General features: G+C 59.5%; 52 protein-coding genes, 4 tRNA genes, 1 pseudogene and 1 riboswitch (1 of these 58 only partly in view). Of the genes and pseudogenes, 33 read left to right on the top strand and 24 right to left on the bottom strand.

The window, feature by feature from the left end; genetic code table 11:
* Positions 1-64 precede the first annotated feature (64 nt).
* Positions 65-601, top strand: a complete 537-nt coding sequence (locus tag KVG95_RS22905; protein ID WP_038979712.1) for a C40 family peptidase — start codon at positions 65-67, stop codon at positions 599-601.
* Between the two features lie 209 nt (positions 602-810).
* On the opposite strand, the gene KVG95_RS22900 is transcribed toward KVG95_RS22905, so the two are convergent.
* Positions 811-2,124 (bottom strand): PQQ-dependent sugar dehydrogenase, encoded by a 1,314-nt coding sequence (locus tag KVG95_RS22900; RefSeq protein ID WP_217858064.1) that lies wholly within the window; start codon positions 2,122-2,124, stop codon positions 811-813.
* A gap of 68 nt (positions 2,125-2,192) precedes the next feature.
* Complete coding sequence (locus tag KVG95_RS22895; protein ID WP_217858063.1) at positions 2,193-2,777, bottom strand: hypothetical protein; 585 nt, start codon at positions 2,775-2,777, stop codon at positions 2,193-2,195.
* 154 nt (positions 2,778-2,931) lie between these two features.
* Positions 2,932-3,162: riboswitch (cobalamin riboswitch) on the top strand.
* Positions 3,163-3,242: 80 nt separating this feature from the next.
* On the opposite strand from KVG95_RS22895, the gene cobO reads away from it, so the two are divergent.
* From cobO to KVG95_RS22830, 14 genes are all read left to right on the top strand, one after another.
* Positions 3,243-3,854 (top strand): cob(I)yrinic acid a,c-diamide adenosyltransferase, encoded by a 612-nt coding sequence (gene cobO / locus KVG95_RS22890; RefSeq protein WP_052967210.1) that lies wholly within the window; start codon positions 3,243-3,245, stop codon positions 3,852-3,854.
* 10 nt (positions 3,855-3,864) lie between these two features.
* The gene (locus tag KVG95_RS22885) at positions 3,865-5,247 is read left to right on the top strand and encodes a cobyrinic acid a,c-diamide synthase CobB (protein ID WP_217858062.1); all 1,383 of its coding nucleotides are present in this window, start codon (positions 3,865-3,867) and stop codon (positions 5,245-5,247) included.
* A complete protein-coding gene (gene bluB / locus KVG95_RS22880; protein ID WP_201059492.1) occupies positions 5,244-5,894 on the top strand; it encodes a 5,6-dimethylbenzimidazole synthase in 651 nt (216 codons plus the stop codon). Before KVG95_RS22885 ends, bluB begins: the two co-directional genes overlap by 4 nt.
* A complete protein-coding gene (cbiB, locus tag KVG95_RS22875) occupies positions 5,891-6,799 on the top strand; it encodes an adenosylcobinamide-phosphate synthase CbiB (protein WP_217858061.1) in 909 nt (302 codons plus the stop codon). The genes bluB and cbiB overlap by 4 nt, the downstream gene beginning before the upstream one ends.
* On the top strand, positions 6,792-7,784 hold the full coding sequence (cobD, locus tag KVG95_RS22870) for a threonine-phosphate decarboxylase CobD (RefSeq protein ID WP_217858060.1): 993 nt from the start codon (positions 6,792-6,794) through the stop codon (positions 7,782-7,784). Before cbiB ends, cobD begins: the two co-directional genes overlap by 8 nt.
* A gap of 29 nt (positions 7,785-7,813) precedes the next feature.
* On the top strand, positions 7,814-9,274 hold the full coding sequence (locus KVG95_RS22865; protein ID WP_437180803.1) for a cobyric acid synthase: 1,461 nt from the start codon (positions 7,814-7,816) through the stop codon (positions 9,272-9,274).
* 131 nt (positions 9,275-9,405) lie between these two features.
* Positions 9,406-9,927, top strand: a complete 522-nt coding sequence (cobU, locus tag KVG95_RS22860) for a bifunctional adenosylcobinamide kinase/adenosylcobinamide-phosphate guanylyltransferase (protein ID WP_217858059.1) — start codon at positions 9,406-9,408, stop codon at positions 9,925-9,927.
* Positions 9,924-10,979 (top strand): nicotinate-nucleotide--dimethylbenzimidazole phosphoribosyltransferase, encoded by a 1,056-nt coding sequence (gene cobT / locus KVG95_RS22855; protein WP_217858058.1) that lies wholly within the window; start codon positions 9,924-9,926, stop codon positions 10,977-10,979. The genes cobU and cobT overlap by 4 nt, the downstream gene beginning before the upstream one ends.
* Complete coding sequence (gene cobC / locus KVG95_RS22850; RefSeq protein WP_217858057.1) at positions 10,976-11,551, top strand: alpha-ribazole phosphatase family protein; 576 nt, start codon at positions 10,976-10,978, stop codon at positions 11,549-11,551. Before cobT ends, cobC begins: the two co-directional genes overlap by 4 nt.
* A gap of 2 nt (positions 11,552-11,553) precedes the next feature.
* Positions 11,554-12,285 (top strand): adenosylcobinamide-GDP ribazoletransferase, encoded by a 732-nt coding sequence (locus KVG95_RS22845; protein ID WP_217858056.1) that lies wholly within the window; start codon positions 11,554-11,556, stop codon positions 12,283-12,285.
* A 150-nt stretch (positions 12,286-12,435) separates the two neighbouring features.
* On the top strand, positions 12,436-12,840 hold the full coding sequence (locus KVG95_RS22840) for a MarR family winged helix-turn-helix transcriptional regulator (protein WP_048394362.1): 405 nt from the start codon (positions 12,436-12,438) through the stop codon (positions 12,838-12,840).
* A gap of 52 nt (positions 12,841-12,892) precedes the next feature.
* Entirely contained in the window at positions 12,893-14,101 is a 1,209-nt protein-coding gene (locus KVG95_RS22835; protein ID WP_217858055.1) for an MFS transporter, read from the top strand.
* A complete protein-coding gene (locus KVG95_RS30050) occupies positions 14,098-14,220 on the top strand; it encodes a hypothetical protein (protein ID WP_264082335.1) in 123 nt (40 codons plus the stop codon). The genes KVG95_RS22835 and KVG95_RS30050 overlap by 4 nt, the downstream gene beginning before the upstream one ends.
* A 56-nt stretch (positions 14,221-14,276) precedes the next feature.
* Positions 14,277-14,828, top strand: a complete 552-nt coding sequence (locus KVG95_RS22830; protein WP_217858054.1) for a glutathione peroxidase — start codon at positions 14,277-14,279, stop codon at positions 14,826-14,828.
* 83 nt (positions 14,829-14,911) lie between these two features.
* On the opposite strand, the gene KVG95_RS22825 is transcribed toward KVG95_RS22830, so the two are convergent.
* From KVG95_RS22825 to KVG95_RS22815, 3 genes are all read right to left on the bottom strand, one after another.
* Positions 14,912-16,180 (bottom strand): OmpP1/FadL family transporter, encoded by a 1,269-nt coding sequence (locus tag KVG95_RS22825; RefSeq protein ID WP_217858053.1) that lies wholly within the window; start codon positions 16,178-16,180, stop codon positions 14,912-14,914.
* Between the two features lie 146 nt (positions 16,181-16,326).
* Positions 16,327-16,809, bottom strand: coding sequence for a hypothetical protein (locus KVG95_RS22820; protein WP_038979731.1), 483 nt, complete (start codon positions 16,807-16,809; stop codon positions 16,327-16,329).
* Positions 16,810-17,084: 275 nt separating this feature from the next.
* The gene (locus tag KVG95_RS22815) at positions 17,085-17,309 is read right to left on the bottom strand and encodes a hypothetical protein (protein ID WP_007898912.1); all 225 of its coding nucleotides are present in this window, start codon (positions 17,307-17,309) and stop codon (positions 17,085-17,087) included.
* A gap of 1,002 nt (positions 17,310-18,311) precedes the next feature.
* Between KVG95_RS22815 and KVG95_RS22810 the strand changes: the two genes are divergently transcribed.
* Both KVG95_RS22810 and KVG95_RS22805 read left to right on the top strand, forming a co-directional pair.
* Positions 18,312-18,635, top strand: a complete 324-nt coding sequence (locus tag KVG95_RS22810) for an SEL1-like repeat protein (protein WP_217858052.1) — start codon at positions 18,312-18,314, stop codon at positions 18,633-18,635.
* Between the two features lie 175 nt (positions 18,636-18,810).
* The gene (locus KVG95_RS22805; protein WP_187326434.1) at positions 18,811-20,175 is read left to right on the top strand and encodes a DNA recombination protein RmuC; all 1,365 of its coding nucleotides are present in this window, start codon (positions 18,811-18,813) and stop codon (positions 20,173-20,175) included.
* Between the two features lie 141 nt (positions 20,176-20,316).
* Here KVG95_RS22805 and KVG95_RS22800 read toward each other — a convergent pair whose 3' ends face one another.
* Entirely contained in the window at positions 20,317-23,787 is a 3,471-nt protein-coding gene (locus KVG95_RS22800) for a hybrid sensor histidine kinase/response regulator (RefSeq protein ID WP_217858051.1), read from the bottom strand.
* A gap of 250 nt (positions 23,788-24,037) precedes the next feature.
* Positions 24,038-24,577, bottom strand: coding sequence for a TetR/AcrR family transcriptional regulator (locus KVG95_RS22795; RefSeq protein ID WP_217858050.1), 540 nt, complete (start codon positions 24,575-24,577; stop codon positions 24,038-24,040).
* Positions 24,578-24,668: 91 nt separating this feature from the next.
* On the opposite strand from KVG95_RS22795, the gene KVG95_RS22790 reads away from it, so the two are divergent.
* From KVG95_RS22790 to KVG95_RS22775, 4 genes are all read left to right on the top strand, one after another.
* Positions 24,669-25,862, top strand: coding sequence for an MFS transporter (locus KVG95_RS22790; protein WP_217858049.1), 1,194 nt, complete (start codon positions 24,669-24,671; stop codon positions 25,860-25,862).
* A 41-nt stretch (positions 25,863-25,903) separates the two neighbouring features.
* Complete coding sequence (locus KVG95_RS22785; RefSeq protein ID WP_123360127.1) at positions 25,904-26,215, top strand: cupin domain-containing protein; 312 nt, start codon at positions 25,904-25,906, stop codon at positions 26,213-26,215.
* A 104-nt stretch (positions 26,216-26,319) separates the two neighbouring features.
* Positions 26,320-27,471, top strand: coding sequence for a TDT family transporter (locus KVG95_RS22780; RefSeq protein ID WP_217858048.1), 1,152 nt, complete (start codon positions 26,320-26,322; stop codon positions 27,469-27,471).
* A gap of 97 nt (positions 27,472-27,568) precedes the next feature.
* Positions 27,569-29,443, top strand: a complete 1,875-nt coding sequence (locus KVG95_RS22775; protein ID WP_217858047.1) for an MFS transporter — start codon at positions 27,569-27,571, stop codon at positions 29,441-29,443.
* A gap of 96 nt (positions 29,444-29,539) precedes the next feature.
* On the opposite strand, the gene sugE is transcribed toward KVG95_RS22775, so the two are convergent.
* The 3 genes from sugE to rdgC all read right to left on the bottom strand — a co-directional run bounded on the left by sugE (position 29,540) and on the right by rdgC (position 31,996).
* Positions 29,540-29,854, bottom strand: coding sequence for a quaternary ammonium compound efflux SMR transporter SugE (sugE, locus tag KVG95_RS22770; protein ID WP_052967941.1), 315 nt, complete (start codon positions 29,852-29,854; stop codon positions 29,540-29,542).
* A 119-nt stretch (positions 29,855-29,973) separates the two neighbouring features.
* Complete coding sequence (locus KVG95_RS22765) at positions 29,974-30,939, bottom strand: bile acid:sodium symporter family protein (protein ID WP_217858046.1); 966 nt, start codon at positions 30,937-30,939, stop codon at positions 29,974-29,976.
* A 136-nt stretch (positions 30,940-31,075) separates the two neighbouring features.
* Complete coding sequence (gene rdgC, locus KVG95_RS22760) at positions 31,076-31,996, bottom strand: recombination-associated protein RdgC (protein WP_052967943.1); 921 nt, start codon at positions 31,994-31,996, stop codon at positions 31,076-31,078.
* A gap of 160 nt (positions 31,997-32,156) precedes the next feature.
* Between rdgC and KVG95_RS22755 the strand changes: the two genes are divergently transcribed.
* From KVG95_RS22755 to KVG95_RS22740, 4 genes are all read left to right on the top strand, one after another.
* Positions 32,157-32,232: transfer RNA gene (locus KVG95_RS22755), tRNA-Val, on the top strand.
* 18 nt (positions 32,233-32,250) lie between these two features.
* Positions 32,251-32,327 (top strand) — tRNA-Asp (locus KVG95_RS22750).
* A gap of 199 nt (positions 32,328-32,526) precedes the next feature.
* Positions 32,527-32,602 (top strand) — tRNA-Val (locus KVG95_RS22745).
* A 19-nt stretch (positions 32,603-32,621) separates the two neighbouring features.
* Positions 32,622-32,698, top strand: a tRNA-Asp gene (locus tag KVG95_RS22740).
* A gap of 290 nt (positions 32,699-32,988) precedes the next feature.
* Here the strand turns inward: KVG95_RS22740 and KVG95_RS22735 are convergent.
* Together KVG95_RS22735 and KVG95_RS22730 are read right to left on the bottom strand one after the other, a co-directional pair.
* Positions 32,989-34,125, bottom strand: coding sequence for a catalase family protein (locus KVG95_RS22735; RefSeq protein ID WP_217858045.1), 1,137 nt, complete (start codon positions 34,123-34,125; stop codon positions 32,989-32,991).
* 3 nt (positions 34,126-34,128) lie between these two features.
* Positions 34,129-35,961 carry a di-heme-cytochrome C peroxidase gene (locus tag KVG95_RS22730; RefSeq protein WP_217858044.1) on the bottom strand — a complete coding sequence of 611 codons (1,833 nt, stop codon included), beginning with the start codon at positions 35,959-35,961 and terminating at the stop codon, positions 34,129-34,131.
* A 270-nt stretch (positions 35,962-36,231) separates the two neighbouring features.
* Here KVG95_RS22730 and bamJ point away from each other — a divergent pair, with 270 nt between their 5' ends.
* The 6 genes and pseudogenes from bamJ to KVG95_RS29915 all read left to right on the top strand — a co-directional run bounded on the left by bamJ (position 36,232) and on the right by KVG95_RS29915 (position 39,745).
* Entirely contained in the window at positions 36,232-36,945 is a 714-nt protein-coding gene (bamJ, locus tag KVG95_RS22725) for a BamJ family beta-barrel-assembly machinery protein (protein WP_217858043.1), read from the top strand.
* 294 nt (positions 36,946-37,239) lie between these two features.
* A complete protein-coding gene (locus tag KVG95_RS22720; protein ID WP_217858042.1) occupies positions 37,240-37,695 on the top strand; it encodes a YkvA family protein in 456 nt (151 codons plus the stop codon).
* 115 nt (positions 37,696-37,810) lie between these two features.
* On the top strand, positions 37,811-38,152 hold the full coding sequence (locus tag KVG95_RS22715) for a helix-turn-helix domain-containing protein (protein WP_052963710.1): 342 nt from the start codon (positions 37,811-37,813) through the stop codon (positions 38,150-38,152).
* Positions 38,149-38,520, top strand: a complete 372-nt coding sequence (locus KVG95_RS22710) for a hypothetical protein (protein ID WP_007898892.1) — start codon at positions 38,149-38,151, stop codon at positions 38,518-38,520. The genes KVG95_RS22715 and KVG95_RS22710 overlap by 4 nt, the downstream gene beginning before the upstream one ends.
* Positions 38,521-38,928, top strand: coding sequence for an SEL1-like repeat protein (locus KVG95_RS22705; RefSeq protein ID WP_217858041.1), 408 nt, complete (start codon positions 38,521-38,523; stop codon positions 38,926-38,928).
* A gap of 488 nt (positions 38,929-39,416) precedes the next feature.
* Positions 39,417-39,745: pseudogene (locus tag KVG95_RS29915) on the top strand (hypothetical protein).
* A gap of 147 nt (positions 39,746-39,892) precedes the next feature.
* On the opposite strand, the gene KVG95_RS22700 reads toward KVG95_RS29915, so the two are convergent.
* Together KVG95_RS22700 and KVG95_RS22695 are read right to left on the bottom strand one after the other, a co-directional pair.
* On the bottom strand, positions 39,893-41,683 hold the full coding sequence (locus KVG95_RS22700; RefSeq protein WP_217858040.1) for a bifunctional diguanylate cyclase/phosphodiesterase: 1,791 nt from the start codon (positions 41,681-41,683) through the stop codon (positions 39,893-39,895).
* A gap of 145 nt (positions 41,684-41,828) precedes the next feature.
* Positions 41,829-43,910 (bottom strand): carboxy terminal-processing peptidase, encoded by a 2,082-nt coding sequence (locus KVG95_RS22695; protein ID WP_195840090.1) that lies wholly within the window; start codon positions 43,908-43,910, stop codon positions 41,829-41,831.
* A 138-nt stretch (positions 43,911-44,048) separates the two neighbouring features.
* On the opposite strand from KVG95_RS22695, the gene KVG95_RS22690 reads away from it, so the two are divergent.
* Positions 44,049-45,011 (top strand): zinc-binding dehydrogenase, encoded by a 963-nt coding sequence (locus KVG95_RS22690; RefSeq protein ID WP_217858039.1) that lies wholly within the window; start codon positions 44,049-44,051, stop codon positions 45,009-45,011.
* A gap of 113 nt (positions 45,012-45,124) precedes the next feature.
* On the opposite strand, the gene KVG95_RS22685 is transcribed toward KVG95_RS22690, so the two are convergent.
* From KVG95_RS22685 to KVG95_RS22660, 6 genes are all read right to left on the bottom strand, one after another.
* Entirely contained in the window at positions 45,125-45,778 is a 654-nt protein-coding gene (locus tag KVG95_RS22685) for an HAD family hydrolase (RefSeq protein WP_217858038.1), read from the bottom strand.
* A gap of 34 nt (positions 45,779-45,812) precedes the next feature.
* A complete protein-coding gene (locus tag KVG95_RS22680) occupies positions 45,813-46,817 on the bottom strand; it encodes an ABC transporter ATP-binding protein (protein WP_052963625.1) in 1,005 nt (334 codons plus the stop codon).
* A complete protein-coding gene (locus KVG95_RS22675) occupies positions 46,814-47,614 on the bottom strand; it encodes an ABC transporter permease (RefSeq protein ID WP_217858037.1) in 801 nt (266 codons plus the stop codon). The genes KVG95_RS22680 and KVG95_RS22675 overlap by 4 nt, the downstream gene beginning before the upstream one ends.
* The gene (locus KVG95_RS22670; RefSeq protein ID WP_195840091.1) at positions 47,601-48,437 is read right to left on the bottom strand and encodes an ABC transporter permease; all 837 of its coding nucleotides are present in this window, start codon (positions 48,435-48,437) and stop codon (positions 47,601-47,603) included. Before KVG95_RS22670 ends, KVG95_RS22675 begins: the two co-directional genes overlap by 14 nt.
* A 5-nt stretch (positions 48,438-48,442) precedes the next feature.
* Positions 48,443-49,249, bottom strand: a complete 807-nt coding sequence (locus KVG95_RS22665) for an alkaline phosphatase family protein (protein ID WP_217858036.1) — start codon at positions 49,247-49,249, stop codon at positions 48,443-48,445.
* A gap of 179 nt (positions 49,250-49,428) precedes the next feature.
* Positions 49,429-50,493, bottom strand: a complete 1,065-nt coding sequence (locus tag KVG95_RS22660) for an ABC transporter substrate-binding protein (protein ID WP_217858035.1) — start codon at positions 50,491-50,493, stop codon at positions 49,429-49,431.
* A 350-nt stretch (positions 50,494-50,843) separates the two neighbouring features.
* Here KVG95_RS22660 and KVG95_RS22655 point away from each other — a divergent pair, with 350 nt between their 5' ends.
* Positions 50,844-51,557, top strand: coding sequence for a UTRA domain-containing protein (locus KVG95_RS22655; RefSeq protein ID WP_123360108.1), 714 nt, complete (start codon positions 50,844-50,846; stop codon positions 51,555-51,557).
* A gap of 120 nt (positions 51,558-51,677) precedes the next feature.
* Here the strand turns inward: KVG95_RS22655 and KVG95_RS22650 are convergent, their stop codons facing one another.
* The 4 genes from KVG95_RS22650 to KVG95_RS22635 all read right to left on the bottom strand — a co-directional run.
* Positions 51,678-53,834, bottom strand: a complete 2,157-nt coding sequence (locus KVG95_RS22650; RefSeq protein ID WP_217858034.1) for a mechanosensitive ion channel domain-containing protein — start codon at positions 53,832-53,834, stop codon at positions 51,678-51,680.
* A 72-nt stretch (positions 53,835-53,906) separates the two neighbouring features.
* Positions 53,907-54,083: a hypothetical protein gene (locus KVG95_RS22645; protein ID WP_167344810.1), complete on the bottom strand. Its 177-nt coding sequence runs from the start codon at positions 54,081-54,083 to the stop codon at positions 53,907-53,909.
* A gap of 128 nt (positions 54,084-54,211) precedes the next feature.
* Complete coding sequence (locus KVG95_RS22640) at positions 54,212-55,501, bottom strand: M18 family aminopeptidase (protein WP_052963632.1); 1,290 nt, start codon at positions 55,499-55,501, stop codon at positions 54,212-54,214.
* A gap of 91 nt (positions 55,502-55,592) precedes the next feature.
* Positions 55,593-55,642, bottom strand: the final stretch of a protein-coding gene (locus KVG95_RS22635; protein WP_217858033.1) for a protein kinase family protein. 790 nt of this gene lie beyond the right edge of the window; only the last 50 of its 840 coding nucleotides appear in the window; its start codon lies beyond the right edge, outside the window — the gene reads right to left on this strand; the stop codon is at positions 55,593-55,595.

The following is a 55,642-nucleotide window of genomic DNA, read 5'->3' as shown; positions in this document are numbered from 1 at the left end:
CAGGCGGTTTTCTTTTCTGCCTTTTCGGTGGAAAAAGCCGCAGCCAGATCAGGATGTTCTGTTTATGACGATGTCGGCCCGCCTCGCACTCATGTTCTTCGCAGCGCTGCTCAGCGCCTGCGCCAGCCGCACACCGCCACCTGCGCCGGTGGTCCGCGCTCCGATTGTTTTCGGTCCTTCCCAAGCCTTTTCCCCTGCGGCAGAAGACGTGCTGTTTCGCGCGCTGGGTCTGGTGGGAACGCCTTATCGCTGGGGCGGCAACACGCCGGATTCCGGGTTCGATTGCAGCGGTCTGATCGGTTATGTGTATCGCGATGTCGCAGGCATTTCCTTGCCGCGCTCCACCCGCGAGATGATCGGCATGCAGGCCCCCAATATCGGCAAGGAAGGCCTGCAAACCGGTGACCTGATTTTCTTCGCCACCAATGGTGGTTCCCAGGTCAGCCACGCCGGGATCTACGTCGGCGAAGGCCGCTTCGTCCACGCGCCAGCCACGGGCGGCACGGTCAAGCTGGACAGTTTGTCCAAGGCTTACTGGCAGAAAGCCTATCTGAGCGCCAAGCGCGTCTTGCAACCCGAGCACTTGGCACATAATCCATAGCGGAGGTTGTCATGACCGCACGCTTGAAGGATGACTCGCGTGTGGGCCTGTGCCTGTTACCGCTGGGCGATAGGTTGACGTTCTGTCGTAAACGCTGATCCCTGTGGGAGCGAGCCTGCTCGCGATAGCGGTGCATCAGGCAACATCGTTGTTGAATGTGCTGACCCCATCGCGAGCAGGCTCGCTCCCACAGGTAATATGTGTTGCAGTTATTGGGCGGCGGAAACGCGCCACACCTTGTTCCCGACATCATCCGCCACCAGCAAGCCACCCTGCTGATCGATCACCACGCCCACCGGCCGGCCCATGGCTTTTTCCTCGTCATTGAGGAAACCAGTGAGCACATCCACCGGCTGCCCGGTCGGTTTGCCGGCACCGAACGGCACGAAAATCACTTTATAGCCGCTGTGCGGCTTGCGGTTCCACGAGCCATGTTGGCCGATGAAAGCGCCTTGAGTGAACGGTGCAGGCAGTTTGCTGCCTTCGGCGAAGGTCAGGCCCAGTGACGCGGTATGTGGTCCCACCGCGTAGTCTGGCGCAATGGCCTTGGCCACCAGATCGGGGTTTTGCGGCTCGACGCGAATGTCGACGTGCTGGCCGTAATAGCTGTAAGGCCAGCCGTAGAACCCGCCGTCCTTCACGGATGTGATGTAGTCCGGCACCAGGTCGCTGCCAATTTCGTCACGCTCATTGACGGCGGTCCACAGTGCGCCGCTCTGAGGCTCCCAGGCCAGACCGTTTGGATTACGAATCCCCGAGGCGAAGATCCGATGATTGCCAGTGGCGCGATCCACTTCCCAGATCGCCGCGCGGCCTTCCTCCTGGTCCATGCCGTTTTCACCGACGTTGCTGTTCGAGCCCACGGTGACGTACAGCTTGCTGCCATCTTTGCTGGCGATGACATTTTTGGTCCAGTGGTGATTCAGTGTACCGCCCGGCAGATCGACCACCTTGATCGGCTGCGCCTTGATCGCTGTCTCGCCGTTTTCGTAGTGGAAACGCAGCAGACGATCAGTGTCGGCGACGTACAGGTCATTGCCGACCAGGGTCATGCCGAATGGCGAGTTGAGGTTTTCCAGGAATACCGTGCGGGTTTCGGCGACGCCATCGTGGTCCTTGTCCCGCAGCAGGGTGATGCGGTTCGGGCTGGGGACGCCGGCACCGGCACGGCCCATGACTTTGCCCATGACCCAACCGCGAATGCCTGTGCCGTCATCGGGTTTGGGCGGCGCGTTGGTTTCGGCTACCAGAACATCGCCATTGGGCAATACGTAGAGCCAGCGCGGGTGCTCGAGGCCTTCGGCAAACGCCGCCACTTGAGTCCCTGCCGCGGCGACGGGTTTCTTACCCTCAGGCCAGCCAATCGCCGGGGCGATGTTCACCGTCGGGATCAGGGTTTTATTCGGTTCTGGCAGTTTGGGCGAGGGGCCTGTGCCATCCGAGACTTGCAGGCTGGAGGTTTCACCACAGGCGGCTAGCCCTCCGGCGAGCGCGATGATGAAAACGAGCTGGGGTTTGCGCATTACTGATCTTCCCTATGAATGCATTGACGTAATCATAGAGAAGCGTAGACGCTCGATGGTTCAACCGGTCAGCCGCGGGCTTCCTTGAGCAGAATAGCGATGCCTGGATGGTAGTTGCCGGCTTCATTACGCAACTTGCGGTAAGCGTAAGGGAAATACCAGGCCACGGCGCAGGTATGTTCCTTTTGCAGGTCGTCGACCATGTCCTGGAGTTCTTCCGGGGTGGCGCTGTGCTGGGCTTTTTGTGGTGCGACAAACAGACAGCCGAGTTTCAGATCGCTGGCGTAGCTGATTCGCTTCGCGTCACTGGTGATGTCCGCCAGTGCCTGGGTCAGGTTCAGGCTATTGACTCGCGGCCAGCGCTGGGTGGCCTGGAGGTACGCGCGTTCTTCGCTGCTGGCGATAAACAGATCGGCGCGGGCGTTGCGTTCGCCTTCTTCGGTCTGTTTGCGCGTGGATGTTTGTTGCAGCGTGACCATTTCTGCCATCCAGGCCGCGGCGGAGAGCAGGCCGAGGTTGGCGTTTTCGTCGTACCAGTAAGGTGTATCGTTATCGCCGCGTACGGCGTTGAAGCGGTCGATACAGTCAAACCAGCGTTCCAGCACCGGCCGCAGGAATTCCAGCTTCGGATTGCTGATGATCATGCCTTGCATGTGGCTCACCCTTGTTATTGTGTTGTCAGGTTGTGGCTCTTTGATATCACTGCTGGCAGTTTGGCACAAGATTGGCGTCAGTTAATTGATCGATGGCAGTTATTCGCTCAGCGGCGCCCCGGCTTTAATTGACGCTCCACCCCCAACCCTCTAACCTTCGCGGCTTGTTTCAGGTGCTCTGTGACCTTGGTCGACAGAGTGAAACAGGGAAGCCGGTGAGTGAATTTCTTCCAGCGAAGAATGATCACGATCCCGGCGCTGCCCCCGCAACGGTAAATGAGTGAAGACTGCGCCTTGAGCCACTGTGTCAACGACATGGGAAGGCGCGCAGTCAGGCGCAAAGCCGCTCATGAGCCCGGAGACCGGCCTGATTCATCCAACGGCATCACGGTGGGCGATGCTAGGCTTCTTGCCGTCTATTCTTGTGCCTGCCCGCCGTTATCCAGCCTCAACGGAGAGCTCCCCATGACTGATACCCCCGATCGTGACGAACGCCATCTGGCGCGCATGCTGCGCAAAAAAGCGGTGATCGACGAACGCATCGCCAACTCGCCGAATGAATGCGGTTTGCTGCTGGTACTTTCCGGCAACGGCAAAGGCAAGAGCAGCTCGGCGTTCGGCATGCTTTCGCGGGCCATGGGCCACGGCATGCAGTGCGGCGTGGTGCAGTTCATCAAGGGGCGCACCAGCACCGGCGAGGAGCTGTTCTTCCGGCGCTTCCCGGAGCAGGTGCGTTTTCATGTGATGGGCGAGGGCTTCACCTGGGAAACCCAGGATCGCCAGCGTGACATTGCCGCCGCCGAAGCCGCTTGGGCGGTGTCCCGCGAATTGCTGCGTGATCCGGCCATTGGCCTCGTGGTGCTCGATGAGTTGAACATCGCCCTCAAGCACGGCTACCTCGATCTCGATCAGGTGCTCAGCGACTTGCAGGCCCGTCCGCCGATGCAACACGTGGTGGTCACCGGTCGCGGCGCCAAACCGGAGATGATCGAGCTGGCCGACACCGTCACTGAAATGGGCATGATCAAGCACGCCTTCCAGGCCGGAATCAAAGCGCAAAAAGGCGTTGAGTTGTGAGCTGCACTTTATGAATAGCCATCGTCAATGCCCGGCGGTACTGATCGCCGCGCCGGCCTCCGGTCAGGGCAAGACCACCGTCACCGCCGCGCTCGCTCGTTTGCATCGTAATCAGGGGCGCAAGGTTCGCGTGTTCAAATGCGGCCCGGATTTTCTCGACCCAATGATTCTCGAGCGCGCCAGCGGTGCACCGGTCTATCAACTCGACATGTGGATGGTCGGCGAGCAGGAAAGTCGGCGTCTATTGTGGGAGGCCGCTGGCGAAGCCGATCTGATCCTCATTGAAGGCGTCATGGGGCTGTTCGACGGTACGCCGTCCAGCGCCGATCTGGCGAGGCACTTCGGTGTGCCGGTGCTCGGCGTGATCGACGGCACCGCCATGGCGCAGACGTTTGGCGCGCTGGCCCTGGGCCTTGCGCGTTATCAGCCGGACTTGCCGTTTGCCGGTGTGCTGGCCAACCGGGTCGGCACCGTGCGCCATGCGCAGTTGCTCGAAGGCAGCCTGACTGAAGGCTTGCGCTGGTACGGCGCCTTGTCCCGGGAGACCGGGATCGAATTGCCGAGTCGGCATCTCGGTCTGGTTCAGGCCAGCGAGCTGAATGATCTCGACCTGCGTCTCGATGCGGCGGCCGACTCCTTGGCCAGCAGTTGCGATGTGGCTCTACCGCCAGCCGTGGAGTTCGCCGCGCCTGAAATGATCGCCGCCGAACCGTTGCTGGCCGGTGTGCGGATTGCCGTGGCCCGGGACGAAGCTTTCGCGTTTACCTACGGCGCGAGCCTTGATCTGTTGCGGGCCATGGGCGCCGAATTGTCTTTCTTCTCACCGATCCGCGACACCGAATTGCCGGAGACAGACAGCCTGTATTTGCCAGGCGGTTACCCGGAATTGCACCATGTGGCGTTGTCGCAAAACACGCCGATGCTGACCGCGATCCGCGCTCATCACGCGGCGGGTAAACCGTTGCTCGCCGAGTGTGGCGGCATGCTGTATTTGCTCGACTCATTGACCGATGTCGAGGGCACTCGCGCTGAACTGGTCGGTTTGCTGGCCGGTGATGCTGTAATGCAGAAGCGTCTTGCCGCGTTGGCCTTGCAGGCGGTCGAATTGCCGGAAGGTTTGCTGCGTGGGCACACCTATCACCACTCGCTGACCAGCACCGAACTTGAGCCGATTGCTCGTGGGCTGAGCCCGAATGGCGGGCGAGGGGCGGAGGCGGTTTATCGTGAGGGGCGGATGACGGCCTCTTATGTGCATTTTTATTTCCCGTCCAATCCATCAGCGATTGCAGCGCTGTTTGTGCCTGATCGTGAGGCCGCCTTCGCGAGCAAGCCCGCTCCCACAGGGGAACGCATTTCAAATGTGGGAGCGGGCTTGCTCGCGAAGAGGCCATGACAGACAACGCATTTTCCGAAGCCGAACGCGCAGCCGTTTACCGAGCCATCGCCGAACGCCGCGACATGCGGCACTTCAGCGGCGGCACGGTCGAGCCCGAGTTGCTGCGTCGTCTGCTCGAAGCCGCGCATCAGGCGCCGAGTGTCGGCCTGATGCAGCCCTGGCGTTTCATCCGCATCAGCGACCGGGCACTGCGCGGCAAGATCCAGCAACTGGTGGAAGAAGAACGCATCCGCACCGCCGAAGCCCTCGGCGAGCGCTCCGACGAATTCATGAAGCTCAAGGTCGAAGGCATCAACGACTGCGCCGAGGTGCTGGTTGCCGCGCTGATGGACGATCGTGAGCGGCATATCTTCGGTCGTCGTACATTGCCGGAAATGGACATGGCTTCGTTGTCCTGCGCCATCCAGAACCTTTGGCTGGCATCCCGCGCCGAAGGCCTGGGCATGGGCTGGGTGTCATTGTTCGAGCCGCAAGCGCTCGCGGACTTGCTGGGTTTACCGAGCGGGGCCAAGCCTTTGGCCGTTCTTTGCCTGGGGCCGGTCAAGGAATTCTATCCGGCGCCGATGTTGGTACTCGAAGGCTGGGCGCAGGCGCGTCCACTCAGCGAGTTGCTGTATGAAAATTATTGGGGAGTGAGTCAATGAGTGTGGCGTTGTTGAGTGTCGCTGCGGTCGCGCTGGATGCGCTACTGGGTGAACCCAGACGCTGGCATCCGCTGGTGGCGTTCGGTCGTTTTGCCGATCGCATCGAGCAACGTTTCAACTCCGGTGGCCGCGGCTGGCGCAGTCATGGCGTTACGGCCTGGGTGATGGCGGTCGTGCCGCTGACCTTGTTGGCCACCGCACTTTCCTGGGCGCCTTACGTTGGCTGGATCGTCGAGATTCTCGTGCTCTATTGCGCCCTTGGCATGCGCAGTCTCGGCGAGCACGTCGAGCCAGTGGCCAAGGCCCTGCGTAGTGATGATCTGTTCGAGGCGCGCAAACGTGTTGGTTATCTGGTCAGCCGTCAAACCAGCGAACTGGATGAAACCGAAGTTGCCCGCGCCGCCACCGAGTCGGTGCTGGAGAACGGCAGCGATGCAGTGTTCGCCGCGCTGTTCTGGTTTGCCGTGGCGGGTGCGCCCGGCGTGGTGCTCTATCGTCTGAGCAACACTCTCGATGCGATGTGGGGTTATCGCAACGAACGCTTCGAACGTTTCGGTTGGGCGGCAGCGAAGATCGATGATGTTCTGAACTACATTCCCGCACGCCTGGTGGCGTTGACCTACGCACTGCTGGGTAAAACCCGACTGGCATTGAAGTGCTGGCGTACACAAGGCCCGACCTGGGACAGCCCGAATGCCGGGCCGGTGATGGCGGCCGGTGCCGGTGCGCTGGGTGTCGAGTTGGGCGGGGCGGCGATTTATCACGGTGAACTGCATCAGCGTCCGCAGTTGGGCGAAGGCGTGCCGGCGGATGCCGATTCCATCGACCGTGGCTGGCAATTGGTCCAGCGCGGGGTATGGTTATGGCTGCTGATTCTCTGCGTGGGGGCTGAGTTCTATGCTTGAGCACGGTGGCCGCTTGCGCAAGGCGGCGCTTGAATACGGCATTGCCGAAGCCGATTGGCTCGACCTGTCCAGTGGCCTGGCGCCTTGGCCATTCCCGGTCCCGGACATCCCGCTGCGGGCCTGGGCCCGGTTGCCGGAAACCGATGACGGGCTGGAGCAGGCCGCCTGCGACTATTACGGTGCGGCCCAGGTGTTGCCGGTGGCCGGCTCGCAAATGGCGATCCAGTTGCTGCCGCGTTTGCGCCGGGCCGGCAAAGTCGGCGTGCTGTCGCCGTGTTACGCCGAGCACGCTGAAGCCTGGCGTCGCAACGGTTACATCGTGCGTGAAGTGCTGGAGTCGGAAGTCGATTTCTTTCTCGACAGCCTCGACGTGCTGGTGGTGGTCAACCCGAACAATCCGACAGGGCTGAGCCTGACCCCGGCTCGCCTGCTGGATTGGCATGCGCGGCTGGCCCAGCGCGGTGGCTGGCTGGTGGTGGACGAGGCGTTCATGGACAACACCCCGCATTTGAGTCTGGCGCCGTTTGCCAATCAGATCGGCTTGATCGTGCTGCGCTCCTTCGGCAAGTTTTTCGGCCTGGCCGGTGTGCGGCTGGGTTTTGTATTGGCCGAGCGCAAGTTGCTCAAACTGCTGGCCGAACAGGTCGGCCCTTGGGCGGTCAGCGGTCCGACCCGAGTACTGGGCCAGGCGTGCCTGACGGATACGGACGGGCACACTCGACAGCGCATTCGTACTGACGAGGCCGGCGAGCGTCTGGCGTTGCTGCTTGAACAGTACGGTTTCAAACCTCAGGGCGGCTGCGCATTGTTCCAATGGCTGATCACCGAGTGCGCCGAAGCGCTGCATGAATTCATGGCCCGGCGCGGCATTCTGCTGCGGTTGTTCACCCACAACAGCAGCCTGCGGTTTGGCTTGCCCGCCGATGAAGCGGATTGGCAACGTCTCGAGCAAGCGCTTGAAGCTTACGTTAAGGAAGCGCAATGACTACGTTGAAGGTGTTGGGCGCGACTTTGATGGTGCAGGGCGCTACTTTGATGGTGCAAGGCACTACGTCCGACGCCGGTAAAAGCACGCTGGTGACGGCGCTGTGTCGCTGGGTCACTCGCCAGGGCGTCAGCGTCGTGCCGTTCAAGCCGCAGAACATGGCCCTCAATAGCGCGGTAACCGCCGACGGTGGCGAGATTGGTCGCGCTCAAGCGGTGCAAGCCCAGGCGGCCAACCTCGAACCGCACACCGATATGAACCCAGTGTTGCTCAAACCCAATAGCGATACCGGCGCTCAGGTGATCATTCATGGTCGCGCGGTCACGACGATGAACGCGGTCGCTTATCACGACTACAAGGCCATCGCGATGCAAGCGGTGCTGGCCTCTCATGAACGTTTGAGCGCGGCGTATCCGGTGGTGATGGTCGAAGGCGCGGGTTCGCCGGCAGAGATCAACCTGCGCGCCGGCGACATCGCCAACATGGGATTTGCCGAGGCGGTGGACTGCCCGGTGGTGTTGATCGCCGACATCAATCGCGGCGGGGTTTTCGCGCATTTGGTCGGTACGCTGGAGCTGCTGTCGCCCAGTGAACAGGCCCGGGTCAAAGGCTTCATCATCAACCGTTTTCGCGGCGACATCGCCTTGCTGCAACCAGGCCTCGATTGGCTGGAGGCGCGCACCGGCAAACCGGTGATCGGCGTTTTGCCGTATGTGATGGACCTGCATCTTGAGGCTGAGGACGGCCTCGATCAGCGTCAGACCGACAAGGCCGATCAGGTGCTCAACGTGGTGGTGCCGGTACTGCCGCGCATCAGCAACCACACTGATTTCGATCCGCTGCGCCTGCATCCGCAAGTGGACCTGCAATTCATCGGCCCCGGTCAGGCGATTCCGCCGGCCGACCTGATCATTCTTCCCGGCTCGAAAAGCGTGCGCAGCGACCTTGCGTATCTGCGGGCCAACGGTTGGGACACAGTTATCTCGCGGCACTTGCGCTACGGTGGAAAAGTGCTGGGGATCTGCGGCGGCCTGCAAATGCTCGGCGAGCAGGTGCATGACCCGCTGGGCCTCGAAGGCGCGCCGGGTTCCAGTGTCGGTTTGGGCCTGCTGGCGTTCGAAACGCAGCTCGAAGAAGAGAAGCAGTTGCGCAATGTACGTGGGCGCCTGGCGCTGGAGGATGCGCAGGTCAGCGGCTATGAAATCCATGCCGGCGTGACCACCGGACCGGCGCTGGAAAACGCCGCGGTGCAGCTCGACGATGGTCGCTGCGATGGCGCGCAAAGTGTCGATGGGCAGATTTTCGGCACGTATCTGCATGGCCTGTTCGAGTCGCCGGCAGCGTGCAGTGCGCTGTTGCGCTGGGCCGGGTTGCAGGATGTGCAGGAGGTCGATTACCACGCCTTGCGTGAGCGCGATATCGAACGGCTGGCGGATCTGGTGGAGAAGCATCTGGATACCGGGTTGTTGCGTGAACTCTGTGGGTTTTAGGGGGAATGTGCTGGCCTCTTCGCGAGCAAGCCCGCTCCCACATTGGATGTGAGGTGTTGCAGTTCCAATGTGGGAGCGGGCTTGCTCGCGAAGACTGAAGTCGCCTCACCGCACATTTAAAGGAATGAACCATGCTGCAACTGATCCTCGGCGGCGCCCGCTCCGGCAAAAGTCGCCTGGCTGAAAAACTGGCGACAGACAGTCAGCTTCAAGTCACCTACATCGCCACCAGCCAACCCCTGGACGATGAAATGAACGAACGGGTGGCTCATCATCGCGCCCGTCGTCCAGTCGAGTGGGCGTTGATCGAAGAACCGCTGGAACTGGCCCGCGTGCTGCGCGAAAACGCCAGTGCCGATCGTTGCTTGCTGGTGGATTGCCTGACGCTGTGGTTGACCAATCTGCTGATGCTAGACGATGCCGAGCGCTTGCCGGCCGAGCGTGAAGCTTTGCTGGACTGCCTGGCGTCATTGCCGGGTGAAATCATTTTTGTCAGCAACGAGACCGGAATGGGTGTCGTACCGCTGGGCGAATTGACTCGCCGCTATGTCGATGAAGCCGGTTGGCTGCATCAAGCCTTGGCCGAGCGCTGTCAGCGTGTCGTCCTGACCGTCGCTGGCCTGCCCCTGACTTTGAAAGGAACTGCGTTATGACTCACTCCTGGTGGCTGAACCCGTGCAAGCCAATCGATGCGCAAGCGGTCGAGCAGGCGCAGGCGCGTCAACAGCAACTGACCAAGCCTGCCGGTTCGCTCGGCCGGCTAGAATCGGTGGCGGTGCAATTGGCCGGGTTGCAGGGGCAAGTCAAGCCGACGCTCGATCGGCTGTGGATCGCGATTTTTGCCGGTGACCATGGTGTGGTCGCCGAAGGCGTGTCGGCGTTTCCGCAGGAAGTCACCGGGCAGATGCTGCACAACTTTGTCAGCGGCGGCGCGGCGATCAGCGTGTTGGCGCGGCAGTTGGGGGCATCCCTGGAAGTGGTCGACCTCGGCACCGTCACGCCGTCGTTGAATCTGCCGGGTGTGCGTCACCTGAACATCGGCCCGGGTACGGCGAATTTCGTCCAGGGGTCAGCGATGACGCAGGCCCAGGGCGAACTCGCCTTGCAGGCGGGTCGTGACAGTGCGCAGCGCGCCATCGCAGCCGGCTCGCAGTTGTTCATCGGTGGCGAAATGGGCATCGGCAACACCACCGCGGCCAGTGCGTTGGCCTGTGCATTGCTCGACTGCCCTGTGGTGCATCTGGCCGGGCCGGGCACCGGATTGAACGCGGCGGGTGTCAACCATAAAGCCCAGGTCATCGAACGCGCCTTGGTGTTGCACAGCGCTCAACGGGGCGATGCGTTGCAGACCCTGTTCAACCTCGGCGGTTTTGAAATTGCTGCGCTGGTCGGCGCGTACCTGGCCTGTGCTCAGGAAGGTGTCGCGGTGTTGGTCGACGGGTTTATTTGCAGCGTCGCCGCGCTGGTGGCGGTGAGTTTGAATCCGGCCTGCCGTGAGTGGTTGCTGTTCGGTCATCGCGGCGCCGAGCCGGGTCATCGCCATGTGCTCGAAACCCTGAACGCCGAACCGTTGCTGGACCTCGGCCTGCGACTGGGCGAGGGCAGCGGTGCGGCATTGGCCGTGCCATTGCTTCGTCTGGCCTGCGACCTGCACAGGCAGATGGCGACGTTTGCCGAAGCCGCAGTGGCGGATCGTCCGGCATGATCTTGCGCCTGGACCTGTTGCGCCACGGCGAAACTGAACTCGGCGGCGGTTTGCGCGGCAGTCTCGACGATGCGCTGACCGGCAAGGGCTGGGAGCAAATGCGCGCCGCGGTGATCGAGCAGGGGCCCTGGGATCGACTGGTCAGTTCGCCGTTGCAGCGTTGTGCGCGTTTTGCTGAAGAGCTTGGGGCGCAACTGGGTTTGCCGGTGCAACTGGATAAGGATCTGCAAGAGCTGCACTTCGGCGCCTGGGAAGGGCAGAGCGCGGCGGCGCTGATGGAGACCAGCGCCGAGGCGTTGGGCTTGTTCTGGGCCGATCCTTATTCGTTCACGCCGCCTGAGGGTGAGCCGGTTACGGACTTTTCAACGCGGGTGTTGGCGGCCATCGAGCGGCTGCACGCGGCCTATGCCGGTGAGCGAATCTTGCTGATCAGCCATGGCGGCGTCATGCGTTTGTTGCTGGCTCAAGCGCGCGGATTGCCGCGTGAGCAGTTGCTCAACGTTGAAGTCGGCCATGGCGCGCTGTTCTCGCTGTCGGTCGAAACCGGCGTCTTGTTAAGGGAAGCGATCTAATCATGTTGCCGTTCTGGATCGCCCTGCAATTTTTGAGCAGTCTGCCGATTCGTCTGCCGGGCATGCCGACGCCCGAGGAGCTGGGCCGGTCGTTGCTGTTTTATCCGCTGGTCGGTTTGCTGTTCGGCACGATTCTGTGGGGGCTGAACTGGCTATTGCTGGGCACGCCATTATTGCTTCACGCCGCACTGCTGCTGAGCGTTTGGGTCTTGCTCAGCGGCGCGTTGCACCTGGACGGCCTGGCCGATAGCGCCGATGCGTGGCTTGGTGGCTATGGCGACCGTGAACGCACCCTGACCATCATGAAAGACCCACGTAGCGGGCCGATCGCCGTGGTGACGCTGGTGCTGGTGTTGCTGCTCAAATTCGCCGCGCTGCTGGCGTTGATCGAGCAGCAGCACAGTGTGGTCCTGATCATCGTTCCACTGATTAGCCGCAGCGCGTTACTGGGGTTATTCCTCACCACGCCTTATGTGCGTCCCGGTGGATTAGGACAGGCGCTGGCTGATCATCTACCGCGTTTGGCCGGCAAACAGGTGTTGGTGATCAGTGCGGTGGCCTGTGTGCTGATGGCCGGGTTCAGCGGTGTATGGGCGCTTGCGCTGGCGGTGGCTGTGTTTGCCTGGTTGCGGCAAGTGATGGTGCGACGACTGGGCGGGGCGACTGGCGATACGGCGGGGGCGTTGCTGGAATTGCTGGAGGTGGCGGTGCTGGTGGGGTTGGCACTGCTCTGAATCCCTGTGGGAGCGGGCTTGCTCGCGAAGACGGCGGCACAGTCAACATAGGTATCGCCTGACACACCGCTTTCGCGAGCAAGCCCGCTCCCACAGGTAATATGTTTCAAAAAATTTGCTTTCATTTAACCGCGGGTATATACACGCACTATGCTTCCTTCTCAATGTTTGTGCACTAACCTGCGTCGCGCCGCTCGAGGCGTCAGCAGGCATTACGACGGCGCCCTCGATGGCTTCGGGATCAACGTTGCCCAGTATTCTCTGCTGTGCAATCTGCAGCGTCTGGATCAGCCGAGCATCTCGTCTCTGGCTGAAGCCATGGGCCTGGATCGCAGCACCCTCGGGCGCAATCTGCGGGTGCTGGAAGGTGAAGGCCTGGTGACGCTGGTTGAGGGTGAGGACATGCGCAATCGCATCGTCCTGCTCACCGAGACAGGGCGCGAACGTCTGGCAGCGGCCTTGCCGGCATGGGAAGCGGCGCAGCAACGGTTGATCGACCGTCTGGGTGCCGAGAAGCGTGAAACCTTGCTGAAATTGCTGGACGAATTGGCTTGAGGCCAGTTTGTTCGATCTTAAGCGGGTATATACCCGCTACCGGAGAACAAGAATGACATCAATGTGGCGTACATGCGGTTGGGTGCTGTTGGGGAGTGCGCTGATTCTGGCGTTATCCTTGGGTGTGCGACACGGCTTCGGGCTGTTTCTGGCGCCCATGAGTGCCGAGTTCGGCTGGGGCCGCGAAGTGTTTGCTTTCGCCATTGCCTTGCAGAATCTGATCTGGGGCCTGGCGCAGCCGTTCACTGGCGCACTGGCCGACCGCTTTGGCGCTGCGAAAGTGGTGTTGATCGGTGGTGTTCTGTACGCCCTGGGTCTGGTGTTCATGGGGCTGTCTGATTCGGCGGTGACCTTGTCTTTGAGCGCCGGGCTGTTGATCGGTATCGGCCTGTCGGGCACCTCGTTCTCGGTGATCCTCGGCGTGGTTGGCCGTGCCGTGCCACCGGAAAAACGCAGCATGGGCATGGGGATCGCCAGCGCTGCCGGTTCTTTCGGTCAATTCGCCATGTTGCCCGGCACGCTGGGGCTGATCGGCTGGCTTGGCTGGTCCGCGGCATTGCTGGTGTTGGGCCTGGTGGTGGCGCTGATTGTGCCGCTGGTGAGCATGCTCAAGGACAAGCCGCTGCCGGTTCTTGGGCACGAGCAAACCCTCTCTGAAGCGCTGCATGAAGCCTGTTCCCATTCAGGATTCTGGCTGTTGGCGTTTGGTTTTTTTGTCTGCGGTTTTCAAGTGGTGTTCATCGGCGTGCACTTGCCGGCCTATCTGGTGGACCAACACTTGCCAGCCTCCGTCGGCACCACGGTGTTGGCGTTGATCGGGCTGTTCAATATCTTTGGCACCTATACAGCAGGCTGGCTCGGCGGGCGAATGTCCAAACCGCGCCTGCTCACCGGTCTGTATCTGTTGCGGGCGGTGGTGATTGTGCTGTTCCTCTGGGCACCGGTCACTCAGATCACGGCTTATCTGTTCGGCATGGCCATGGGCTTTCTCTGGTTGTCGACGGTGCCCTTGACCAACGGCACGGTGGCGACCTTGTTCGGTGTACGAAATTTGTCCATGCTCGGTGGGATCGTTTTCCTCTTCCATCAGCTCGGCTCGTTCCTCGGCGGCTGGTTGGGTGGGGTGGTGTATGACCGAACCGGGAGTTACGACTTGATCTGGCAGGTGGCAATTCTCTTGAGTCTGGTGGCCGCAGCCCTGAACTGGCCGGTGCGCGAGCAGCCGGTGGCGCGTCTGCAAACCCGGATGAGTGCCGCATGAACAGTCTTTGGCCGCGAATGGCTGCTTTCGCCGTCGGCATATTGCTGCTGGCCCTGGCGTGGTGGGGCTGGCATCAGGGTGGCCTGGCGTTGATGCAGTTGGGCATGGGTGCTTGCTAGCGAGCGGCGAAGGCGAGTAATTTCGTTTTCTGACGATTGTTCAAGGATGCACCGACATGCTGATGCGCTGGCTTGCAGTCCCCGCGTTGCTGACGGCTTTTACCGGGTTGGCCCAGGCGGCAGAATGCCCGGAATTATTACAAGGCTCATTGCCCAAGCTGCGTGCCAAGGAATCCATCGATCTGTGCCAGCGCTTCGCCGGCAAGCCACTGGTGGTGGTCAATACCGCGAGCTTCTGTGGCTTCGCCCCGCAGTTCAAAGGCCTTGAGGCGCTGTATCAGCGTTACAAGGATCAAGGGCTTGAGGTGGTTGGTGTTCCATCCAATGACTTCAAGCAAGAGTCCAAAGATGGTGCAGAGACTGCCAAAGTCTGTTACGTGAACTACGGCGTGACCTTCACCATGACCGAGCCACAGAAAGTCCGCGGCGATGATGCAACGCATTTGTTCAAGGTTCTCTCTGAACAAAGCAGTTCGCCCAAGTGGAATTTCTACAAGTACGTGGTCGATCGCCAAGGCAAAGTGATCGCCAATTTCTCCAGCCTGACCAAGCCGGATAATCCCGAGTTCATCGAGGCAGTAGAGAAAGCCCTGGCCTCGAAACCCTGAGCGACGGCCACTAAAAAGCCCCGCCTCTGTACAAGAGTGCGGGGCTTTTTCAATTCAGGCGGCGAGGGAGTCGCCGTGAATCATCAGAAACGGTAGGTCGCGCCAACACCGAAACCGTTCGCATAGTTTTCATACTCTGCGCTGTAGTTCTGACGGCCGTTGCTGTTGTTGACCTTGACCGATTCTTCGCGCAGGTACGAGTACGCTACGTCGATAGTCAAGTCGTCGGTCGGGCTCCAGCCAGCACCAAGACTGAAAATCTTGCGATCGCCTGTCGGAATGCGTGGGGAGCGGTTTTCGTTGTTGGTCGGTGCCTGGTCGACGGACAGGCCGGTACGCAGGACCCATTGCTTGTTCAATTGGTACGAAGCACCGATGGCGTGAGCCCAGGTGTCATGCCAGTTCTGTTCTTCGGTGATGGTGCCAAACCGACCGTTCAGAGCGGCAGGAACGCCACTGTTCTCAACGGAGATTTCTTTCAGGCGGCTCCAGCGAGTCCAGGTGCTGCCTGCGTAGAGAGTCCATTTATCGTCCAGCTGGTGAGTAACCGAGAAGTCGACCGACTCAGGCGTGGTGATGTCCAGCGACGCGTCGTACTTCTGGCTCGGGTTCTGACCAAGGGCCCCCAGGAGGTTGTAGTTGACCTTGGTGTCACCCTCGAGCTTGTACTTCACTTTCGAGTGGTAGGTCAGGCCGACGCGAGTGCTGTCGGTGGCCTGAACCAGGATGCCGATGTTGTAACCCAGCGCGGTGTCGTCACCCTTGATCTTGACGTTACCGTCCGCTGCGCGAGGGTTCAGCGACAGATTCGATTCCAGGGTGCCGTCAATGCGGTTGATGGTCGGACCGAAACCGATCGACACCTTGTCGTTGAAGGCGTAGCTGACGGTTGGCTGCAGGGTTACGATTTTTACTTCGCTCTTGCTGCCGAAGTAACGGCCGGCAAAGCCGTTCTCGTAATCGGTCACCAGACCGAATGGCGCGTACATGCCCACACCGAATGCCCAATGTTCATCGATTGGCTTGACGTAGTAACCCATCGGCACGGCGATGAAGGGAACCATGTCGCCATCGTTGCTGCCGCTGTTCGGGCTGGAACTGGCGTGGCTGATGTCAGTGTGTGCGTCGAGCAGTGCAGCGCCGCCGGTCACTTGTTCGCGCTTGAGGCGAGACATGCCGGCAGGGTTGCCGAAAATGGTGCTTGCGTCGTCGGCAGAAGAAGATCGCCCGGCAAAACCTGTGCCCATCCCGCTGATGCTTTGTTCGTTGATGGCAAAGCCACTTGCGAAGATCTGGGTGGATGCCAAGGCAACGGCGAGACTAAGGGTGGTTTTGAGCATTACTTTTTTCATTATTAGAACTCCTGGTGATCACCGGGGCGAAAATTACCAACATTTTCGTCCGGGCGCTATAGCCTGTAACGCTTGATTTAGAGCGGTTTTGTAGGACAATCCGACCAAAATAGCGACAAGTTACGCGATCTTCGGAAATGGGTGGGTCAGCAGGCGACCTGATTCAACGATGAAACACAGGTTTGCCAGGCGTAGGTGAAATCTCGCAGACGACCTTGGGGCTGGAAAGTCTGGCGCCAGATTCGGGCCATTCCCAACAGGTCATCGGAGGCGGGGAGGGGAGTGTTCTGTTCTTCTACCAGCAGCCAGGCGATGGCAGTGGCGTAACGCAGGTTGACGGTCAATTCCAGATGCGGCCCGCTGAGAAAAGCATGCTGGCTGGCCAGGCCGCGGACCAGGCTCGCGCGATCCGGGTCCAAGGCCAAATAGTGATCCCATAGGGCCTGGTGGCGGGGTTCGGCGATTCGGTACAGGCCGTGTCCACGGCGGTCGTGCAAGGCTGACCCAAGGGCTGACTGACTGGCGGCAATGCCCAGCAGCAGGGATTCGGCAGTTGCGCTATGGCGTCCGAGATAGATCAACGTCGGACGGATCACATAACGACACAGTTCGCTGGCAGCGATTCCCATAAAGCCCTCGAAACATCAAGTGGTCGGCGATACCTGAAGGGGGCCTTGGCAGCAGTGGATCGATTCAGGCTCGCCGGAAGCGGATCAAGCCGCTTGAGTTGAAGTGTAGTGTCATTATTTCGCTGTAAAGGACTGTTTTTAAAATATTTCCGGCTTCGAGTTATAACCGTTATATCGGTTGGTGCTTAGCCGTTGACCACGAAATGAGAAATATCGGGCAATAAAAAGCCCCGCTTTTCAGCAGGGCTTTTGAGGTTTTCAGCCTTTCTGGCGTCTCAGGCAACCAGTGCCTGGCGAGTACGCTCGATCACAGCCTGCAGCGGTTCTGCGCTGGAGTATTGATCCGGGTACAGGCGTTCGCTGTGACGCGCGATGCCGTGTTCGTTGACCAGAGTGAAGCTGAAGCAGCCTTTGCGAGCGGCCATGATCAGGCAGTTCATTGGAGCAAAAGCGTTGGTTAGGGTGCGAATGGCATCCTGAGTGTGGATTTGAGTGGACATAATTGGTGTTCCTACAAGCGACACGGATAAGAACCGTGCAAAGTTAAAACGTTCCAGTGACGACGACCACCATTGGTCGAACGAAGAACCCGACTGGAACAAAGCAGCCAGTTTGAAGCGCTGATAAATTGGCGCGCTTGGGCTGGCAGGTAGGTACTTAGGAGGGCAGGCAACACATCAAGGGCAAAGGTTCTGGGCCCGGGGTGAAGATCCTGATCAATTTGCAGGCTGGTTCGGTCAGAGTAAGTGAGCTTGGCAACACCCTTTGCTTTCGATTCAAAGGCTGTGTTGGTGCAAGATTTACCTGGAAACCATCGAGGTGGTCGATCCCGTTTTGTCGGTGGAGGCTTCTCTTAGGGAAGGCTGACCGGGGGATTTGTTCGACCAGAATTGACTTTCAGCTTGGTACTAACGCCGCGGATACTAACGGATTGAATTGCCAAAGGGAAGCCTGATCGCAAAAAAGATCGCTGGGGTGCCTGTCGACTAGTCTCGGCTGAGCGATTCGAATACCGCTGACAGAGCCACCGGCAGACCCGGCGCCCCGTAATAGCCCAGAACCCGACCGTTGATCCGAGAGGACGATTGAGCCAGGATCAATCGTTGCGCGGGTTGCCCGGGTTTATCCCCTGGCTTTACGGAAAAACGCGCCGAAAAAGCGCATCGATATAACCGCCTCGCAGGTACTTGTGCACATAAGTTGCGCGGACTGTCATCCCACTGTCATCCTGGCTTCAACGGGAGTGGGTGCCTGTAACGAAAATTTAAGTCAATGAAAAACATCGCTTTTTTTTACTGGTGAAAAAATCGTCAGTTTGACTGCGAGCCCCATTCCACAGGGCTTTGCGCGAGTTCAAAGACGGTTGTCCACTGAGTTATCCACAGCTTCTGTGGATTGTCCCAAGCGCTTGCTCTAGGACGGGCGTGCAGGCTTTTTTCGACTTTACCTGTACGAAAAAAAGAGTAGAGTGGCGCGCCTTCCGATCTGCCCCACAGTGCTTTATGAAGTTTCGCTCAGTATCAATCTCTGCTGCCTCAACACCCCTTGGTGTTACCCCACCCAAGCGCTTTTCGATGCGCGTGGCCGAGTGGCTGCTGGACAGCCCGCGCCTGGGCGAAAACTCCAACGTCAAACACTTCGCCGGACGCTTGCTCAAGCAGCCTGCCCGGGAAGGCGTGGTGGCCGCGCAAAGCCGTCTCGGCCAGCTGATGTGCCGCGAATGCGGTAACGCCCGGGATCGCCGAATTGGCCAGGAACTGTTGCGTCAGGCCGCGCGTGCGGGCGACCGACGCGCGCAACAGGAACTGGGCCAGACCGAAGACTGAGCTGTCCAAGACCTGACGCCTTGGTTAACCTTCACGCTTTAACTAATCGGCAGGAGTGGCTATGGCGATGGACTTGACCAGCGCATTGCTGGGTCTGGCGGGCGCTGCGCTGCCGTTACTGGTACTGGCCTGGCAACTTCAGCGTCGGGCGAGTGGGGGGCAGGCCGAGCTGGCGTTGCTGGAAGAGCGCCTTGCCATCGCCCAGCTGACGCAGGACGGCTTGAATGCCCAGCTTGATACCTGCCGTGATGAAATCGCCGACCTGAGCCAGGCCAACTCCGCCAAACAGGCCGATCTGGCCGCCGTGCGCCGTGAAGTCGAACTGCTCCAGATCGAACGCGACGATGCCCGCGACGCGGCCCACGCCTGGAACATCGAACGCGCCGGCAAAGAGGCTGAGTTGCGTCGGCTCGACGCGCAGGCCGCCTCCCTCAATGCCGAGCTGCGTGAGCAGCAGGAAAGCCATCAGCAGCGCCTCAACGACCTTCAAGGGTCGCGGGACGAACTGCGCGCGCAATTCGCCGAGCTGGCGGGCAAGATCTTCGACGAGCGTGAGCAGCGTTTTGCCGAAACCAGCCAGCAACGTTTGGGGCAGTTGCTCGATCCGTTGAAGGAACGTATCCAGTCGTTCGAAAAGCGCGTCGAGGAAAGCTATCAGGCTGAAGCCCGCGAGCGTTTTTCCCTGGCCAAGGAACTGGAGCGGCTGCAACAACTGAACCTGCGCCTGAGCGACGAAGCCACCAACCTGACGCGCGCCTTGAAAGGGCAGAAAACCCAAGGCAACTGGGGCGAACTGATTCTCGAGCGGGTGCTTGAGCATGCGGGGCTGGAGAAGGGGCGTGAGTACCAGACCCAGGTCAATCTCAAGGGGCCGGACGGTGAGCGTTTCCAGCCGGATGTGATTATTTACCTGCCCGGCGACAAGCAGGTCGTGGTCGATTCCAAGGTCAGCCTCACGGCCTATCAGCAATATGTAGCGGCCGAGGACGATGCCATCGGCCAGATTGCCATCAAGCAGCATGTGTTGTCCTTGCGCACTCACGTCAAAGGCTTGGCCGGCAAGGACTACAAGCGGCTCGACGGCTTGCACAGCCTGGATTTCGTTCTGCTTTTCGTCCCGATCGAAGCGGCGTTTTCTGCGGCGTTGCAGGCTGAGCCGACGCTGTTTCAGGAGGCATTCGACCGCAATATCGTGATCGTCAGTCCGACCACGTTGCTGGCCACTTTGCGGGTCATCGATAGCTTGTGGAAGCAGGAGCGCCAGAGTCAGAACGCCCGGGAAATCGCCGAGCGCGCCGGTTGGCTGTACGACAAGTTCGTGTTGTTTATTCAGGATCTGGATGAGGTCGGTAATCGCCTGCAACAACTGGACAAAGCCTACAGCTCTGCACGCAATAAACTGACTGAAGGCCGCGGCAACCTGGTCAGTCGCAGCGAGCAGCTCAAGTTGCTCGGGGCGCGGGCCAGCAAGAGCTTGCCGGCGGACCTGCTGGAGCGGGCGATGACGGATGTTGATGGCTTGGCCGAACTGCCGGAGTAGCCGAAAAGCTTCGCGAGCAAGCCCGCTCCCACAGGGGTTTGTGGCGTTCACTCTATTTGTGCAACAACACCAATCCACTGTGGGAGCGGGCTTGCTCGCGAAGGCGTCAATCGCCCCACTGCAGGGTTCAAACCTGCCGCACTACAACGGTAAATGCCGACTCAACAACGCCCGCAACGCCGCCGGTTTCACCGGTTTGGCCAGGTAATCCAGGCCCGCTGCATGCACCTGCGCCACCGTCTCTGGCCGTCCGTCGGCACTGATCACCACCCCCGGCACCGGCTCGCCCAGTTGCGTGCGCAACCACGCCATCAACTCGGTCCCTGTCTCGCCATCGTCCAGGTGGTAATCCACCAGCGCCAATTGCGGACGCATCCCATCACCGAGCAGCGTCGCGCATTCCTCACGGTTGCGCGCGGTCCAGACCTGGCAACCCCAGCGCGTGAGCAAACTATTCATGCCGATCAAAATGCTGTCTTCGTTATCGATACACAGCACCTGCGCGCCGCTGAGCAAATGGCCATTGAGTTCGGCCACCTTGGCCGGCGTCGCGGTTTGTACCCGAGCCAGCGGCACGCTGACACTGAACACGCTGCCGCGACCCAGCCAGGAGCGCACGCGCAAGGTATGACCCAACACGCGACACAGCCCATCGGCAATCGCCAGGCCCAAGCCCAGACCTTTCTCGGCCCGGGTCTGGTGGCTGTCGAGGCGTTTGAACTCTTCGAAAATCACCTGCAGTTTGTCTTCCGGAATGCCCGGTCCACGGTCCCAGACCTCCAGGCTCAGCTCACCGTTGCGCCGCCGAACGCCGAGCAGCACCGGCCCTTTGGCATAGCGGAAGGCATTGGTCAGGAAGTTCTGCAAAATCCGCCGTAGCAGTTTGATGTCGCTATCGACCCGCAGCGCGCTGCCCCTGACGCGGAATTTCAGCCCCTGTTCCTGCGCCAGTGCCTGGAACTCGGCGCCCAATGTATGGAACAACTCATTGAGCACGAAGGGTTTGCGATCAGGGTTGATCTTGCCGTTTTCCAAGCGGGAAATGTCCAGCAGGTCGCTGATCAGGTCCTCGGCCGAGCGCAGTGAACTGTCCAGGTGATGAACCAGTTTCCGGGCTTCACTGGATAAGTTTTCCTCCTGGTGGGAGAGGGCGGCAGAGAACAGTCGTGCGGCGTTCAGCGGTTGCATCAAGTCATGGCTGACGGCAGCCAGAAAACGGGTTTTCGACTGGTTGGCCGATTCGGCGGTACCTTTGGCTTCGGTCAGGGCAACGTTGAGTTGCGACAGCTCGTGGGTCCGTTCGGTGACCCGTTGCTCGAGGCCTTCGTTCGCTTCGGTCAGTGCCTGCTCAGCCTCGCGGAACGCGGTGATGTCGGTGAAGCTCATGACGAAACCGCCGCCGGGCATCGGGTTGCCGATCAGCTCGATCACTCGACCATTGGGGAACAACCGTTCGGAGGTATGGGCCCGGCCCTGGCGCATCCAGTGCAAGCGGCGGGCGACATGCACTTCCGCTTCGCCGGGCCCGCACAGACCGCGCTCGGCGTTGTAGCGAATGATGTCGGCAATCGGCCGGCCAACGCTGATCAAACCGTCGGGGTAGTTGAATAACTCAAGGTAGCGCCGGTTCCAGGCCACTAGTTTCAGCGACTGGTCGACCACGCTGATGCCTTGGGTGATGTTCTCGATGGCGCCTTGCAGCAGGGCGCGGTTGAATTGCAGCACTTCCGAGGTTTCGTCGGCGATCCGCACGACATCCTCGAGTTGCATTTCCCGACCTTCGATGGCGGCTTTTACCACCGCCCGGGTCGAGGAAGCGCCGAGTACACCGGCCAGCAAGCGTTCGGTATGGGCGATCCATTCACCGTCCGCGTTCTGGTTCGGGTTGAAGCCTTTGCCCTGACGGTAGGCGAAACGGAGGAAACTCTGACGAGCCCGCTCTTCGCCGACAAAACGGGCGGCCAGTTGCTGCAAGTCGTTGATCTGTACCGCCAGCATTGAGCGGGCGTTGGGGCGAGCACTGATTTCCTGGCCGATGAAGCGGCCAGCCTGCCAGTGTTCCGAAACCCGGGTGCGTGACAGTAGCGAGACCCAGGTGAACAAGGTGAAGTTGCCCGCCAGGGACAGCACCACGCCTTGAGTCAGCGGCGTGATCGGCAGGTTCAACGGGTTGCCTTGCAGCCAGGCCAGGCCCGGAAAACTGCTCAAGGGCAGGCCGAGACTTTTGGCGGCGATCGGCAACACCAGGGTGTAGAACCAGAGGAACGTGCCTGCGGCCAGCCCAGCGAACACTCCGCGACGGTTAGCCTGTTTCCAGTACAGCGCGCCGAGCATGGCCGGGGCCAGTTGGGTGACGGCAGCGAAGGCGATCTGGCCGATGGTTGCCAGGCTCGCGGTGGAGCCCAGCAGTCGATAACTGACGTAGGCCAGCAGCAGAATGACCACGATGCTTACCCGCCGCACCGAAAGCATCCACTGACGGAATACTTCGAACGGTCGCTCGGCGTTGTTGCGCCGCAGCAACCACGGCAGCAGCAGGTCATTGGAAAGCATGGTCGACAGCGCCACGCTGGCCACGATCACCATACCGGTCGCCGCCGAAGCACCGCCGATAAACGCCAGCATCGCCAAGGCAGGATGAGATTCCGCCAGAGGCAGGCTGATGACGAAGGAGTCCGGCAGCACCGAACTGGGCAGCATCATCTGACCGGCCAGTGCGATTGGCACAACAAACAATGCCGCCAGCGCCAGATAGGCCGGAAACACCCACTTGGCCAAGCGTAGATCCTGGGGGTCGATGTTTTCCACCACGGTTACATGGAACTGCCGGGGCAGGCAGATGATCGCCATCATCGCCACGCCGGTTTGCACCACCATGGACGGCCAGTTGATGGTTTCTTTCCAGTACGCTTCGAGGCGCGGGGCGAGCATGGCCTGGTCGAACAGGTCGTCGAAACCGTCGTACAAGCCGTAGGTCACGAACGCGCCGACCGCGAGAAACGCGAACAGCTTGACCAACGATTCAAAGGCAATCGCCAGCACCATGCCGCGGTGGTGTTCCGTGGCGTCGAGGTTGCGGGTACCGAAAACGATGGTGAACAGTGCCAGCACCAAGGACACGATCAGCGCCGTGTCTTGCGCGCGCGTGCCCATGGCGTCGGCACCGGCGCCGATCAGCAGGTTCACGCCGAGCACGATGCCCTTGAGCTGCAAGGCGATGTACGGCAGCACGCCGACCAGACAGATCAGCGCCACCACCACCGCCAGCGATTGGGATTTGCCGTAACGAGCGGCGATGAAGTCGGCAATCGAGGTGATGTTTTCCTGTTTGCTGATCATCACCATTTTTTGCAGAACCCACGGCGCGCACACCAGCAGCAGGATCGGCCCGAGGTAGATCGGCAGGAATGACCAGAGTTGTTCGGCCGCCTGGCCCACGGCACCAAAGAAGGTCCAACTGGTGCAATAAACGGCCAGCGACAGGCTGTACACCCAGGCACGCACCCGAGGCGGCAACGGCGTGCTGCGCCGATCACCGTAAAAGGCGATAGCGAACAGGATGGCCATATAGGCCAGGGCGACGGTGGCGATCAGCCCGATGGACAGCGACATGGGAACTCCAGACAAAAGACATCCGAGACTCCGCCCGGTCAGGACAGTCTCGCATGACCGCTTGAGTTAGTCAGTGTCGACCAAGGTCGTGGCGTGGTGGGGTGTCGCAGGTTGGGAGTCAGTTGGATTTTTGGTGTGCTTTCGGGGCTCTTCGCGAGCAAGCCCGCTCCCACACTCGATCGTCAGTGAACGCAAAATTTGTGGGCATCCTCAATCCAGTGTGGGAGCGGGCTTGCTCGCGAAGGCGGCCTCACTGACTCAACGCAATATCAATCAACCGATGCAACTCTTCAACCTCCAGCGCCTGCGTCGCAAACAGGATGCGAAACACCGTCGGCGCCACCACCATATTGATCAGTCGATCGACACTCGGCTTCGGCTGCCCGGGATAGCGATCCAGAATCGTCTGCAACTGCCCGCCAATGATCGTCACGCAATAGCCCGGCGTGGCGCTGGATTGCACGTCTCGCATCATGTTGCGCCCGGGCTCGGAACTCATTTCGTCCAGATACTGCTCCGCCCAGGCCCGCACGTCACCGCGCAGGCTGCCGGTGTTGGCCGGTTCGCTGTCGGGGCGCATGCGGGCGAGGGCGACGTCGGCCAGTAGCGCCGACAGATCACCCCAGCGCCGGTAAATGGTCGACGGCGTCACCCCGGCTCGGGCAGCGATTTGCGGCACGGTCACGCTCGCGCGATCCTGTTCTTCGAGGAGGGCGCGGACTGCCGAATGAATTGACTCTTGCACCCTGGCGCTGCGGCCACCAGGACGTAAACCTTCTTTAATAGCCATACGGCGGACCTTAACACAAAGAATTTGCTTTAAGCGTTTACCAGTAGCACACTCCGCAAAAGCAAAAAGTTAGCTTTTGCGGAGTGTGCTTATGTCTCGTCTAGCGTCAAACCGTTCCAGCCTGTGGTTTCTGGCGATCACCTTACTCAGTTTTCTCGCCGCTTCCACCGCGCCAACGCCGTTGTATCACTTGTATCAAGAACACCTGCAGTTCTCGGCAGCGACCCTGACCCTGATTTTCGGCGTCTACGCCCTCAGCTTGCTGGCGGCGTTGCTCACGGTCGGTTCGCTTTCGGATTATCTGGGGCGCAAACCGGTGATTTTTACCGCCGTATTGCTGAACATGCTGGCAATGTTGCTGTTTATCAACGCCGACAGCGTTGCCTGGCTGATCAGTGCCCGGGTCCTGCAGGGTTTTGCCACGGGCATGGCCACCGCCGTTTTGAGTGCGGCGCTGCTGGACACTGACCGTCAGCAAGGGCCGATGGTCAACAGCGTCGCGCCGTTGCTGGGCATGGCGCTGGGTGCCATGGGCTGCGGTGTGTTGGCCGAGTTTGCACCGCTGCCGCTGCAATTGACCTATTGGGTGCTGTTCGCGCTGTTTGTGATGCAAGCGTTGTACGTCTGGCGCCTGCCGGAAAGCGTCACACGGCAACCGGGTGCCTGGGCCTCGCTGCGCCCGACCTTGCATGTGCCGATTCAAGCGCGGCGTATGCTGTGGCGGGTGCTGCCGATAGATCTAGCGGTTTGGGCGCTCGGTGGTTTTTTCGCTTCCCTGGCGCCGTCTCTGGTGCGGACCGCCACTGGGTCCACCTCGAATCTGATTGGCGGGGCGACGGTGGCCGTGTTGACGGTGACCGGCGCCTTGATGATCTACACCTTGCGCAATCGGCCGGCCGACAAAGTCTTGCTGTTGGGCGCAAGCCTGCTGCCTGCAGGCGTTGCGCTGATTCTGCTGGCGGTACACAGCGCCAGCCTGCCGTTGTTTTTCTTCGGCACTCTGGTGGCGGGCGGCGGTTTTGGAGCGGGTTTCCTGGGTGCCTTGCGAAGCATCGTGCCGCTGGCCTTGCCTCATGAGCGGGCGGGGCTGCTGTCGGCGTTTTATGTACTCAGTTACTTGGCTTTCTGTTTGCCGTCGTTGCTGGCCGGCAGTCTGACGCGGACCTTTGGCCTGGTGGCAGCTACCGATGGTTATGGCGCGGTGCTGATTATCCTGTCGCTCGGTGCGCTCTTCGGGTTGATGCGTGAGCGGTCCGTCAAAGTCTGTGGCGTCGATGTCCGATGACCGTTAGCCTTGCCCCAGCATTTATTCAGACGGACCGCCCCATGAAGATCATCCGCAGTAAATCCTTCACCGGTGACCGCGCCTGGGCGGCGTTGGACATCGCCAACATGAACGGCATCACCACTCGTTTGCATTGGACCGATCAGCCCTATAAATGGCACATCAACGACGGTCAGGAAGTGTTCGTGGTGCTCGATGGGCAGGTGCAGATGCGTTATCGCGAAGAAGGCCTGGAAAAGGAAACGCTACTCGAAGTCGGCGATATCTTTTATGCCTCGGTAGGCACCGAGCATGTGGCTCATCCGCTGGGTGTGGCGAGGATATTAGTGATTGAGACGGAAGGTAGCGTCTGATACTTATCTGCAAAACAGATAATAGTTAGAGATATTACCCGTTATATCGATATTCGATTCGGATCTACCATGAACTCCACCTCACGAGAGGACAGGAGTTCACCATGACCTGCACCCATAGCGTTAAACCCGGTATCAAACCGCTCAGTCATTTGCAGCACCCTCGGGAGGCCATCCGCCAATTCACCCCCAACTGGTTCGCGGCGACCATGGGCACGGGGGTGTTGGCGCTGGCGCTTGCGCAATTGCCGGTATCGAATCCCGGTCTGCATGCGTTTGCCGAAGGCCTGTGGTTGTTCAATATTGTCCTGTTTGTTGTGTTCACGGCCATGTATGCCGCCCGTTGGGTCATGTTCTTCGACGAGGCGCGACGGATTTTCGGACACTCCACGGTTTCGATGTTTTTCGGCACCATTCCCATGGGCCTTGCGACCATCATCAACGGTTTTCTGTTGTTCGGTTTACCGCGCTGGGGTGACGGTGTGATCCATCTCGCCGAAATACTGTGGTGGCTGGACGTGGCGATGTCGCTGGCCTGCGGGGTATTGATTCCCTACATGATGTTCACCCGGCAGGAGCACAGCATCGACCAGATGACCGCCGTCTGGCTGTTGCCGGTGGTGGCGGCGGAAGTGGCGGCTGCCAGCGGTGGCTTGCTGGCGCCGCACTTGGCCGATGCTCATTCACAACTGGTGGTGTTGGTGACCAGCTACGTGCTCTGGGCCTTTTCCCTGCCGGTAGCGTTCAGCATTCTGACCATCCTGTTGCTGCGCATGGCGTTGCATAAATTGCCCCACGAAAACATGGCCGCCTCGAGCTGGCTGGCCCTTGGGCCGATTGGCACCGGTGCGCTGGGCATGTTGCTGTTGGGCGCCGACGCGCCAGCGATCTTCGCCGCCAACGGTCTGCCGGGTATTGGCGAGATCGCCGCTGGGCTTGGCTTGGTGGCCGGCATCACGTTGTGGGGCTTCGGGCTCTGGTGGATGCTGATAGCGCTGTTGATCACCGTGCGTTACTTGCGCGCCGGTATCCCGTTCAACCTCGGCTGGTGGGGCTTCACTTTCCCGCTGGGTGTCTATTCACTGGCTACGCTGAAACTGGCCAGCACCTTGAGCCTGACGTTTTTCAGTGTCTTTGGTTGCGTGTTGGTGGCCATGCTGGCAGTGATGTGGCTGCTTGTCGCCAATCGGACGGTACAGGGTGCGTGGCGAGGTGAGCTGTTTGTCTCGCCGTGCATTGCAGGATTAAAGAAATAAGGGGCAAAGATTAGGTAATCTGTGGCCTGGATCGATGTCCGGCATCCAATAACAGTATCCGCGCCACTCTCCAGCCAAAATCAGGGACACATGGAAGATGAGTCACCCCTCACAATTCACCTTGCTCCGCACTCGGCGCTTCCTGCCGTTTTTTGTCACGCAGTCCCTCGGGGCCTTCAATGACAACATCTTCAAGCAGTCGCTGATCCTCGCCATTTTGTACAGGTTGACCATCGAGGGTGACCGTTCGATCTGGGTCAACTTGTGTGCGTTGCTGTTTATCTTGCCGTTTTTCCTGTTCTCGGCTTTGGCCGGGCAATTCGGGGAAAAGTTCGCTAAGGACGCACTGATCCGACTGATCAAGCTCGGGGAGATCGTCATCATGGCGGTAGGGGCGGTCGGTTTCATGTTCGATCACCTGTCGCTGATGCTGCTGGCGCTGTTTGCTATGGGTACCCACTCGGCGCTGTTCGGGCCGGTGAAGTACTCAATCCTGCCGCAGGCCTTGCGCGAAGAAGAATTGGTGGGCGGCAACGGTCTGGTGGAAATGGGCACTTTCCTGGCGATTCTCGCCGGGACGATTGGTGCCGGGATCATGATGTCCACCAGCAACTACGCGCCGGTCGTGTCCATGGCAATCATCGGGATCGCGGTACTCGGTTACCTGGCCAGCCGCAGCATTCCCCGAGCCGCGGCGGCATCGCCGGAAATGCGTTTGAACTGGAACATCTTCAGCCAATCCTGGGCCACCTTGAAGCTGGGCCTCGGGCAAACGCCCGCGGTATCGCGTTCGATCGTCGGCAACTCGTGGTTCTGGTTTGTCGGGGCGATTTATCTGACGCAAATCCCGGCGTATGCCAAGGAATGGATGCACGGCGATGAGACCGTAGTAACGCTGATTCTTACAGTGTTCTCGGTCGGTATCGCACTGGGTTCGATGCTCTGCGAGAAGCTCTCCGGGCGCAAAGTCGAGATCGGTCTGGTGCCGTTTGGCTCATTCGGTCTGACGGTGTTTGGCCTGTTGCTGTGGTGGCATTCCGGTGGAATTCCGGACAGCGTTGCCGGCCATGGCTGGATCGAAGTCCTTGGGTTTGGCCACGCCTGGCTGGTGTTGATCGATATTCTTGGGCTCGGGATCTTCGGCGGTTTTTACATCGTGCCTCTGTATGCGCTGATCCAGTCGCGTACCGTCGAGAACGAACGGGCGCGGGTGATCGCTGCGAACAACATTCTTAACGCCCTGTTTATGGTGGTCTCGGCGATTGTGTCGATCGTCTTGCTGAGCCTCGCCAAGCTGTCAATCCCGCAGCTGTTCCTGGTGGTGTCGCTGCTGAACATCGGCGTCAACGCTTACATCTTCAAAATCGTCCCCGAGTTCAGCATGCGCTTCATGATCTGGCTGCTTGGCCATTCCATGTACCGCGTTGAGCATCGCAATCTGGAACTGATTCCCGATGAAGGCGCGGCATTGCTGGTTTGCAACCATGTGTCGTTCGTCGACGCGTTGCTGATTGGCGGCGCAGTGCGTCGGCCAATTCGCTTTGTGATGTATTACAAAATCTACAACTTGCCAGTGCTGAACTTCATCTTCCGCACAGCGGGGACGATTCCGATTGCCGGGCGTCAGGAAGACATTCAGATCTACGAAAAAGCCTTCACCCGCATCGCCCAGTACCTGAAGGATGGTGAGCTGGTGTGCATTTTTCCTGAAGGCAAGTTGACCTCCGATGGCGAGATCAACGAATTCAAGGGCGGGCTGACGCGGATTCTCGAAGAAACGCCGGTGCCGGTGATTCCGCTGGCGTTGCAGGGGTTGTGGGGGAGTTTCTTCAGTCGTGATCCGGACAAGGGCGTGTTTCGCAGGCTGTGGTCGCGGGTGACCCTGGTGGCGGGGCCGGCGGTGGCCGTTGAAGTGGCTGAACCGGCGACGTTGCAAGGGTTGGTGGGGGAATTGCGTGGGGCCGTTAGATAGTCGGTGACTTTGCGGGCCTCTTCGCGAGCAAGCCCGCTCCCACAGTGGAATGCGGTCCAATGTGGGAGCGGGCTTGCTCGCGAAAGCGGTAGCGGCCTAAGCGCTAACCTTGAGCCCAATCAACCCGGCAATGATCAGCGCCACACTGGCCAGGCGAAACAACGCCATGGACTCACCAAACAAAATGATCCCGGCGATTACCGTGCCCACCGCGCCCACGCCAGTCCAGACCGCATAGGCCGTGCCCAGCGGCAATTCCTTCATGGCAAGGCCCAGCAGGCCAAGGCTGATCGCCATGGCGGCGACGGTCAGTGCGGTAGGAAGAGGGCGGCTGAAACCGTCGGTGTATTTCAGGCCAACCGCCCAGCCGACTTCGAACAGGCCAGCGAAAAACAGAATGATCCAGGACATCAAAGACCTCCATCAATGGATGGGGTCGTCCCCGGATTAATCACTCGATCGAGCCGCGAGGTCGTCCCCGCATTGCGCATTAGAGTGCCCATCATTAATCCGAGGATCAAGTTTGCGGCTTAATCCGCTGCCTGTTGAGCAGCGAGTTGCCGGTCTTCTTTCTCGCTCATTCGACGGAAATACGTCGAGAGCAGCGCCCCGGAAATGTTGTGCCAGACACTGAACAACGCGCTTGGCACCGCCGCCAGCGGCGAGAAGTGCGCACTGGCCAGCGCCGCGCCCAAGCCGGAGTTCTGCATGCCGACTTCCAGTGCCAGGGATTTGCGCTGGGCCAGTGGCAGGTTGAACAGGCGCCCGGTGAAGTAACCCAGCAAGTAACCGAAGCTGTTGTGCAACATCACCACGGCCATGATCAGCAGGCCGGATTCGGCAATCTTCGCCTGACTGGCGGCCACCACGGCAGTGACGATGATCACGATGCTCACCACCGACACCAGTGGCAACACGTCTACGGCGTGACGAACCCGATCACCGAGTACGCGCTGGGCAAGCACGCCGAGCACGATCGGCAGCAGCACGACTTGCAGGATCGACCAGAACAGCTCCATGAACGAAACCGGCAACCAGGCCGAGGCCAGCAACCAGATCAGCGCCGGTGTCAGCAGCGGAGCGAGGAGGGTGGTGACAGCGGCAATGGCCACCGACAACGCCAGATCGCCGCGCGCCAGCCAGGTCATCACATTCGACGAGGTGCCGCTTGGGCAGCAGCCGACCAGAATCACCCCGACGGCGATTTCTGGCGGCAGGTGGAAAACCTGGCAGAGCAACCACGCCACACCGGGCATGATCACGAAATGGGCAACCACGCCCAGGGCCACGCGCCATGGATGGCGAGCGACTTCGGCGAAGTCTTCGAGCTTGAGGGTCAGGCCCATGCCGAACATCACCAGCCCCAGCAGCGGCACGATGGCGCCTTTCAAGCCGATGAACCAGGCCGGTTGCAGAAACGCCACGACGGCGAAAATCAGTACCCAGTAAGCGAAAGTGTTGCCGACAAAACGACTCAATGCAGCCAGTGCGCGCATGGCCTGATCCTTATTGTTAAGTAGCACCACAAACCAATGTGGGAGCGGGCTTGCTCGTCTGACATTCAGCGATGATGTTGACTGTCAGGACGCCTTCGCGAGCAAGCCCGCTCCCACATTTAGACTGTGCGTCGGCTTAGATACCTTGCGGGGTCTCTTCACCACCCAGCGCTTCAACCATCGACGGCAGGAAGTCGCCGAAGGTCAGCATCATTAGCGTGAAGCTGGCGTCCAGTTGGCCCAGGGCTTCGTCGCCACCGTCCTGTTCCGCCTGATCTTGCAGCAGGTCTTCGAACTTCAGGCGCTTGACCACCATTTTGTCGTCGAGCACGAACGACAGTTTGTCCTGCCAGGCCAGCGACAGTTGAGTGACCACTTTGCCGGTGCTCAGGTGCAGCTGAATTTCTTCGCTGGTCAGGTCCTGACGCTTGCAGCGCACGATGCCGCCGTCTTCGTGGGTGTCGCGCAGCTCGCACTCATCCAGCACGAAGAAATCATTCGCGGCTTTCTGGGTGGTGACCCATTCGGTCATGGTGGCGGTCGGCGACATCTTCACCGTCAGCGGACGCACTGGCAGCGAGCCGATCACTTCGCGCAGGGTGGACAGCAGGTCCTCGGCACGTTTCGGGCTGGCCGAGTTAACCAGGATCAGGCCCTGTTTCGGCGCGATGGCGGCGAAGGTCGACGAGCGGCGGATAAAGGCGCGGGGCAGGAAGGCCTGGATGATTTCATCCTTGATCTGATCGCGTTCCTTTTTGTAGACCTTGCGCATTTGTTCGGCTTCGATCTCTTCGACCTTTTCCTTCACCGCGTCGCGTACGACGCTGCCCGGCAGAATGCGCTCTTCCTTTCGGGCGGCGATCAGCAGGAAGTCACCGCTGATGTGCACCAGCGGCGCGTCTTCGCCCTTACCGAATGGCGCGACGAAACCGTAGGTGGTCAACTCCTGGCTTGCACATGGACGCGCCAGTTTGGTGGCCAGTGCAGTTTCCAACGCCTCGGCATCAAAAGGCAGATCTTGGGTCAGGCGATAGATAAGCAGGTTTTTGAACCACATGGGGTGAGTCTCTCCTTTATACAAAGGGGGGCATTATTGTCCTCCGTGTGCCATAGGCCAACCCTTCTCTAAGCCTTTGGAAGGCCTGAGAAAATTAATTAAAAAAGTTCTTGCCAGAGGTTGGGTCGCTCCGTAGAATGCGCGCCACACCGAAAGTGAAGGGTGATTAGCTCAGCTGGGAGAGCGTCTGCCTTACAAGCAGAATGTCGGCGGTTCGATCCCGTCATCACCCACCATTCGCTTTAGTGTTACGCGCAGCGGTAGTTCAGTCGGTTAGAATACCGGCCTGTCACGCCGGGGGTCGCGGGTTCGAGTCCCGTCCGCTGCGCCATATTCGGTAACCTGGAACGCTGAACGCCAGGTCACCACGGAAAAGCCCGCTAACGCGGGTTTTTTTCTGTCCATGGTTTGAACGTTGTTCCTGCAGGTCGTGTCGTTTTACCGGTTTTCAGATTTTTTTGATAAATTTATCAATTAAATCAACACTTTATGAAAATCTGTGGCACAATGCGCCCCGCAACGAAGGTAAAGGGTGATTAGCTCAGCTGGGAGAGCGTCTGCCTTACAAGCAGAATGTCGGCGGTTCGATCCCGTCATCACCCACCACTTACTTTCAACGCTACGCGCAGCGGTAGTTCAGTCGGTTAGAATACCGGCCTGTCACGCCGGGGGTCGCGGGTTCGAGTCCCGTCCGCTGCGCCATATTCGGTATCTGGAACGCTGAACGCCAGATCACCACAGAAAGCCCGCTTAATGCGGGCTTTTTGCTGTCTGGGATTTGGCTTTGTGCTGGTTCCCACTGCAAATGCGACCTGTTCGGGCAATGCAAGTTAAACGCAATCCATCTGGGAGCGGGCTTGCTCGCGAAGACGGCGGCACAGTCAATATTGATGTTGCCTGATACACCGCTTTCGCGAGCAAGCCCGCTCCCGCAGGTTCCGCACCTGACCAGCATTGACCTGTTCTGGTCGCTTTTTTCGTTTCTGCCTTGCCTATTGTTCGGCGTTACGACTGTGCCGGTAGTCGCTGACGGCCTCGTACACCGCTTTGCGTAACCGGTTGATCCCGCCAATCGGCCTATGGGCTTCAAGGCCGAACCATGGGTTGAACGATTGGTTGTCGCATTGCAGGTTCAGCGCCGGGGTGTCGAAATCCTGGGCAGGCAGTTTGATCCGGGCCACGGTTTCGAAGGGTGCATCGCGTTCACGCCATTCGATGCTGGTGTCTTCGATCGGCATGTACTTGCCCGCATCCTGACGCTGGATCTGCAAGACGAAACACGCCGGCACCCGATCGGTCGACAGCTGCTGGTTCAGCGCACTGCGCAGGAAGTTCGGCAGGTTTTGATTTTGCGTGGGCAGCGCGTAGGCCGGGCAGTTATCAGGATCCGGCATCACCCGGAATTTGGCATTGGCTTCACCGAACTTGTACGGCGAAACCGAAAAGTAAGTGGTCTGCGTCGGGCTTGTGGGGGCAGGGGAGAGCGTCGCCAGCGCAATAAACAGATGGCGAACCTGCCAGGTGCGCGGGTCCCAACCCGGGAAGAACGCCATGACCTTTTTGCCATCAGCCTGAGCGGCCACATTCTGACGATACTCGGCGACATCGCTGACAAAGAAGTTCGGATGGTTGAACATCACGAAATCCTGTTCGCTGCGCCCTTGTTGGTCATTCAGCAGCTGTTTACCAGGCACATCGAACAGTTTGATCGCCATGCCCCGAGCATCGCGGATGCTATCGAACTGCGGATACGCATTACCATTGGACAGCCGCATCGTCGCTTGCCAGGTTTTGCCGGGCTCGCTGAACACGCCTTGACGTAACTCCGCCGCCAGCTCCGGCAGCACCTGAACCTCGGCCTTCACGCAGCCATGGGCTTTGGCGTGGGCATCGCGCAGGTAGCGAGTACTTTCACGGTGTTGATCGACGATGCGCACGGCCGTCTGGATGATGTCCTGGGTCATCGCCGCTTCGCCGTCCGGAATCAGTTCTTCAGCTGATACCGGGCCGCGATGCTGCCAGGCGGACCAGGCCATGATCAGCGCCCAGCCGAGCAGGCCCAGACCCAGCAGCCACAGCAGGGTTTTGCCGAGGAAGGCGCCCAGGCGCAACCAGAGAGTGATCAGCATGGGTCAATCCTTTTGACTGAGAAGGCGGACTGGCAATTGCGACTCAAGCGGGCCGCCCAACACCTTCAGGTATTCCAGCAGCGCCCAGCGTTCCTCCGGTTGCAGCAGACGACCAATGACGCCGTTCCCGCGCTCGCCTGCGCGGAACTCGTGGCCGCTGTTGTGATTACCAGTGATACGGGTGTCGAACACAAAACCGTTGGTGAAGGCTTCGGTGCGATAGCCCAAATGTTTGGGGTCGTATTCGAAGGTGCCCTTGTAGAACGTGGCGGCGCGTTCACTTTGTGGCGAGAGCAGTTGATAGATGGTCGGCACCGAACCGTTGTGCAGAAACGGCGGCGTGGCCCAGACGCCTGCCAATGGTCGGGCTTTATAGCTACGCAACTCTTGAACGCCGATCGGCAGGCCGAATCCATCCAGGTTCGGGCGCTCTGCAGGTGTCACATTGGCTTCGCGGTAGGCCTGGTTGCTCACGAAAGCAGTGACGTAAGCCAGCCCCTTGGCCACGGACAACTGGCTCATATCCAAGGGTTCTGTGGGTTTGGGATGCAGTTGTACGTCCAGTTGCGCAAGCTCTGCCGGATCCCACTGCAAGGCCGTCAGATCGAAGCGGTGATCAGCAATATTGTTGGCGGCGCCGGCATCTGTGCCAATCTCCTCCACAGGCAGTAATTTCAGATGATGCACCGGTCTGCCATCGCTTTGGGTGACGCGGGGTACGTGGCACCCGGCGCAGTTTTCAGCGAATAGTTCACGGCCTTTTGCGGCCAGGGGCTTGTCGATGTTGCCCAACAGAGCTTCCGGCCAGGCGGGCGGTTTGAGTCGTTGCAGGGTTTCTTCGATCCGGTGCAGATCGCGCACCCGGACGCTGGACGGGTAGCGGTCGTCGCCCTTGAACGGCTGCCCGCTGCTGTCGAAGAAATTCAGCGTGGCGCCCACACCCAAGGCTTCTCCGATATTACGGGCCATCGGTTGCTGCGCCGAACCGTTCCACTGCACCCAGTCGAAGGTCCACATGTCCCACAGTTGCGGGTAGTCCACCGGAGCGTTAGCCACACGGTAGTTGGCGGGTGAAATCGCGTCGCCGAAGCTGGCGTTGGCAATACGCCCGAAGGCATCGGTGCGGCCAGGGCCTTCTTCGGTGGGGTAGAGACCGCGATGGGTGTCGTTCCAGGCCACTTTCAAGAAGGTATCGAGTGAGACTTTAAAATCCTGGCGCAGCTGTTGATGCCGTGCGTCGTAGTCCTGGCCCAGAACGTTGCGTGCGAAACGTTCGAATTTCCAAGGGTTGTAGTAAGTCGAGGCGAGGCTGGCCACCAGTGCCTGGCCGAAGCTGCCGCCACGCAAGGTAGGGACGCTGGACGGCAATACATGCTGGGCCGAGCCACCGTCGATGCGCACGGCCTGGCCATTGAAGCGCAATTCGCCGGTGTGGCAGGCGGCGCAGGTGATGTCCAGAAACTCGTCCTGGCTGCCGGGGTTTTGATGACGGGCAAAACCGACGGGCAGGTTACCGGGGTTGTTCGGCGTGGCTTTCTGGCTCGGGTCGATCAGAAAACCAAAGCGTGCGAGGTATTCAGGAGCGGCGAATCGTTTTTGCGAGAAGGGCAATTCCAAGGCGTTGAACCAGTCATAACGCAAGCCTTTGACCTGGGTACCTTGAGGTGTGAAGTAGTAAGCCTGGCGGTCGGCGGCGCTCCATTGCTCCAGGTAATTCACCTGTTGCGCCGGTGACCAGGCCGGTAATCTCGGGTTGGCGACGTAATACAGCACGATGGCGAGGCCTAGCCCCAGAAATACGGCGATCAGAATCAGCAAGCGGAATATGAGGCGCAAGATAAAACATCCTTGTCAATTTGTAGCTCCCTTATGCCTCAGCTGACGAGGTGCGGCAAGAGGCCATTACGCCAGAGGCTGTGGGAACCGGCCCTTGAGTCTATAAGAGCCAAATGACAGAAGCTTCATCCTTCTATAGCCGAAATGCGTTTAAACACCTGAACTTATCAGACGTTTCCTGCTCTCATGCCGGTAGCCATTGGTCGTGGCGGCCTGATAAGCTCGCGGCTTTACTCGATTGCCCTTTAGGCGCATGAACAAGGAAATAGCATGAAACAGCATCGGTTGGCGGCGGCGGTGGCCCTGGTTGGCCTGGTACTTGCGGGTTGTGATTCGCAGACCAGCGTAGAGCTGAAAACCCCGGCGCAAAAAGCTTCCTACGGTATCGGCCTGAACATGGGCAAAAGCCTGGCTCAGGAAGGCATGGATGACCTGGATTCCAAAGCAGTTGCCCAGGGCATCGAAGATGCCGTTGGCAAGAAAGAACAGAAGCTGAAAGATGAAGAGTTGGTCGAAGCCTTCGCCGCACTGCAAAAGCGTGCTGAAGAGCGTCTGACCAAGATGAGCGAAGAGTCGGCAGCCGCCGGCAAGAAATTCCTCGAAGAGAACGGCAAGAAAGCGGGTGTCACCACCACGGCTTCCGGCCTGCAATACGAAGTGGTCAAGAAAGCCGATGGCGCTCAGCCTAAGCCGACCGACGTAGTGACTGTTCACTACACCGGTAAATTGACCAACGGCACCGTTTTTGACAGTTCCGTCGAGCGCGGCAGCCCGATCGATCTGCCAGTCAGCGGTGTGATTCCGGGTTGGGTCGAAGGCCTGCAACTGATGCACGTTGGCGAGAAGTACAAACTGTACATCCCTAGCGAACTGGCTTACGGCGCCCAGAGCCCAAGCCCTGCGATCCCAGCCAACTCGGTGCTGGTATTCGACCTGGAGCTGCTGGCCATCAAGGATCCAGCAAAACAAGACGCCACCAAGTAATACGCGTCTGCTCTAAAAACAACGCCTCGCTTATGCGGGGCGTTGTTGCATCTGGCGTTCAGTGGCGGTAAACAAAGCGAACGGATGCGATACGCTGAAGTCATAGCCAGTGAGGGCGCTCGAGCTAGACGGGTCAGAACGCCAAGTCAATGAAATCTTGGGTTTTTTTATGTGAGTAAAAAACGCCCGATCTGAGTCAGGCCCTTATGAAACGGGGCTTTCAGCGATGAAATGCAGCTCTGTTCACAAGGTTATCCACAATTTGTGTGGATAACATTTCAGCGAGAGGAACAAATGAAAACGCCCTGGAATTTCGCTCGTTTCCTGCCTCTGGCCGGACGCCTGCTCGCCCGTGGTCGTTTGCCGACCCTGCTGTTCGCGGTTGCCAGCAAAGGTGCCAGCCAGGGTAATCGTCTGGGCAAACTCAAAGACGATCTGCGCCTGTTGCAGGCACTCTGCCTGGCTTACTGGCGTGGCGAATACCGGGCCATCAGCCCGAAAGCACTGATTTCTGTGGTGGCCGGCCTGATGTATTTCCTGAGCCCGGTGGATGCCATCCCGGATTTCATCCCGATGTTCGGCATGCTCGACGACATTGCCGTGCTGGCCTGGTTGATGAAAGTCCTCGATGACGAGCTCAACGCCTTCCGCGCCTGGCGTAAGCGTCAGCTGCCGGAGAAGCTCGCGGTAGTCGAGCGCTTGCCTGATACCCCCGAACAATTACAGCTGCAGGGCCCGAAAAAAAACTGAGCCAATTCAGAATCCTCCATATATTCATACCCCACCGCGACCTTGGCCGCTGTTAGGATTACACTTCTAAGGAAAAGCGCCGACTCGCTAAGTGTCGTTGTCCTACGGGGTAGTCATGGATATTCAGATAATTACACGCGAAGGCGAACCCGAATATGCGGTTCTGCCATGGGCTCAGTATCAGGCTCTACTGAAAGCAGCAGGCATCAAGCAACAACCACCGCGTGACGCCACAGTGCCTCCCGCGGCGGCGTCAGACCAGACTCTTCCGGGTCTGGATCAACTACGCAATTTGCGCGAAGGGAAGGGCATCGCCATTGAGGCGCTCGCCCGCACGGTAGGCATCAGCCCGTCATATCTCGCCTTGATCGAAAGCGGTGAGCGTCAACCCGACGCTGCTATTCGCCGCAGCCTCGCCTGGGAATTGACGGTGCCAGGATGGAGGGATGAATCGTGAGCGTACGCATCAGTCGTCAACACTGGGATGGATTGCTGGGGGAGCTGGATCAGGCGCGTCGTCAGCGCCATCTTTTGACTTATCGGGCGTTGCTGGAGCGTTTGCAGCTACCCACGCCGGCCATGCAAACCTTGACCGCAGCTCTTGAGCACCTGGCGGCGCTGGATGCCAGAGCCGAGCAGCCGTTGCGCAGCTCGTTGGTGATCAGCCAGGGCGCCAGCCGCTTGCCGCGCACCGGCTTCTTCGAATGTGTCGAGCGCCTCGGGCGCTTCTCCGGACCGTCCGATGGCGTGGCTGCCGCGTCCTGGCATGCCTCGGAAGTGGTGCGAGTGTTCGAATACGAGTACCCCGAGTCGGCGGAAGCCTGAGTGTTTTTACGACTCAAGGCGCGGGCCAGTTACTGGCTGGCCCGCCGGTTGTTTCACTGGTCGTGGTTTGTGCGTCAGCCGCGAGGCTGGAGTTGGCTCGAGGGCCAGTTCGCGCGTATGGCGAACCTGGGTGATGTTGATGCCCAGAGCTTCTACGGCCACATTCTAGCCTTTCGCGGCGTCGGTCTTGGGGCTCGCGAGGAAGGTGTGCGATTACTGCGCCTGGCCGCATTGGCGGGGGATGGCAAGGCGGCCTATCAGGTTGGTGTGATCAGCCTGGCCGGAACGCCGAGCAAGGCGCCTGATCCGGCTGAAGCGGCTCGCTGGTGGGAAATGGCGGCGAAGGCCGGGCATCCGCTGGCCGAACTCAAATTGAAAGAGTTGGCGTCTCGTGGTTCTGCGGATTAAATAATTGTGTGTCTGACAAATTAACGTGGCGAAAGGGAAACCTCTCGCCACGTTTGCGTTTATTCCTGCTTGTTGATTAGTTGAGTGATCATTAGAGAATCACCCTACGTCAACATCATCCTTTCCCGACTTCTTTCCTGATTGATCCCCCGCAAAGTCTCGCGCGTTTATTGCCGGGCAGATCCATCGGAGATTTCCTTCAAGTTGTAGCGGTTTTCATGAACTGGTGCGCGATGCGCTCCATCGATAGTCTTGGGGTGTCACTGCAAATTCAGTGACAGGGCGTGGAAGCCCTTCTATCGTTAGGCGCATCAAGCGCCACCAGTTCGGCGTTTTTTTATCGCCTGTGTTTTATGGTGGCTGTGCGCGGGGCGCTTTCGAGTGCGCCAGGTGCCTAACGTCCTGGTCTTCCGCACCTGCGTACAGCCGCCACCTATTGTGTGGAAGTGATTTCTGGCGGCTCCAATCCATACGTTAGGAATCAAACAATGACAGTAATTACCCCTGACCCACCCTACGAAAAACCAACTCCCCACCCCAATAGCCGTTTCATGGCGCTCACCAGCAACTGCAATGACATGCCCACGCTGTTCGTCGATACCCACGCGCCGCTCGATGTTAGTATGACGCTGCCAACTATCGAATTCGCGCCGTCACGCAGGTACTTGAGAACCTGTCCATGCGCGGTTCAGTCGAGTGTGATTCGACGATACTCAGCGACTTTGCCTTGCTCTGTGCCATTCCACTGCGCGATGGCTGCGATGTGCTGGATGTGATTGGGCGGCGGTTGCGGGCTCGGCCTTCAGGCGATGCCTAGTGACGGATTAGCCCTGGAAATTTATGGTGCCTGAGCGGGCCTCTTCGCGGGCAAGCCTCGCTCCCACAGGTTTTGTGTCGTACGCAATATTCACAAACAACACAAAACCTGTGGGAGCGAGGCTTGCCCGCGAAGGCGTCAGATCAATCAGCGATGTCCAATGAGTAGTTCTTCTTCAGGTCCGGGCATCGCCAGGCTATCAATCACATGCACGCTATACCCCGGCACATTCTTCGCGTGATGCTTGGCCTGTGATGCCATCTCTGCCAACTGGCTCGCATCGAGTTGTCCACAGGCCTGTGGATGCAAATGCACCACGCCGATGGACAGTGACAGCAGTGGAAACTCTTGTCTTACGCCTTGGCGGTTGGGGGCGATGAAGCAGCCGGCTTCCAGGTGTTCGCTGCGGTAAAAGCGTCGGCATTGGCTGTGGAAGTCATCCAGCAGTTGATTCAGGCGTTTGCGCCAGTCTTCCGGGCCGAGCACCAGCAGGAAGTCGTCGCCGCCGATATGGCCGACGAAGTCGCGGGAAGGGTCGACGCGGTCGTTTAGACATTGTGCCAGGCACAGCAGGACTTCATCCCCGCGACCGTAGCCGTAGATGTCGTTGAAGGGTTTGAAGCTGTCGATGTCCACGTAGCAGATCACCGATTCCCGTTTCTGTTGCAGCAGCCGTGTCAGGCACTGCTGGATCGGCACGTTGCCCGGTAGCAGGGTCAGCGGGTTGGCGTAGCGGGCTTGCTGGATTTTCAGTTCCGTAATCAGTTTGAGCACGTCGATCACTCGGCCCAGCCCCAGATAGCCGCCGTTGAGGGTGATGATGAAGTCTTCTTCGATGCGCTGGCGGGCGCGGCTGGTGATCAAGCGGCTGACCTGTTGCAGCGACTGGCTCAGCTCCACGGCGAGGAAGTCGTCGCTCATCAAGCGGCTGATGGGTTTGCGGGCGAACAGGTCGGTGGCAAAGGGTTTGAGCAGGGCGTCCGAGAGCGAATGACGGTGGACGATGCCGCAGGGCTGACCCTGTTCGTCGAGCACCGCCAGGGAGTTCAGGTTGGCCTGGCGGCGGAAAGCTTCCAGCACGGTGGCGGTCGGGGTATCACTGGTCACCGCCGGTTGGTCGTTGAGCAGGGCGCTGAGGTCACTGACTTCCTCGTTCAGTATCGCGGCGACGCTGTTTGGTTTGGGCATCAAGGTTCGGACATCCCGGGGCGGATGCTCCTGGGGTCGGCAGAGCAGATAACCCTGGACCAGATCGACGCCCATTTCGGTCAGCACCGCCAGTTCTTCCGGCAATTCGATGCCTTCGGCGATCACTTTTGCACGCGAAGCCTTGGCTATCTGCAGGATCGAGCCGACGAACTCACGCTTGAGCGCGTCCTGATGAATGCCGTCGATAAAGTGCCGATCGATCTTGACGTAATCCGGGCGCAATTCAGACCAGAGCCGCAAGCTCGAATAACCCGCACCCAGATCATCCAGGGCAATGGAAAATCCCATTGCCCGATAGTGATGCAGGGCGGTTTGCAGCAACTGGAAATCGTCGGTCGGGGTCTGTTCGGTCAGTTCGATCACCACCTGGCTCGGTGGTATGCCGAAGTCCTGCAGCAGTTGCAGGGTGCGTCCGGGTTGGTGGGCGGCTTCGAGCAGGGATTCCGGGGACACATTGAGGAAGAGTTTGCCGGGCAGTTGCTGTTCATTGAAACGGCGGCAAGCACTTTGACGGCAAGCGATCTCCAGTTCGCTGAGGCGACCGGCCTGGCGGGCTACTGCGAACAGGGCGACGGGGGAGTGCAACGGACTATTGGAGGGACCACGGCTGAGGGCTTCATAACCGATGATGCGTCGTTCAGAGAGGGAAATGATCGGCTGGAACAGGCTGTGCAAACCGCTTTGAGTCAGTATTGAACTCAAGGCACTCAGCTGTTCGGTCGTGGTCATGGCGTTCTCTGGCGATAAAAAAAGGACTGGGCGTGTTCTCGTTAAAGAGCACGCCCAGTCCTGTATTTCACGACAGAATGATGACTGTTTGATGACGCTCAGGGGAGCGTCAACATTAAATTGCCATCATCTTGCTTGTAACAACTTAGTGCTTGGCAACCGCGGTGTTGAGTTTCAAGTAATCCAGCAGAATCCGCCCGGTCTCGCTCAGATAAGCATCGTCTTCTGGCTTGGTCTTGTCCTGCTCGGCCGCGATGGCATCCTCGTCTTCTTTCTTCAGTTCTTTGAGCGGCTCTTCGCCCTTGGCCTTGCGACGGATGTTTTCCATGGCAAGTTGCTTGGCTTCGATATCGGCGTGCTGTGCACGACGGTCGACTTCATTGAGGCTGACGGTTTTTTCGCTCATCAACTTCTGCGCCAGGGCCAGTTTGTCGCGGATGAACACAAACTCCGCGTCCTTGGCCGTGCGCACGTCATGCTCGGACTTGAGCTGCGTGATGTACGGTTTGAACGGGTCAAGCGCAGGCTTGATAGCCGCACGAATGGTGTCCCACGGCATGGCTTCCGGCAGGGCGCTTTCGCCGATTTCCTTGGTGTCGATGATCGACGGGTAATCGATGTCCGGCAGTACGCCCTGATGCTGGGTGCTCTGACCGGAAACCCGGTAGAACTTGGCCAGGGTCAGTTTCAGTTCGCCATGGTTCAGCGGTTGAATGGTCTGCACGGTGCCTTTACCGAAGGTCTGGCCGCCGATGATCAGCGCACGGTGGTAGTCCTGCATGGCGCCGGCGAAAATCTCCGAAGCCGAGGCGGACAAACGGTTGACCAGCAATGCCATCGGGCCTTTGTAGAATGCGCCCGGGTTTTCATCTTCCAGTACATCGACCCGGCCATCGGCGTTACGCACCAGTACGGTCGGACCTTTGTCGATGAACAGACTGGTCAGCTCGGTGGCTTCCTGCAGGGAACCGCCGCCGTTGTTGCGCAGGTCGATGACCACGCCGTCGACCTTGTCTTTTTGCAGCTCGGTCAGCAGCTTCTTGACGTCGCGGGTGGTGCTCTTGTAGTCCGGATCGCCAGCACGGAAGGCCTTGAAGTCCAAATAGAAGGCCGGGATCTCGATGATGCCGAGCTTGTAGTCCTTGCCATCCTGCTTGAGGTTGAGGACCGACTTCTTCACCGCCTGGTCTTCGAGCTTCACCGCTTCGCGGGTGATCGGCACGATCTTGGTGGTCTGGTCGTTCGGCGCGTTGCTGGCCGGAATCACTTCCAGGCGCACCACGGTGCCTTTCGGACCACGAATCAGCTTGACCACTTCGTCCAGGCGCCAGCCGACCACGTCGACCATCTCTTTGTTGCCCTGGGCCACGCCGATGATCTTGTCGGCCGGTGCAACCTGCTTGGTCTTGTCGGCCGGACCGGCAGGCACCAGACGAACGACTTTCACTTGATCGTTATCGCTCTGCAACACGGCGCCGATGCCCTCCAGGGACAGGCTCATGTTGATGTCGAAGTTTTCCGCGTTATCCGGCGACAGATAGTTGGTGTGCGGGTCGTAGGACATGGCGAAGGTGTTGATGTACGCCTGGAAGATGTCTTCCGCACGGGTCTGGTCCAGACGCGCCAGCTGATTCTTGTAACGCTTGGTCAGGGTTTCCTGAATCTGCTTGGACTCTTTGCCGGAGATCTTCATCCGCAGCACTTCGTCCTTGACGCGTTTGCGCCACAGGTCGTCCAGTTCTGCGTTGGTCTTGAGCCAAGGGGCATCCTTGCGATCGACCAGCAAGGTTTCCTTGGCGGTGAAGTCGATCTTGTCGACACCCTTGTTCAGCTCGGCAAGGGCAAAGTCCAGACGCGACTTGACGCGGTCCAGGTAGCGCTTGTAGATGGTGAACCCGGCGTTCAGGTCGCCGCTTTTGAGGAAGTCGTCAAACTGGGTTTTCCATTTGTCGAATTCGGCAATATCGCTGGCCATGAAGTAGCTACGCGATGGATCCAGCAGCTTGATATAGCTGTCGTAGATGATCACGGAGCGTGCATCGTCGAGCGGTGGCTTGCTGTAATGGTGACGCTTGAGCAATTCGACGACGTTCAGACTGGCGATTACTTCGTCACGATCGGGCTGAAGCTTGTCCCAGCTGTTGGCTGCGAACGAATTGCTCGACATCGGCAAAAGACCGAGACCAATGACAAGAGCGAGGGCGGTGCTGGGGAGCAGATGCTTCATGCTGATTCGACGCGGGGACAATTGATAACGCATATTAGGCCGTCTTTGAAGTCGCCGGATCCACAGGGACCGGTCGCATAATGCAAAAAGCCCGGCGCTACAGCTTCGGGCTCAGTCCAGACTCACTATGGAGGCACTGTGAAAGCATTGCAAGGCGTTGAGGGGCGAGTGGAGTGGGTTGAAGAGCCGAGTCCTACGTGCGATGTAGGACAAGTTCGCATCCGAGTAGCGGCAGCAGGACTCAATCGCGCCGATTTGTTACAGAAAGCAGGACTTTACCCGCCACCGCCGGGGGCCAGTCAAGTACTGGGTCTTGAGTGCTCCGGGGTGATCAGCGAGGTCGGTCCGGGCTCTTCCTGGCAGGTCGGCGATCGGGTTTGCGCCTTGCTGGCCGGGGGTGGGATGGCTGAAGAGGTAGTTGTCGACGGACGGCATGTGTTGCCGGTTCCCGAATGTTTGTCCCTGGCCGAGGCGGCAGCACTGCCGGAAGTGTATGCGACCGTTTGGCTGAATTTGTTTCAACTGGCTGCGCTCAAACCGGGTGAGAAAGTTCTGCTGCACGCCGGAGCGAGTGGAATCGGTTCAGCTGCCATTCAGCTGTGCAAGGCGTTTGGTAACCCGTGCTGGGTCAGCGTCGGTTCTGCCGAGCGTCTGGCTTACTGCGAAGCGTTGGGCGCACAGGGTGGCGTAGTGCGCAATGGCGATCTGGATAGCTTGAATGATCTCGCGCCGTTCGATGTGATCCTCGACCCGGTGGGTGGCAACTATGCGGCGTTGAACCTCAAGCTGCTGGCTCGCGATGGTCGTTGGGTACTGATCGGTTTGATGGGTGGTCGTGAAGCGCAGCTGGATCTGGCGCAGGTATTGGCCAAGCGTGTGCAACTGCTGGGTTCGACCCTGCGCAGTCGCGACGAGCAGTTCAAGGCCGATTTGTTCAGTGATCTTGGCCAGCATGTCTGGCCGCTGTTTGCCGAAGGGCGTTTGAGCCCGCAACTGGCCAGGACATTTGCGATCAAGGATGCCGAAGCGGCGTTTGCGGAACTGGCGACCAATAAGGTTTCCGGCAAACTGGTGTTGGTGATCGACGACAGCCTGACCTGACGACAATGCTCTGAACCTGTGGGAGCGAACCTGCTCGCGATTCAGGCGACGCGGTTCATCTGTAAGACCGCGTTATCGTTCATCGCGAGCAGGCTCGCTCCCACAGGGGCGGGTTATTTCCAGATATGGATCGGCCAGCCGGCCTTTTCGGCGTGCTCAAGCAGCACCGGATCCGGATTCACCACATGTGGGAAATCCACCTTCAGCAGCAATGGCAAATCATTGCGTGAGTCGGAATAGAAACTCGCGCCTTCGAGGTTTTCCTCTTCCGCATCCAGCCACTCCATCAACCGGGTGATCTTGCCTTCGCGGTACGTCAGGGTGCCAATGGTATTGCCGCTGTACACCCCGTGCAGCAGTTCCAGCTCGATGCCGAGAATCTCGTCGATGCCCAAGCGGTCGGCAATCGGCTTGACCAAATGTGTGCCCGAGGCCGAGATCACCAGGATCCGGTCGCCGGCCTTGCGATGGGCGGCGATGGCTTTGGTGGCGTCGCTGAAGATGATCGGCTCGATGAAGTCTTCCACCCAAGGCGCCACCAAATGTTCAAGCTCTTCCGGCGTGCGACCGATCATCGGTTCGAGGCTGAAGTCCATGTACTCTTCCATGCGCAATTTGCCGTGGCTATAGGCGTCCATCAGCTCATTGTTCTTGCGCATGAACGACTCGGGATCGACCCAGCCCAGGCGGCCCATTTGCTCGCTCCAGAGGGTGGCGCAGTCGCCGTGGATCAGGGTTTCGTCCAGATCAAAAATTGCCAGGGCCATCAGTGCAGTTCTCTCTTCAACATCAGCAAAGTCATCAGGCTACCTCACACAGGGCCGTCGGATCGATGGAAAGCGCCAGACGCTGACCATCGGGGTGCAGGTCGGCCGCCGAACGGTTCAGCACATCCACCACCAATTCCACGCCCCGGGCTTCGACCCGATAGCGAATCACGTTGCCCAACAGGCTGTGGCTGCGAATCTGCGCGTCGAGTTCGCCGTTCAGGCTCAGCTCGATGGCTTCCGGGCGAATCGCCAGACGATGGGTGATCGGTCGCTGCAATAGTTTCGACGCGCTGTCGGCGTCCAGCAGGTTGTAGTTGCCGATGAAGCCTGCGGCAAAAACATCGACTGGCGCAGTGTAAAGGGTTTCGGCATCGCCGCTCTGTACGATCTTTCCCTCGTTCATCAGGAAGATTCGATCAGACATGGTCAGGGCTTCTTCCTGATCGTGAGTGACAAAGATCGTGGTCAGGCCCAGTTCGCGCTGGATCTGTCGGATCTGTTCGCGCAGGTGCTTGCGAATGCGTGCATCCAATGCCGACAGCGGCTCATCCAGCAACAACAACCGAGGCCGGGTCACCAGCGAGCGAGCCAGGGCGACACGCTGGCACTGGCCACCGGACAATTGATGCGGGTAACGGGCGGCGAAGTCCTTGAGCTCTACCAGTGCCAGCACTTCGGCAACGCGCTTGTGGCTGTCGTCCGCGTTGACCTTCTGCATGCGCAAGCCGAAGGCGACGTTCTGCTCCACGGTCATGTTCGGGAACAGCGCGTAACTCTGGAACACCATACCGATTCCGCGTTTTTGCGGGCTCAGCGGGACGAGGTCCTGACCTTCCAGCAGGATCTTGCCGCCGTCCACCGAGGTCAGCCCGGCGATGCAACGCAGCAGGGTGGACTTGCCGCAACCGGATGGACCGAGAAGGGTGACGAATTCGCCTTTCTTGATTTCGCAGTTGATGTCGCTGAACACCGTGGTGCCGGACTGCCCTATTTGAGAGTAGCTTTTTTGAAGATGTTGGACGCTCACGTAGCTCATTCGCTTTTGTCCCTGTTCAAGATATTGGCAGCCCAGGTCAGAACCAGCACAAAGAAGAAGTAGGAGATCACCAGCGCACTGGTGAAGTGGCCGCTGCTGTTACGCATATTGTTGAGGTAAACCTGCAGGGTTTCGTAGCGGGTGCCGACGAGGATGTTGGCGAACACAAACTCGCCGAACAGGAACGAGAACGACAGCAGCAACGCCACCATCAAACCCTTGCGCAGGTTCGGCAGCACCACCAGGAATGCCGCTTGCCAGGTGCTGGCGCCGAGCAGTTGTGCGGAGTCCATCAGGTCGCGCAGGTTGATCGCTTGCAGGTTGTTGGTGATCGCTCGGTACATGAACGGCAGCGCCACGGTGAAGTAGCAACCGATCAGAATCCACGGCGTGCCAACCATCGCGAACGGCCCCGAGCCGTAGAGCTGCAACAGCCCCACCGACGACACCACCGGCGGCACCGCGAAGGGCAGCAGGATCAGGATGTTCATCAATGCGTCGAGTTTCGGGAAGTGGTAATGCACCACGAACAGCAGCGGCAGAATCAGCACCACCGACAGAATCAACGAGCCGACGCAGACCAGCAACGACTGGCCGAACGCGTCGAGAAAGCGCGGATCACTCCACAGCTGGAGGTACCACTTGAAGGTAAAACCGCTGGGCATGATCGTCGCGGACCAACTGCTGGAGATCGAGTAGATCAGCGTTCCGAGCAGCGGCAACAGCAGAATGGCAAACAACAAATACGCCACGACGCGGTGATAGACACCGACGGGCCCCAGTTCAACGCGAGACATGGTAGCTCCTCTTCAACAGCAGCTGATGCACGATGGTCACCAGGGTCATCAACGCCACCAACACCACGGCCAAGGCGCTGGCCAGGTTCGGGTCGAGGGAAATGTCGCCGGAGACCATCGCCGCAATGCGGATCGGCAATACGTTGAAGTTGCCGGTGGTCAGGGCGTAGACCGTGGCGTACGCGCCGAGGGCATTGGCCAACAGGATGACGAATGTGCCGAGCAGCGCCGGGGTTAGCACCGGTAAACCGATGTGCCGCCAGAACTGCCAGCCGTTGGCGCCGAGCAATTCGGCGGACTCACGCCAGTCTTCGCGCAAGGCGTCGAAAGCCGGGTAGAGCAGTAGCACGCCGAGAGGAATCTGGAAGTAGGTGTAGAGAATGATCAGCCCGGTTTTCGAGTACAGGTTGAAATCCTGAATGATCCCGGCCTGTTTGAGCATGATGGTGAAGGTGCCGTTGAACCCCAGCAAAATGATGAACGCGAAGGCCAGGGGCACGCCGGCGAAGTTGCTGGTCATGTTGGCGAAGGCGTTGACGAAGTTGCGCAGTTTCGAGTCGACCCGGCGCAAGGAGTAGGCGCCGAGTACGGCGATGATGATGCCGAACACGCTGGACCAGAAACTGATCTCGAGGCTGTGCTGGATCGCCTGCAGATAGAACTTCGAGTTGAAGATTTTGCTGAAGTTGGCCAGGCCCCAGCCGAACTCTTCCGATTCCAGGCTGTTGATCATCACCCAGAGCAGCGGGGCGATCTGGAACACGAAGAAGAAAATCGCGAAGGGCACCAGGCACAGAGCGGCCAGCCATTTACCGCGGGTCATGGCGTTCACTTGAGCAGCTCCCGGCACACAGGTTTGTCGTGGGGCGCGCCCAGCAGTTCGCAGACGGTGCCGCAGATGTCGATCTGTTTCGGTGCGGCGTTTTTGTTGAAGCTGAAGGCATCGCCGAGGACGAACAGCGGCACTTCGCGTTCTTCGGGCAGCAGGCCGTTGTGCGAGCGGTCGTTGTTCATGCCGTGGTCAGCCGTCACCAGCACCTGGTAACCGGCGTCGAGCCAGCCTTGCAGATAATCGGCGAGGATGATGTCAGCCGAGCGGGCGCTGTTGCGGTACTGCGAGGTGTCGAGGCCATGCTTGTGCCCGGCGTCGTCGATGTTCATGGGATGGACCAATAAAAAGTTCGGCGCGTGGCGCAGGCGCAAGTTTTCCGCGTCGGCGAACAGGTGCGAGTCCGGGTAGTGGTCGTTCCAGTAGAAGTGACCGTGCTGGATCGGCAGTCTGGGGTCATCGGTATGACGATCCCGGGCGGCCACGAACGGCGAACGGTTATACAACTCGCTGACCCAGTGATAGGCCGCGGCCGCGGTTTTCAGGCCGGCGTCGGTGGCGTAATGGTAGATGCTGCGCTGGTTGGACAGGCGCGAGACGTTGTTGTGAACGATGCCGCTGTCGATCGGCGTAACGCCGGTCAGGATGCATTCATAAAGTGGTCGGGACAGGGCCGGCAGTTCGCACTCCAGCTTGTAGAGTGCCGCGCGTCCTGCGCCAACGTAAGCCTGCAGATGCCCCATGGCGTGGCGCGCGACTTCGTAATTGAGGCCGTCGAGCACGACAAGGATGACGTTGTGCTTCATAGGGCTGGGACTCCACAAAAACAGATGATTCAAGTACGCAACCAATCCCCTGTGGGTGCGGGCTTGCTCGCGAAGGCGGACTGTCAGCCAACATCAATGTTGAATGTCAGTCCCTCTTCGCGAGCAAGCCCGCTCTCACATTGGGTCTCCATCTGATCCCCGAATGGGGATCTGCGGTGTTACGGCATGTTGATGATGACTTCTTCCTGCCACTTCTGCGGCAGCGACTTGGAAGTCTTCTCCCACGCGTCGGCGTCTTTGATTGGCGTAACCTTTTTGTACTGCTCGTTAGGCAACAGTTTGGCTTTCACGTCTTCCGGCAGTTTAATGTGCTCGGCGCGGATCGGACGGGCGTTGCCTTTCGCCAGGTTGATTTGGCCGGCATCGCTGAAGATGTATTCGCGGGTCAGCTTGGCGGCGTTCGGGTTTTTCGCGTATTTGTTGATGATGGTGGTGTAACCGGAAATCACCGAGCCATCGGATGGAATCAGCACGATGTAGTCATCCGGATTCGCCATCTTGGCCTTGTAGCTCAGACCGTTGAAGTCCCAGACCACGCCGACTTCGATCTCACCCTTTTCCATGGTGGCGATCGTCGGGTTGGCCATTGACAGGCGGCCTTGCTTGGCGATGTCAGCGAACAGCAACAGGGCTGGCTGAATATTTTTCTCGTCACCACCGTTGGCGAGGGCGGCGGCCAGTACACCGTTGGCAGCCTGGGCCGCGGTGCTTACATCACCGATGGAAACTTTGTACTTGCCAGTCTTGAGGTCAGCCCATTTGGTCGGTGCTTCAGAACCGTGCAGCAGTTTTTTGTTGACGATAAATGCGATGGTGCCGGTGTAGGCCAGCGCCCAGTTACCGTCCTTGTCCTTGGCCCAATCCGGAATCTGTTCCCAGGTAGTTGGCTTATAAGGTTGCACCACGCCCTGCTTGACCGCGATCGGGCCGAAGGCGGCACCGACGTCGCCGATGTCGGCGGTGGCGTTGTCTTTTTCGGCGGCGAACTTGGCGATTTCCTGAGCCGAGCTCATGTCGGTGTCGATGTGTTTCAGGCCATATTTCTTGGCCAGGTCTTCCCAGGTGCCTTTCCAGTTGGCCCAGTCATCGGGCATGCCGACGCTGTTGACTGAGCCTTCCGCTTTCGCAGCGGCTTCCAGGGTTTTCAGATCATCCGCCGCCATGGCGGAGGTGCACAGGGCAATGGTCGAGCCTAACAGTGATGCCAGGAAAAACTGTTTCATCCGAAGCTCCTTTGGGCGTTTTCAACGCTGCGATTGCGGTTGTGTTGGTCTAGGTCAGCAATACCTGAGCCAATTTAGGCGGATTGGATGACATTTTGATGTCGACGACCGGTCGGCCTGAATTTTCTGCGCTCGGATACGCGGGGTGCGAGATAAGCGTAGACCATGGCTAAAGAGCTGATATGAAAGGGACTTGGCCATAAAATTGCAGGCGTCTGGCGCAACCGTTCGGCGGCTTTGTCATCTGTCAGTCATATGCAGTGCCTAGGCTTGCAGGCAGTTGATGGAACCGATTTAAATGACGGTTCTGCCCCGAATCAGTGCTGGTCTAGTCCAGATAGGTAACGTTGATGCGCATCGAGACCACCAAAGCGGTGACAGCCATCGGGCAGGTTCTGCAGGAGCAGCTCGACCACGGTCTGTTGGCGCCGGGGAGCAAGTTGCCGGCGGAGCGCAAGCTCAGTGAGTTGTTCGGTACCACGCGTATCACCGTGCGTGAGGCGTTATTGCAACTGGAGGCCCAGGGGCAGATTTATCGCGAGGAGCGACGCGGCTGGTTCGTATCGCCACCCCGGCTGGCTTATAACCTGATGCAGCGCAGCCACTTTCACGCGATGGTCAGTGCGCAGGGGCGGGTGCCGTCCACCGAGGTGATCTCGGCGCGGTTGCAACCGGCGTCGGCGGCGGTGTGTGCCTGGTTGCAGTTGCCGGCGCTGTCGAGCGTGATCCAGATCTGCCGCTCAAGACGGATTGACGGGCGATTGGTGCTGTATGTGGAGCACTACCTGAACCCACAGTTTTTCCCGGGGATTCTGGACTTCGATCTGAATCAGTCGATGACCGAACTGTATGCCCGGCATTACGACTTGCATTACGGACGGGTGCGCTTCGAGATTGTGCCAACGGCGTTGTCGGTGGACGCAGCGGCGGCTTTACGGGTGTCGGTGGGCAGCCCGGGGTTGCGGATTGCCCGGGTCAATTACGATCAGCACCAGCGATTGATCGATTGTGACCTGGAGTTCTGGCGCCATGATGCGATTCATGTCGGGGTGGATGTGGTTTAGTTCGCAGAAAAACCGAGTCGCCGCCATCGCGAGCAGGCTCGCTCCTACAATGGATCTATGTCGTTCACAAAACCCCATGTGGGAGTGAGCCTGCTCGCGATGGCGGCCTGGAAGCCAAGGCTATTCTTTCTGCGGCCCACCCGTCGCCGTGGCGACGTGGACACTCATCCGTGGCGTCGCCAGATCCAGCCCGGCTTCGTCCAGATGTCGCTTGAGCGACAGGTTGAACGCCCGGGAAACTTCCCACTGTTTGATCGGTGCGGTTTTAAAGCGTGCGCGAAGAATCGCGTTGCCGGACTCGAAACTTTCTACCCCCTGAATCTCCAGCGGCGACCAGATGTTTCGCCGTTGCAGCGGGTCGGTGCGCATTTTCTGGCCGACGTCGCGCATCAGTTTGATCGCCTCGTCGATGTCCATGTTGGAGGGCACCGCCACCCGGAAGATCGCGTAGCCGAATTCCCGGGAGTAGTTCTTGATGCTTTTGATTTCGCTGAACGGAATGGTGTGAACGATACCGTCGATGTCCCGCAGGCGTACGGTGCGGATGGTCAGGCCTTCGACCGTGCCCAGGTGGCCGCCGACGTCCACGTAGTCGTCGATGGCCAGGGAGTCTTCGATGATGATGAACAGCCCGGTGATCAGGTCGGCCACCAGTGACTGCGCGCCGAAGCCGATGGCCAGACCGATCACACCGGCACCGGCCAGCAACGGCGTAACGTTCATGCCCATGTTCGCCAGAGCGACGATCAGCGCGATGATGAAAATCGCCACGAACAGCACGTTGCGGATCAGCGGCATCATGGTCTGTGCGCGAGCATTGGCCAGGCCTTTGCGCGAGCGGGTGAGGGCGTGATGCACGGCGGTGTCACTGAGAATCCAGATCAGCCAGGCAAAAATCAGCGTGCCACCGAGGCTGAACAGTTTGACGCTGACTTCATGGCCTTCGCCTTCGGTGAAGCGGATCAGCGACATGCCCCAGACGCGCAGGCCGAGTTCGATGAATGCCAGCCACACCAGCAGATGGGCGAGGGTGTAGAAGAAGCTTTTCAGGCGATCCGAATACAGCGCGTGGCGCTTCACGCTGCGTTGCGGTTTGAGTGAGTGGCGGCGCACCAGCCCGTTGATGACCATGCACAACACCAGCAGCACGGTGCAGATCAGTGACTGACGCAAGGCAGTGCTGGTGTCGCCGGCGGAGACGAAGGTGGCGAACAGCGAAATGCCCACCAGCACCAGCGCCGGCAGATACCAAAAGGTGCCGAGGATTTCGATCGTGTCACTCAAGGCTCGACGAGTCAGGCGCCGGGACAGCGGCTGGTTGCGGATCAAGTGGGCGATGGGCCGACGGAAACGCAGAATGAAAAAACCGGTGAAGATCGCCGCCAACACATTGGCGAACGTCGCTGCTGTGTGAGCCAGGTGACTGCCGAGGCTTTCAACCAGACGTGGATCGCTGAGGGCTTCACCGAAGGCGGCGAAACTGCCAATCAGCCACAACGGGCGAAAGGCCTGATGCCGCAGGATGTACAAGGCGCGATGACGATGCGGGCCATCCAGCACGGAGAACGCGATGACGCAGATCGCCGAGAAACAAGTGCCGACCACCAGCGCATAGGCCAGCACCATGGCCAGGCTTTTGCCCAATGACGAAGGCAGGGCGTAAGTCATGTAAACCGTCATGACCAAGGCAATCAACCACGGCCCGAGTTTGCGCAAGGCGAAGCGCAGCATGTCCAGCGCCTTAGGGTGTTGCGGCAATTCTTCGGTCAGGCCAAAGCGCATGCGTACCCGGTGGCCGAGCCAGATCAGGGCGGCGGCCAGCAGGCTCCAGACCATCAGGATCACAGCGAACGCGAAGATGATCGGCAGCCATTCATTGGCCGGCAGCATCAGCGCCGCCAGTTCATCCTTGGCCAGATCGACCTCTTCGGACCAGCGATTGAGAGGGCTATCGGCGCCGGAAAATTGCTTTTCGAAACCGGCCAGGGTGCCGCCGATCAGGCCCAGCACGCCTTCTTCGGTGGTTGGCTGAGCCTTTTGGGTGACGTCGCGCAGTTTTTTCAGGTCCGTCAGTAGCTGGGTGCGCTGCTGATCGTTTTCCAGAGACTTGATGACTTCGTCCAGCGATTGCCCCAGCGGCTCCTGTGCTTGCGGCTGGGTTTTCGCCGAGCCATTGAGCAGCCCCGGCAAACTGACCGCCTGGGCAGGTGCCATCGGCAGCAGTGTCATCAGGCAGACAAGGAATAAACATGGGAGGGCAAAAAGACGAGCGAACACGGTCAACCTCGGATGAACGAATCGGCCGAGTGTACGAGCCCGTCAAAATCAATGCGAGCCAGGCGCGAGGATTTATTCGTTGAGTTTGGCGAGGATCTTGTAGATCACGGTGGCGAGGATCATCAGCATGCCAACCCACATCGCGAACACACCAACGTTCTTGTCGCGAAAGTTGAAGCCGATGGCCAGCATGATCATCCCGGAAAGAATCGGGATCAGCATGGAGTGGAATGATGACATCGAGATCATGGTGACAGCCTTGTCGGAGAGGGGTATTGCAAGTCTAGGCGGCTTTCGGACGAGCGGAGGTGATGAAGATCATCGTGGCGAGGGAGCAAGCTCCCTCGCCACAAGAGTTACCTTTTAATCACCAAGGACTACGGCAATTCGCGGCAGGCGTAGAACGCGCTCAGCACTTTGACCAGGTGCGCCAGGTCATGGCTGCCGCACAGCTCGCGGATCGAGTGCATGGCGAACGTCGGCAGGCCGATGTCCACGGTGCGCACGCCCAGATGGCTGGCGGTAATCGGGCCGATGGTCGAACCGCAGCCCATGTCGCTGCGTACCACGAAGCTCTGCACCGGTACTTCTTCAGCCATGCACAAATGGCGGAAGAAACCGGCGGTTTCGCTGTTGGTGGCGTAGCGCTGGTTGCTGTTGACCTTGATCACCGGGCCGGCGTTGAGTTTCGGGCCGTGGTTGGCGTCGTGCTTGTCCGCATAGTTCGGGTGCACGCCGTGGGCGTTGTCGGCCGAGACCAGCAGGGATTTCTGAATGGTCCGTACGAATTCATCCCCTTCAGGCAACAGACGGCGCAGGGTTTGCTCAAGCATCGGGCCGTCGGCGCCACAGGCCGAGCAGGAACCGACTTCTTCGTGATCGTTGCAGACCAGCACACAGGTTTCGTCGGTTTCAGTCGTCAGCAATGCTTGCAGGCCGGCGTAGCACGACAGCAAATTATCCAGGCGCGCACCCGCAATGAAATCGCCATGCAGGCCGATGACCGCGGCGCTTTGGGTGTCGTAGAAGCTCAGCTCGTAATCGAGCACCACGTCGGCGTTCAGGCCATGTTCGCGGGCCAGTTGATCGGTGAGCACGGCGCGGAAGTCCACACGCTCGTCACCGGCGAATTGCGCGAGGATCGGCGGCAGTTCGGTCTGGGCATTGATCGCCCAGCCCATGTTGGCTTCGCGGTTGAGGTGAATGGCCAGGTTCGGAATGATCGCGATCGGTGCCTTGAAGTCGATCAATTGGCTCTCGACCTTGCCATCACGGCGGAACGTCACGCGGCCGGCCAGAGACAGATCGCGGTCGAACCACGGCGCCAGCAGTGCACCGCCATAGACTTCGACACCCAGTTGCCAGAAACCCTGGCGTTGCAGCTCCGGCTGGGGTTTGACCCGCAGGCACGGGCTGTCGGTGTGCGCACCGACCAGGCGGATGCCGCCGTGCAAGGGCGAATGACGGCCCATTTTGAACGCGACGATTGAAGAGTCGTTACGGGTGACGTAGTAACGACCATTGGCTTCAGTGGTCCACGGCTCGCGTTCGTCGAGGCGCAAAAAGCCGGCCGCTTCCAGACGCTGAACTAGGCTGGCGGTGGCATGGAACGGGGTAGGGGAGGCCTTGAGGAAGTCGATCAGGCCTTGGTTCAACTCTTCGCGCATAAGAAGCTCCAGACAGCAGTGGCGCCAGTTTAACGTATTGGCCCACGGCATTGCAGACACAATGCCATCCGGTGTAACGACTACTGGAAAGTCAGCCGGTGATCAGTTCGCCACAGAGGAACACTTCGCGACGCTGCTTGC

Origin of the sequence: Pseudomonas farris, from assembly GCF_019145235.1 — a bacterium.
GTDB classification, from domain to species: domain Bacteria; phylum Pseudomonadota; class Gammaproteobacteria; order Pseudomonadales; family Pseudomonadaceae; genus Aquipseudomonas; species Aquipseudomonas farris.
This window is presented reverse-complemented; position numbering and strand designations above follow the sequence as displayed.

Excerpts from the sequence above, each read along its gene's own strand:
- KVG95_RS22905 (WP_038979712.1), top strand. The coding sequence starts at position 65 with ATGACGATGTCGGCCCGCCTCGCACTCATGTTCTTCGCAGCGCTGCTC.
- KVG95_RS22900 (WP_217858064.1), bottom strand. The coding sequence starts at position 2,124 with ATGCGCAAACCCCAGCTCGTTTTCATCATCGCGCTCGCCGGAGGGCTA.
- KVG95_RS22895 (WP_217858063.1), bottom strand. The coding sequence starts at position 2,777 with ATGCAAGGCATGATCATCAGCAATCCGAAGCTGGAATTCCTGCGGCCG.
- cobO (WP_052967210.1), top strand. The coding sequence starts at position 3,243 with ATGACTGATACCCCCGATCGTGACGAACGCCATCTGGCGCGCATGCTG.
- KVG95_RS22885 (WP_217858062.1), top strand. The coding sequence starts at position 3,865 with ATGAATAGCCATCGTCAATGCCCGGCGGTACTGATCGCCGCGCCGGCC.
- bluB (WP_201059492.1), top strand. The coding sequence starts at position 5,244 with ATGACAGACAACGCATTTTCCGAAGCCGAACGCGCAGCCGTTTACCGA.
- cbiB (WP_217858061.1), top strand. The coding sequence starts at position 5,891 with ATGAGTGTGGCGTTGTTGAGTGTCGCTGCGGTCGCGCTGGATGCGCTA.
- cobD (WP_217858060.1), top strand. The coding sequence starts at position 6,792 with ATGCTTGAGCACGGTGGCCGCTTGCGCAAGGCGGCGCTTGAATACGGC.
- KVG95_RS22865 (WP_437180803.1), top strand. The coding sequence starts at position 7,814 with ATGGTGCAGGGCGCTACTTTGATGGTGCAAGGCACTACGTCCGACGCC.
- cobU (WP_217858059.1), top strand. The coding sequence starts at position 9,406 with ATGCTGCAACTGATCCTCGGCGGCGCCCGCTCCGGCAAAAGTCGCCTG.
- cobT (WP_217858058.1), top strand. The coding sequence starts at position 9,924 with ATGACTCACTCCTGGTGGCTGAACCCGTGCAAGCCAATCGATGCGCAA.
- cobC (WP_217858057.1), top strand. The coding sequence starts at position 10,976 with ATGATCTTGCGCCTGGACCTGTTGCGCCACGGCGAAACTGAACTCGGC.
- KVG95_RS22845 (WP_217858056.1), top strand. The coding sequence starts at position 11,554 with ATGTTGCCGTTCTGGATCGCCCTGCAATTTTTGAGCAGTCTGCCGATT.
- KVG95_RS22840 (WP_048394362.1), top strand. The coding sequence starts at position 12,436 with ATGCTTCCTTCTCAATGTTTGTGCACTAACCTGCGTCGCGCCGCTCGA.
- KVG95_RS22835 (WP_217858055.1), top strand. The coding sequence starts at position 12,893 with ATGACATCAATGTGGCGTACATGCGGTTGGGTGCTGTTGGGGAGTGCG.
- KVG95_RS30050 (WP_264082335.1), top strand. The coding sequence starts at position 14,098 with ATGAACAGTCTTTGGCCGCGAATGGCTGCTTTCGCCGTCGGCATATTG.
- KVG95_RS22830 (WP_217858054.1), top strand. The coding sequence starts at position 14,277 with ATGCTGATGCGCTGGCTTGCAGTCCCCGCGTTGCTGACGGCTTTTACC.
- KVG95_RS22825 (WP_217858053.1), bottom strand. The coding sequence starts at position 16,180 with ATGAAAAAAGTAATGCTCAAAACCACCCTTAGTCTCGCCGTTGCCTTG.
- KVG95_RS22820 (WP_038979731.1), bottom strand. The coding sequence starts at position 16,809 with ATGGGAATCGCTGCCAGCGAACTGTGTCGTTATGTGATCCGTCCGACG.
- KVG95_RS22815 (WP_007898912.1), bottom strand. The coding sequence starts at position 17,309 with ATGTCCACTCAAATCCACACTCAGGATGCCATTCGCACCCTAACCAAC.
- KVG95_RS22810 (WP_217858052.1), top strand. The coding sequence starts at position 18,312 with ATGAAGTTTCGCTCAGTATCAATCTCTGCTGCCTCAACACCCCTTGGT.
- KVG95_RS22800 (WP_217858051.1), bottom strand. The coding sequence starts at position 23,787 with ATGTCGCTGTCCATCGGGCTGATCGCCACCGTCGCCCTGGCCTATATG.
- KVG95_RS22795 (WP_217858050.1), bottom strand. The coding sequence starts at position 24,577 with ATGGCTATTAAAGAAGGTTTACGTCCTGGTGGCCGCAGCGCCAGGGTG.
- KVG95_RS22790 (WP_217858049.1), top strand. The coding sequence starts at position 24,669 with ATGTCTCGTCTAGCGTCAAACCGTTCCAGCCTGTGGTTTCTGGCGATC.
- KVG95_RS22785 (WP_123360127.1), top strand. The coding sequence starts at position 25,904 with ATGAAGATCATCCGCAGTAAATCCTTCACCGGTGACCGCGCCTGGGCG.
- KVG95_RS22780 (WP_217858048.1), top strand. The coding sequence starts at position 26,320 with ATGACCTGCACCCATAGCGTTAAACCCGGTATCAAACCGCTCAGTCAT.
- KVG95_RS22775 (WP_217858047.1), top strand. The coding sequence starts at position 27,569 with ATGAGTCACCCCTCACAATTCACCTTGCTCCGCACTCGGCGCTTCCTG.
- sugE (WP_052967941.1), bottom strand. The coding sequence starts at position 29,854 with ATGTCCTGGATCATTCTGTTTTTCGCTGGCCTGTTCGAAGTCGGCTGG.
- KVG95_RS22765 (WP_217858046.1), bottom strand. The coding sequence starts at position 30,939 with ATGCGCGCACTGGCTGCATTGAGTCGTTTTGTCGGCAACACTTTCGCT.
- rdgC (WP_052967943.1), bottom strand. The coding sequence starts at position 31,996 with ATGTGGTTCAAAAACCTGCTTATCTATCGCCTGACCCAAGATCTGCCT.
- KVG95_RS22735 (WP_217858045.1), bottom strand. The coding sequence starts at position 34,125 with ATGCTGATCACTCTCTGGTTGCGCCTGGGCGCCTTCCTCGGCAAAACC.
- bamJ (WP_217858043.1), top strand. The coding sequence starts at position 36,232 with ATGAAACAGCATCGGTTGGCGGCGGCGGTGGCCCTGGTTGGCCTGGTA.
- KVG95_RS22720 (WP_217858042.1), top strand. The coding sequence starts at position 37,240 with ATGAAAACGCCCTGGAATTTCGCTCGTTTCCTGCCTCTGGCCGGACGC.
- KVG95_RS22715 (WP_052963710.1), top strand. The coding sequence starts at position 37,811 with ATGGATATTCAGATAATTACACGCGAAGGCGAACCCGAATATGCGGTT.
- KVG95_RS22700 (WP_217858040.1), bottom strand. The coding sequence starts at position 41,683 with ATGACCACGACCGAACAGCTGAGTGCCTTGAGTTCAATACTGACTCAA.
- KVG95_RS22695 (WP_195840090.1), bottom strand. The coding sequence starts at position 43,910 with ATGAAGCATCTGCTCCCCAGCACCGCCCTCGCTCTTGTCATTGGTCTC.
- KVG95_RS22685 (WP_217858038.1), bottom strand. The coding sequence starts at position 45,778 with ATGGCCCTGGCAATTTTTGATCTGGACGAAACCCTGATCCACGGCGAC.
- KVG95_RS22680 (WP_052963625.1), bottom strand. The coding sequence starts at position 46,817 with ATGAGCTACGTGAGCGTCCAACATCTTCAAAAAAGCTACTCTCAAATA.
- KVG95_RS22675 (WP_217858037.1), bottom strand. The coding sequence starts at position 47,614 with ATGTCTCGCGTTGAACTGGGGCCCGTCGGTGTCTATCACCGCGTCGTG.
- KVG95_RS22670 (WP_195840091.1), bottom strand. The coding sequence starts at position 48,437 with ATGACCCGCGGTAAATGGCTGGCCGCTCTGTGCCTGGTGCCCTTCGCG.
- KVG95_RS22665 (WP_217858036.1), bottom strand. The coding sequence starts at position 49,249 with ATGAAGCACAACGTCATCCTTGTCGTGCTCGACGGCCTCAATTACGAA.
- KVG95_RS22660 (WP_217858035.1), bottom strand. The coding sequence starts at position 50,493 with ATGAAACAGTTTTTCCTGGCATCACTGTTAGGCTCGACCATTGCCCTG.
- KVG95_RS22655 (WP_123360108.1), top strand. The coding sequence starts at position 50,844 with ATGCGCATCGAGACCACCAAAGCGGTGACAGCCATCGGGCAGGTTCTG.
- KVG95_RS22645 (WP_167344810.1), bottom strand. The coding sequence starts at position 54,083 with ATGATCTCGATGTCATCATTCCACTCCATGCTGATCCCGATTCTTTCC.
- KVG95_RS22640 (WP_052963632.1), bottom strand. The coding sequence starts at position 55,501 with ATGCGCGAAGAGTTGAACCAAGGCCTGATCGACTTCCTCAAGGCCTCC.